Source organism: Gracilibacillus oryzae (assembly GCF_009498735.1).
Lineage (GTDB): Bacteria > Bacillota > Bacilli > Bacillales > Amphibacillaceae > Gracilibacillus > Gracilibacillus oryzae.
Map to the genome: position 1 here is coordinate 33,431 of NZ_ML762432.1, position 41,515 is coordinate 74,945.

Consider the following 41,515-nt stretch of genomic DNA (forward strand, 5'->3'; position numbering starts at 1 on the left):
ATGACTATCTGGCAGATCGTGATGCCGGAGAAATGGGAAAATTGTATGACTTTTTAGGCTTGACAGTTGGACTTAATAAGAACGGGATGTCCAAAGATGAGAAACGCGAAGCATATCTTGCCGACATCACTTATGGTACAAATAATGAATTCGGTTTTGATTATTTACGTGACAATATGGTGTTATATAAAGATCAAATGGTACAGAGACCATTGCATTTTGCCATAATTGATGAGGTTGACTCCATTTTAATCGATGAAGCCAGAACTCCATTGATTATCTCCGGTACTGCTAGAAAATCTGCAACGCTGTACGAACAGGCAAATAGTTTTGTCCGTACATTGCAAAATGAAGATGACTATTCGTATGATGAAAAGTCAAAAGGTGTGCAGTTAACAGAAGAAGGAATGAACAAAGCAGAACGTTTCTTCCAGGTTGACAACTTGTTTGATCTGAATAATGTGACATTGACTCATCACATCAATCAAGCTTTAAAAGCACATATTTCCATGCACAAAGATACAGATTATGTTGTAGAAGAAGACCAGGTAGTGATCGTTGACCAGTTTACCGGCCGTCTTATGAAAGGCCGTCGTTACAGTGATGGATTGCATCAGGCTATAGAAGCAAAAGAAGGGCTTCCGATTCAAAATGAGAGCATGACATTAGCTTCCATCACCTTCCAGAACTATTTCCGTATGTACGAGAAATTAGCAGGTATGACTGGTACAGCAAAAACGGAAGAAGAAGAATTTCGTAATATCTATAACATGGACGTAATTGCGATTCCTACAAATAAACCAATTATCAGGGATGATAAAGCTGATCTGATTTTCAAGTCAATGGAAGGAAAATTCAGAGCTGTGGTAGAGGAAATTAAAGAACGAAACCAGGCCGGCCAGCCTGTTTTGGTTGGTACAGTGGCTGTTGAAACTTCGGAATTAATATCAAAATACCTCTCCAGAGCTGGTGTCAAACATAATGTATTAAATGCGAAAAACCATTATCGTGAAGCAGAGATTATCGAAAATGCAGGCCAAAGAGGAGCTGTTACGATTGCTACAAATATGGCTGGGCGTGGAACGGATATCAAACTTGGCGATGGTATAAAGGAACTTGGGGGATTAGCGGTAATCGGTACAGAGCGACATGAATCACGCCGGATCGATAATCAGCTGCGTGGTCGTTCCGGCCGTCAGGGTGATCCAGGTGTGACTCAATTCTATCTGTCAATGGAAGATGAATTAATGCGCCGCTTTGGATCGGATAATATGAAAGCAATGATGGAACGCTTTGGTATGGATGATTCTCAGCCAATTGAAAGTAAATTAGTTTCCAGAACGGTTGAATCTGCTCAAAAACGGGTGGAAGGAAACAACTTTGATGCTCGTAAAACAATTCTTTCCTATGATGATGTACTAAGACAGCAACGTGAAATTATTTACAAGCAAAGATATGAAGTAATTGATTCTGACAACTTACGTGAAATCATTGAACAAATGATTGAGACAACGGTTGATGCAGCGATTGACACATATATGGCTGAGGACGTACCAGAGGAATGGAATATTACAGGTTTAACGGAGTATTTACATGCAACATTAATCGAACAAGAATGGATTACAGAAGATGAGCTGAAAGGCAAAGAAAAAGATGAAGCAAGAGCATTGATTCTTGAAAAAGTTAAAGCGAAATATGATCAGAAAGAAGAAGAGCTTACACCAGAACAAATGCGTGAATTTGAGAAAGTTATCCTTTTACGGACAGTTGATACGAAATGGATGGATCATATCGATCAAATGGATCAACTCCGCCAAGGTATCCATTTACGTGCATATGGACAAAATGATCCGCTAAGAGAATATCAAATGGAAAGTTTTGCAATGTTTGAAGAGATGGTTGCATCGATTAATGAAGAAGTAGCCAAATATGTTATGAAAGCTCAAATTCGTGAAAATCTAAAGCGAGAAGCGGTCGTAAAAGAAACGCAAACCGTATCAGGTGGAGAACAGGCAAAGAAAAAAGTGAAAAAACCATATGTAAAAGCGCAGGCTGTGGGCAGAAATGATGCATGTCCATGTGGCAGTGGCAAAAAGTATAAAAACTGCCATGGAAAAGCTTAAGCGCAAGAATTTTTCATAGAGAGAACTTAATGAGGTGGAAAGATGGAATTAGTAGAAATTAAACAAGAACTTGACAAAATGGCTAAGCGATTAGCGGACTTCAGGGGGTCTCTTTGACTTAGAGACGAAACGGGCGCGTATCGCTGAATTAGAAGAGATAATGTCTGATCCGACATTTTGGGATGATCAGCAGGCAGCACAGAAAGTAATTAATGAGGCTAACGGATTAAAAGAATTAGTCCAGGCATTTGATCAGAATGAAGAAAGTCTGGAAAATGCTGAAGTTTCTTATGAGTTAGTAAAAGAAGAAAGTGATGAGGAACTTCACCAGGATTTAGAAGAAGAAGTGACCCAATTAACCGAAGCACTCAATCGATTCGAATTATTTATTTTACTGAGTGAACCATATGATAAGAATAATGCGATTCTTGAACTGCACCCTGGTGCAGGAGGAACAGAATCTCAAGACTGGGCAAGTATGCTTTTACGAATGTACACGAGGTGGGCAGAAGCAAAAGGATTCAAAGTGGAGACACTGGATTATCTCCCTGGAGAAGAAGCTGGTGTCAAGAGTGTAACATTACTAATTAAAGGCCATAACGCTTATGGTTATTTAAAGGCAGAAAAAGGTGTACACCGTCTTGTGAGAATCTCTCCGTTTGACTCATCAGGCAGACGTCATACTTCATTTGTTTCGTGTGATGTAATGCCAGAACTTGATGATGATATTGATCTGGATGTAAAAACAGAAGATCTAAAAATAGACACATACCGATCAAGTGGAGCGGGAGGACAGCATGTTAATACAACAGATTCTGCTGTTCGTATTACGCACCTCCCAACAAATACTGTCGTAACATGTCAATCAGAACGTTCGCAGATTAAAAACAGAGAACAAGCGATGAAAATGCTGAAAGCAAAATTATATCAATTAGAGATAGAAAAACAACAGCAGGAATTAAATGAAATTCGTGGTGAACAGAAAGAAATCGGATGGGGAAGTCAGATCCGTTCCTATGTATTCCATCCATACTCAATGGTAAAAGACCATCGAACTGATCATGAAACAGGAAATACTCAGGCTGTTATGGACGGAGAACTTGATAAATTTATCGATGCCTATCTTCGTTCTTTGATGAATTAATTAAAAAAATGAGGCAGAGGTACAGAAACAAAGACATATTCCGGCGGGATGTTCAGCTTATGCTGTTCCTGCTGGAGTCTTTGTATTTTGATACCGTTCATCAATCAATTTTTACAATGGTATTTTATCGGTTGGCTTCTATTCCTTGTTTTACTGATGTCCCAGCCCCTATTTGATTTACTACTCCAATAAGGCTCTCCTCCTATTTTTATAACTGCACTCCTTCTTAAATTTCAAGATTCAAACCTGCAGATAACTTTGTCGTATTCAATACTCTGCTTTTTCCTTTAATTCAGTCAATATTCACAAAGTTTTGTCAAAAATTGTCATTCTTAATTAAAATATATCTAACTCTATGTAAAGAAAATTAGTGCTTATTTATCATAAATATAGCTTAATATCGCTAATCCTATTGTTGCTTTTTATGATAGATGGTATTATATGTTATGAGAATAATTGCTTATTTTTACCACTGCAGAGGGACTTGTCAGTAATAATTTTTTTAAATTAAGCAGTGTAATCAGCAAAGGAAACCGTAACATTTTTATAAAAAAGGATTCAAAAGAACTAGGTAAAAAGTAACTATAAACGAAATGAAATTGTAATAAAAATTTAGCCGAAAAATAGCTGTATTTTTGTTATAATGAAAATTGTGAGACGAAAATTGTTGTTTTTATGCAGGAAATGAAAATATATGACTAAAATTAGATAAAAGGTGAGAATGATATGATAGAAATGCAAGATGTATTTATGACATATCCCAATGGTGTCGTTGCACTGAATGGAATTAGTGTGAAGATCGAACAAGGAGAATTTGTATACATAGTAGGACACAGTGGGGCAGGTAAATCTACTTTTACTAAACTGATGTTTCGTGAAGAGGTACCGATGAAAGGTACAATCACCGTTAACAATAAAGATGTAAGCAAATTAAAATGGAAAGATGTCCCTTACTTTAGAAGAAGTATTGGTGTAGTTTATCAGGACTTCCGTCTTCTGCCGAAACTGACAGTCTATGAAAATATTGCATTTGCTCTTGAAGTAATAGAGGAAAGTCCCAAAAATATCAGAGCACGGGTAATGAAGGTTCTAGACCAGGTAGGACTAAAGAATAAAGCAAGATTTATACCGGACGAGCTTTCAGGCGGGGAACAGCAACGGGTCGCTATCGCTCGTGCCATTGTAAACAGGCCAAGCATATTAATAGCTGATGAACCTACAGGTAACCTGGATCCAGATACCTCATGGGAAATTATGCGGATTCTTGAAGAAATTAATGCCAGTGGAACAACGATCATAATGGCTACACACAGCAAAGAGATCGTTGATACTGTAAGAAAAAGAGTAATTGCTATGGAAGATGGCACAATTGTACGTGATGAACATAGGGGAGAATATGGTTATGAAGTTTAGTACGTTAAAAAGACACTTAAAAGAAGGTACGCGCAATACATGGCGAAATAGCTGGATGACAATAGCTTCCATTGGGGCTGTGACAACTACATTAATTCTTGTCGGTGTGTTTCTTGTTGTTATCCTGAATTTAAATCATATAGCTAATAAGTTGGAAGATGATGTACAAATAAAAGCCTTGATCGAATTAACGGCTGAAGAAGCTGATGTCAATCAGCTTGAAGCAGATATTAAAGCTATTCCCGAAGTAGATACCGTCCAGTTTATAACAAAAGAAGAGGAATTGGATAATCTGATAGAAAGTATGGGGGAACAAGGACAGGCCTGGACATTGTATGAGCAAGACAATCCTTTGAATGATGCCTTTATTGTTCAGACAACAGATCCTCTTGATACAGAATTAGTAGCCAATAAGATTCAGCAAATGAATAATGTCAACAGTGTTAACTTCGGTCAGGATTATGTTGATAAATTGTTTACTTTTAACGAATATGCAAGGAATGTGGGGCTAGTTTTAATATTTGCTTTATTATTTACAGCGATTTTCCTTATCTCTAATACTATTAAAATCACCATCCTTGCCAGGAAAAAGGAAATCGGAATTATGAAGCTAGTTGGAGCAACAAACAATTTTATTCGTTGGCCATTTTTTGTCGAAGGGATGATTCTTGGGATTTTAGGCAGTATTATTCCTATTCTCATCATTATGATTGGATATTATTATTTAGCAAACAGTGGCATAACGATCCAGCAATTTAACTTTATTCAATTATTACCGTTTAATCCATTTGCCTTCCAAATTGCCGGGATTATCTTAGGAATTGGTGTATGTATTGGTGTCTGGGGAAGTTTAATGAGCGTTCGTAAATTCTTAAAGGTATAGCAGAAAGAAGAAAACCAGGAAGAGGAGTAATCAAATGAAAAAAAATCTCTACTTAATTGTTTCTGTCATTGCTGCATTTACTGTTTTTACTACTTCAGTCTCTGCAGAAACTATTAATGAACTACAAGATAAAGTGAATGAATTACAAAAGGATCAGCAATCGATTCAGAATAAAGCCGGAGATGTTAAAAATCAAGTAGAGGAAACAGAAGCAGAAATAGCAGCAAATCAGGAAAAACAAGCTCAAACAAATAATGAAATTGCTTCTATTGACAGTAAACTGACAGATACTCAGAATAAATTAACGACAAAGAGAAATGAAATTGAAGCAACAAACAGTGAAATTGCAGTTACTGAAAGTGAGATTAATAAGACAGAAGAGGAAATTTCAAAATTAAAAGAAGAAATCGAAGCATTACAAGCGGAAATAAAAGAACTGCAGAAGAAAATTGCAGAGAGAGAAGATTTGCTTAAAAACAGACTAAGATCAATTCAACAAAATGGCGGGAATATAAATTATCTAGAAGTTATCCTTGGAGCTCAGAGTTTTGGAGATTTTATCAATCGCGCGACTGCTGTTAACACCATAATGGATTCAGATAAGGAAATCATGGACCAGCAGCAAGCAGATAAAGAGAAATTGGAACAAAATAAGATCGAGGTTGAAGAAAATAAAAAAGAAGTAGAAGCAAAACAAGCATCATTAAAGGCTAGTAAAAGTAAATTAGAAAGCAAAAAGGCAGGCCTTGAGTCTCAAAAAGCGGAATTAGATGAAATCAAAGCAACCCTTGATCAGCAAATGAATAAAAAACAAGAATTGATGGCTAATTTAGAACAAAAGGAAGATGAACTACATAGTCACCAAATGTCATTAGCCGAACAACAGGAAACATTGAATAATCAAGCTGCCATCATAGCAAAAGCGAAAAAGGATGCACAGCAGAAAATTAATCAAAAAAGACAAGAACAACAACAGCAGCAAAATTCTTCAGGAGGAAATTCTGGTTCAACTGGAGGCAGCTTATCTGCCGGGGGAAATGGAAGTTTAATTTGGCCAACAACGGGCAGACAAAGCTCAGGCTATGGGTACCGTTCATTTAATGGCGGTGGTTTCCATTACGGTCTGGATATAGCAAACAGTGTTGGAACACCAGTACATGCTGCAGCCTCTGGTGTTGTTACAAGAGCAAATTATTCACCAAGTTACGGTAATGTTATCTATATTTATCATGTTGATTTGAATTTAACAACTGTTTATGCACATTTAAGCAGTATTGGTGTCTCATTAGGACAGTCTGTTTCCCAGGGGCAACAGATTGGAGGAATGGGTAATACAGGACAGTCTTTCGGCAGTCACTTACACTTTGAAGTTCATAATGGAAGCTGGAGTTATCATAGTGGGGTAAATCCGATTAATTATCTGCCTTAATATCAGTGGGTTATCTTCACTCCTGACAATCATTAGCGATACTTGTTCGAATATTTAACGCTGTGATAAAAAAGAAATATAAAAAGACATCACAAAATACTTGTGATGTCTTTTTTAAACGTTCATAATATATTATTAAGAAATACATTTTTACATAGAATGTATTAAAGAATGCAACAGTTTGGGGTGGAATAATGAATATAAAGAAAAGGTATATTGCTTTAATAGCGATTATTGCTGTTGTCATTGGTGCTGCAGGTACGTTTACTATAGGTATACTATTCTTCGGAAATACAAGTGGCAGTGACAGTTTAGCAAGTACTGATCGAGACTTATTATTACAGTTGGCAGATCAGCAGGAAGTGTTGGAAGAAAATATGGGTGAGATGTCAAAAGTAGTGAATGCCTTCACAGTCATTAAAGAAAACTATGTGGAGGAAGTTGATGATAGTCAACTGATTGAAGGTGCTATTCAAGGGATGCTGCAGTCATTAGACGATCCTTATAGTGTCTATATGGATGCGGAAACAATGAAGCAGTTCAATGAACAAATAGAATCATCTTTTGAAGGAATAGGTGCAGAAGTTTCCTTGGTAAATGGGAATGTAACAATTGTTGCACCAATAAAGGATTCTCCAGCTGAAAAAGCAGGTTTAAAGCCCAATGACCAAATCTGAACAGTAGATGGAGAAAGTCTCGAAGGAATGGATTTATATGAAGCGGTAAACCAAATCCGCGGCGAAAAGGGCTCTAATGTGACGTTGGAAGTCAGGAGACCAGGTGTAGAAGAGATTATTAATGTAGACATTAAGAGAGATGCTATTCCATTACAAACAGTCTATGTCGAAGAAAAAGAAGTGGATGGCAAATTGATCGGTATAATTGAGTTAACATCATTCTCTGAAAAAACAGCAGCAGATTTTGTTTCAGCGCTAGACAAGCTGGAAGGTAAGGGAATGGATGGATTAGTTATTGATGTGAGGGGGAACCCTGGTGGTTTGCTGCCATCAGTTGAGCAGATTCTGAAGTTGTTTGTAACGAAAGATACACCATATCTGCAAATTGAAGATCCAACCGGCAAAAAGTCCAGATATTTTTCTGATTTAGAGACAGGCAAGGATTATCCTGTAGTAACATTAATTAATGAGGGCAGTGCATCAGCTTCTGAGATTCTTGCTGTTTAATTGAAGGAAGCAATGAATTACGATGTGATTGGAACAACCTCTTTTGGTAAAGGTACTGTTCAGCAAACTGTATCGATGGGTGATAACAGTACAATTAAAATTACACGTTTTAAATGGTTATCGCCAGAAGGAAACTGGATACATGAAAAGGGTGTGGAACCGACTATTAAACAGGAAATGCCTGACTATTACTATGCCAACCCTGTTCAAGTAGAAGATGATCCATTTGCATATAATGAAAGTGATCCTGGCATTGAAGACATTCAGTTAATGTTAGAAGGACTTGATTACAACCCTGGACGATTAGACGGATATTTCGATGAAGGAACAAAGCAAGCAGTTGAAGCTTTCCAGGCCGATAATAATTTAGAAGTTACCGGTGAAGTTGACAAACAAACAGCAGAAGTCCTGCAGACAGTTTTGACTGAGAAAGTCCGTAGTGGTGCAGATGATGCTCAGTTAGAAAAAGCGATTGAAGTCTTAACTAAATAAACCACAACATCAGTACCCTATGGTATTAATATAGCTATAGGGTACTGTTTCTTTTTACACTTCCGTATAGTATAAATTTTCTGCAAGGAAGTGTTGGTCAATGTAGTAGAAATTTTGAAGTTTCAAGTATAAGAAAAACTAACCTATTCGCTAAAGGATGAGCGAATGCGAGTATTTCTAACAGTAGATATATTCACAGTGGAGAAATCTATCCGACTCCTAAGTGCTTTTAAATCTAAATTTGTCGTAATTAGGGAGACTGTGATAGATTTCAAAATAGGGGTAGCCAAAACTAGTATTTTTAAGCATAATATAGATTATAAATGTAAGTTCGCTGGTAGAGAGGGGTATGGAAGAATGGAGTACTTATTGGAAATACTTTACGGAATTTTACGCATGTTTGCCCAACCATCACTTTATTTGTTTCTTGTTTTACTGCTTGTAAGCGGATATTACAGGGTGAAACGGGATCGGGAGTCATTTGGGATCAAGGTATATCCTTATTTTGATGAACAAAAACAAACATGGGCTATTTCTTTCATAACGGGAATAATCTTGTCAATCCTTTCCATTAGTATAGGTTTTGTGTTTACATGGCCATTATTAGGTATACTTTCCTTATTTATTGTCGTTTTCTCAATGTTGAGACGATTCTTTTTCCTGTCCGCAAGCTATATTTTAGGTTTTGGCTATATCACAGCTTTATGCTTAATGCAAGCCAACTTCACCTTTTTACCTGCTGACTGGATTAATAGCTTTGAAGAAGTTAATTTTATTTACATACCATTTCTGATTGCTCTGTTGTTAGTAGTAGAGGGAATGCTCTTATTGAGGACGAACAGGATGAATTCTTATCCTGAAATAACGAAAAGCTTAAGAGGAAAATTTCTAGGTCGTCACCGAATCAAAAGATTAGCAATTATCCCATTCTTTGGGTTGCTTCCGGCAGGCCTTATTGAACCGTTTGCTCCATGGTTTCCATTCCTGGAAATTAATGGTGAATCTTTTGGATTCATTCTCATCCCGTATGTTATTGGGTTTGAACATGCCATCAGAAATTCAATTCCTAAGCATGCAGCAAAATGGATTGCGACTAAAGTCTTTTTCTTAGCAGGATTATTACTTGTACTATCCATGGCAAGTTATTTTTACGAGATATTTATCCTCATTGGCAGTGCTGCCGCTATTCTTGGTCGTTTGGCCATTCAGTATTGGTTCAGAAGCTATGACCAGAATCAGCATCCGGTCTTTCAACTGGGAGGGGAAGGTATTTTTGTGTTAGGAGTGCTTCCGAATTCAACTGCGGATCATTTACAGTTGGAACCTGGTGAAAGGATTGTGAAGGTTAATGGAATGAATGTTTCAAATGAGCATGAATTTTATCATGCGATTCAGTTAAATCGTGCCTTTTGTAAATTGGTGATTAAAGACCTTAATGGGGAGATTCGTTTTAGCCAAAGTCCTCTTTTTGAAGATGATCATCATGAGTTAGGGGTTATTTTAGTAAAAGATAATGATCCAATCGACTGGAGTACAGAACAGGCATATAGCAAACCCTGAGCAAAGCTGCTCAGGGTTTTTTGGTCAGTCAAGAAAGTATAAACGGAGATGTCTAGCTCCAAGCGCCTGCCCCTCGAGGTCTTAAGCGATCCTGCTATGTGGCAAAGATCGCCACGTCGCAGTTTCGCTTAAGCTTGTCGGGGCAGAACGGGCGCTTTGCGCTTTTCTTATATAATAATCGGTTTAATGGAACTGAAGTAATTCGCGTAGTTCTGTTTCGGATAATTTTGATAATAACGTTTCACCAGGCTGAATTATCTGTTCAACAAGTTCCCGTTTTTTATGCTGTAATTGATATATTTTTTCCTCAATTGTTCCTTCTGTAATGAAACGGATAACTTGCACGACATTTTTCTGCCCGATTCGGTGTGCACGTCCAGCTGCTTGTTCTTCGACGGCAGGGTTCCACCATAGATCAAACAGAATGACTGTATCCGCGCCTGTTAGATTAAGCCCTGTTCCACCAGCTTTTAATGAAATTAAGAAAAAGTCCTTTTCTCCATCATTAAAAGCTTCTGTCATTTCCATTCTTTTATCAGATGATGTGGAACCATCCAAATAGAATGGCTGATGTCCGTTTTGGTCTAATGTTTCAGCAATCAATTTTAACATACTGGAAAATTGGGAGAAAATTAAAGCACGCTTTCCTTTTGCGTGTAGTTCTTTGATCAGTTCTATAAGCTGTTCCAGTTTCCCTGAATTCCCCTGGTAATTTTCAAGAAATAAACTGGGGTGACAGCATATTTGTCGAAGACGAGTGATTCCTGCTAATATTTCCAGTTTCCCTCTTTCAAAGCTGCCTTCTTGAATCGATTTATCCAGGTTTTGCTGAATTCTTTCTAAATAAGCCAAATATACTTCTTTTTGTGATTGAGTTAATTCAGAATATTGAACAGACTCAATCTTTTCAGGCAGTTCTTCTAATACATCTTTTTTCACTCTTCGTAAAATAAATGGCCTCGTGATCTTCGCTATATATTTTGGATCCAGTTGATTAAATGTTTTCTTATTGCCAAAAAGTCCTGGCGATATTGTATGAAAAATGGACCATAATTCATCGAGGGAATTTTCAATCGGTGTACCGCTTAATGCGAAAAATTGTTTTCCATTTAGACTTCTGATAGCTTTTGCCGTTTGTGTCAGATGATTTTTGATCGCTTGGGCCTCATCTAAAACAATACAATCTAACACTTTTCCTTCATACAAATCTAAATCCTGTCGTAAAGTTGGATAAGAAGTAATGAGGACATTAGTATCCTGCTTATTATTAACAGTAAATTTCCGCTGTTCTTTAGAACCTGCGATGACTTCACAAGTTAAGCTTGGTGCAAACTTTTCCACTTCTTTTTTCCAGTTGTATAACAATGAGGCTGGTGCAACAACTAATGCCTGGTAACTTGATGATGCATCTTCTGTTTCTGATAATAGGTAACTGATCGTTTGAATGGTTTTCCCTAACCCCATATCATCCGCCAGAATGCCTCCTAAGTGATAGTGTGCCAATGTTTTCATCCATTGAAATCCCGTGATTTGATATTCACGCATTTCTGCTTGTAATGATTGTGGCACTTCAAAAGCCAATGTTGCAGGGTTTTTTAGCTGATCCAGCATGTTCTGGAAGTTCTCACTAAATCTATGTTTGCTTTTTTCGAACATTTCTTCGACTTGAAAACTTCTGGCGGCTGGAATGGAAACACTGCCTTGCTGCAGTTGTTTTTTGGTCAGCTGGAAATTATCCTGCATCTGATGAAATGGTTCAAACTCTTCAGAATCCAGTCGAATTAAGGCGCCGTTCGGTATCCTGTAATATCTTTTTTTCTCTACTAATGCTTGCAGGATATTAGATATATTCTCACCAGAGATTCCTTCTATATCGAATGAAATATCCAGCATTCCTTCAGAGAGGCGATAGTCAACAGATGTTTGTAAGGAATAATGTTCGGTAAGCAGCATGTTCTTTACTTGTTGTGTCAAAAAGACGGAGGCAAATTGCTCTAATTCCGCTAATTTATCATGAAGAAAATAATAGATAGAATCTTCATGGAATAAAAACAATGCCTGATTTATTTCCATAAAGCCAAGTTCTCTCAGCATTTGAAGTAAGTGCTGTTCTTTTAATGTTTCTCGTTTGATGATATCTTTGGTTTCCTGTATTTCGTTCATTGGATAGATTGTAGTTTGCCCATACTGAAAGGCTATATCTATTTTTATTGCTCCATCTTGCTCGTCTATCCATATCGCACTTTCCAGTGGTGCAGTGTTTAATTGTTCCTTCATTCTGTCTGTCATATCTAATTTGCCAACCTGTTCGAATTGAGGCATCACATTTCGAACAAATACCTCCATCTCTGTAGGCGATATTTGCTGCTTCTTTTTGTCATGCAATGGCAGAATACGGAATAATTTTTCTAAAACTAATTTCTGTTTATAATCCACTTTGTAAATATGATTATCCTTAATCAAATAGCGATAGCTGTTAAGAAAATAATAGGAAGTTAAATCAGATAGTTCCAATGAATAAGTCTCAGATTGCAGATAGTCGAGTTTGAATTGAAGCTGATCTGTCATCATACTAAACTCCACTGATGCAAACTCCTTGTTATCAGCTTGCCTGAAAAGATAATTTGTTTGCTGCAGTTTTTCGATAAACTGGTCACTGACACTTGGTGGCAGGTAAATACTTCGTGGCTGTTCCATCTTCAGTGTATAACTGTTTCCGAATAACTTTTCTTGCTCATAACAGGAAACCATCAGTTCCAGCATTTCCTGATCTGAAGAATGAAAAAAATGCTCAGCTGGTTCAAAAGTGAATGTGTGGTTTACCTTATAAGCTTCTCCATTGATCCATGCTTTAAAAAAGGCTCGAAGATCGCGAACAACGTATGGACGTTTATCTCCGATTTTTAATTCAACTGCCATGGCATATTGGGTATTTTTATTTGCTTTTGTAAGTAGTAATTGAAATTCTGTCTGGATTGTTTCCACTGGCTTCTGCTGTTCACGGAAAGTATGCATTAACTGTTTTGCAAATAAGTCTGTCTGCTGTTTATTGGCAGTAGTGTTTGTATGCTGATCAACAGCAAATTTTCTTCTGTTAGATTGTGCATCTTGTGTAATCGCAAGTAAGACGGCAGCCACATGTTTACACGAACCGTGGGCTTCAAATGCCTTACAATTACAAGTTGTATCAATATTATCTCCGCCATCGTAATAAATCCTGATTGTATAAACCTTCGTTCCTTTCACTAATCCCCGCCATGAATTAGTGCTGGGGTTATATGATAGACCATAAACTTTGCCATCTATATAATATTGAAATCCTCTTTGGTAAAAACGATCACCTGTAAGCTTTCGGATCGATTGTTCATTAAGTGGAATCTGTTGCATAGATATATCCCTTCCTTGTCCGATCTTAGATTTTCGTTTAGAAATATCAATGATAATAATTGTATTTTTTCAAACCATCATTATATTATAACAGAAAGACGAGCTGTTTCCATCCTGATTGACATTTTGTAAAGAAACTGCTATTTTATCAAAGTCTAAAAAAGTGTACAATAGAAAGAACGACTGCTATGGAAAGTAGGGAATGGAATGGGTTTACAAGAAGAAGTGCAAAAAAGAAAGACGTTTGCCATCATCTCCCACCCGGATGCCGGGAAAACAACGATGACGGAAAAACTTTTATTACAGGGGAATTTAATTCGTTCTGCCGGGACGGTAAAAGGGAAAAAATCAGGGAAATTCGCTACATCTGACTGGATGGAAATAGAAAAACAACGTGGGATTTCCGTTACATCAAGTGTAATGAACTTCGAATATGAAGGATTTAAGGTCAATATTCTGGATACCCCAGGACATGAGGATTTTAGTGAGGATACGTACCGTACATTAACAGCTGTTGACAGTGTTGTCATGATTATTGATGCAACCAAAGGGATCGAAGCACAAACAATTAAATTATTTAAAGTTTGTAAAATGCGCGGCATTCCGATTTTTACTTTTATAAATAAATTAGACCGTGAAAGCAGGGAGCCATTAGACTTACTTGATCAAATTGAAGATGTGTTAAATATTGAAACATATCCAATGAATTGGCCTGTTGGTATGGGTAAAGGGTTCTTAGGAATATTGGACAGATATCATGAACAATTTATTCGGTTTAATGGTAATGAAGAGGAAACGTATATTGATTTAAAGGATATGAATCTTCCTGAACACAAAGCAATTGCAGAGAATCCGACATATCAGGAAACTGTGGAAGAATTGGAACTGTTAAATGAAGCAGGAGATCAATTTTCTTTAGAACGAGTGCTTGACGGAGAACAGACACCTGTCTTTTTCGGAAGTGCACTCGCACCATTTGGTGTGGAAGTATTTTTTGATACCTTTGTTAAATTGGCTCCAGCACCAGGACCAAGAAGAACGAAGGAAGAAGTAATTCATCCGGATTATCCAGATTTCTCTGGTTTTATTTTTAAAATCCAGGCAAATATGAATCCGCAGCATCGGGACCGAATTGCATTTTTAAGAGTTTGTTCCGGTCGCTTTGAACGTGGCATGAATGTTCAATTGGCGAGAACTGGAAAGACGATCCGTTTAGGACAGACACAGCAATTTGTTGCCTCTTCCCGTGATACGGTAGAAGAAGCTTATCCAGGTGATATCATTGGAATTTATGATCCAGGTTCCTATCGGATTGGTGATACATTGCTTGATGGCAAAAAGGCTTTTGAGTACGATGAACTGCCATCATTCCCGCCGGAAATGTTCCAGCGAGTAACAGCGAAAAACGTTATGAAAGCAAAACAGTTTCGAAAAGGAATGGAACAGCTTGTACAGGAAGGAGCTATCCAATTATTCCGCGGATATCCAACGGATGCTTATATAATTGGAGCTGTCGGACAGCTGCAGTATGAAGTTTTCCAGCACAGAATGAAAAATGAGTACAATGTAGAAGTCATGCTGGAGTCAATAGGTGACCGTATTCCGCGTTGGCTCAAAAAAGAACAAGTTGATCCCAGGTTATTTGATGAGAGAAACTTACTAGTCAAGGACCGGGATGATGAATTTCTTGTTCTATTTAAAAATGATTTCGCATTAAGATGGTTTGTTGACAAAAATGAAGATATAGAATTGATTGATTTGTTTGAAGTAAACCAGTATGACCAGTCATCATGATTTAATAAATGATGTAACAAAAACAGTTTGCCTTTACTGTAATCCGAACAATCCATGAATTGGATTGTTCGGATTATTTGCTTTAATGAAAACTGGTTCCTGCTTTGAGGTTGGGACATAACAACAATAGTTAATCTAAAAACCGAAGCAAGCATTCTTATGAAAAAAACATCCAGGCTATCTTTTTAATGATCTAACAGGAATTATCGGTTTTAAGTTATAAAAACAGGTGAAAATGAAGAATAATGAATTTCCTTATCTAACTAATAATTCATTTCTCTTTTAACACCTTCCAATGTTTGGGTATAATGAAAATGGATGAAAAATGAAAACGAATATTTGTTCGCTTTTTACAGCGGATTGATGTATAATAGAATTATTGAGAAACGGGGGTAAAAGGATGGAGCAAAATACTTTTTCGTTGGAGGCGCCATATCAGCCACAAGGTGACCAGCCAAAAGCTATCAAAGAGTTGGTGAAAGGTGTCAATGAAAATAAACGTGCCCAGACATTACTTGGCGCAACAGGTACTGGTAAAACTTTCACCATTTCAAATGTGGTAACAGAAATAAATCGGCCAACATTAGTGATTGCACATAACAAAACACTGGCAGGGCAATTGTATAGTGAATTCAAAGAATTTTTCCCGAATAATGCGGTTGAATATTTTGTCAGCTATTATGATTACTACCAGCCAGAAGCTTATGTTCCATCAACAGATACCTTTATTGAAAAAGATGCGAGCATAAATGATGAGATAGATAAATTAAGACACTCTGCAACATCTGCATTGTTTGAGCGTAAAGATGTGCTGATCGTAGCAAGTGTTTCCTGTATATATGGTTTAGGTTCCCCAGAAGAATACCGCAATCAAGTGCTTTCATTGAGAGTAGGGATGACTAAAGAACGTGATGATCTATTACGTGAGCTAGTTAATATTCAATATGCAAGAAATGATATTGATTTTCAACGTGGTACTTTCCGGGTGCGCGGGGATTCCGTAGAAATTATCCCTGCATCAAGAGAAGAACATTGTGTTCGTGTCGAATTTTTCGGTGATGAAATTGATCGAATCCGTGAAGTCGATGCATTAACTGGTGAAATCGTTGGCGACAGAGAGCATATTGCTATTTTCCCTGCATCCCACTTCGTAACAGGTGAAGAAAAGTTGAAAATAGCGATGGAAAACATTAAGCAAGAATTAAAGGAACAGCTGGCGAAACTCCGTGAAGAAGACAAACTGCTGGAAGCACAAAGAATAGAACAGCGAACAAATTATGATCTGGAAATGATGGCAGAAATGGGCTTTTGTTCGGGAATTGAAAACTACTCCAGACACCTGACATTAAGAGAAGCAGGTTCAACACCATATACTTTACTGGATTATTTCCCTGAAGACTCTTTAATTGTTATTGACGAGTCCCATGTTACATTACCGCAGATTCGTGGTATGTATAATGGAGACCAGGCACGTAAAAAAGTATTGGTTGATCACGGATTCCGGCTTCCATCAGCTATGGATAACCGGCCATTAACGTTTGATGAATTTGAGAAAAAAGCTAACCAGTTTATTTTTGTTTCCGCAACCCCAGGTCCATATGAATTGGAGCACACTCCAACAATGACAGAACAGATTATTCGCCCAACAGGCTTGTTGGATCCAGAAGTGGAAGTAAGGCCGATTGAGGGACAGATCGATGACTTAATTGGTGAAATAAATCAGCGGATAACAAGAAATGAACGAGTGCTAGTAACAACCTTAACAAAAAAAATGTCAGAGGATCTGACCGATTATCTGAAGGAAATTGGAATGAAAGTTGCATACTTACATTCCGAGATTAAAACGTTAGAGCGAATAGAGATCATTCGTGATTTAAGGGTAGGTAAATATGATGTGCTCATCGGGATTAACTTGTTAAGAGAAGGTTTAGATATCCCGGAAGTTTCCTTAGTAACCATACTGGATGCGGATAAAGAAGGATTTTTACGATCAGAACGTTCTCTGATCCAGACAATGGGCCGTGCTGCACGAAATGAAAATGGAAAAGTTATCATGTATGCTGACAAAATGACGGATTCAATGCAAAAAGCAATTGATGAGACATACCGTCGTCGAGAAAAGCAGGAAGCATATAACATTGAACATGGCATCACACCGATGACAATTAAGAAAGAAGTACGAGATGTAATTAGAGCGACAATGGCTGCAGAGACTGAAGCGGCTTATGGTGAAGAAACACCAAAACTAAAAGATATGACAAAGAAAGAGAAAGACAAGTTAGTCGAACAAATGGAAAAAGAGATGAAGCAGGCGGCAAAGGAATTAAACTTCGAACGTGCTGCAGAGCTTCGTGATTTAGTTTTAGAACTGAGAGCAGAAGGGTGATCAATAATGGCAAAGAAAACCATTTCGATTAAAGGTGCACGCGCACATAATTTAAAAGACATTTCGATCGATATTCCGAAAGATAAATTGGTTGTGTTAACAGGATTATCGGGTTCTGGCAAGTCTTCCCTGGCATTTGACACGATTTATGCTGAAGGTCAAAGACGTTATGTTGAATCATTGTCAGCCTACGCTCGCCAATTTTTAGGTCAAATGGATAAGCCTGATGTTGATTCAATTGAAGGCTTATCACCTGCCATTTCGATTGATCAGAAAACAACGAGTCGAAACCCGCGTTCAACTGTTGGTACGGTAACAGAAATTTATGACTATATGCGACTGTTATTTGCACGGATCGGGCACCCATACTGTCCTATACATGGTGTGGAGATCACCTCACAAACAGTCGAACAAATGGTTGATCGTATTTTGGAATATGAAGAAAGAACAAAGCTGCAGATATTAGCCCCTGTCGTATCTGGCAGAAAAGGAACACATGTAAAAACACTAGAAGACTTACAAAAAGAGGGGTATGTCCGTTTACGTGTGGATGGTGAAATGCGGGAGATTAGTGATGATATCCAGCTGGATAAAAACAAGAAACATTCGATTGAAGTGGTAATTGACCGAATTGTTGTTAAAGATGGAATTCAATCAAGACTGTCTGATTCCCTCGAATCGGCATTACGGTTAGGTGATGGAAAAGTAATCGTTGATGTGATCGGACAAGAGGAACTGCTTTTTAGTGAAAAACATTCTTGTCCCATATGTGGTTTTTCAATTAATGAATTAGAACCGCGAATTTTTTCATTTAACAGCCCTTTTGGTGCCTGCCCAACTTGTGATGGACTGGGGTCACAATTGGAAGTGGATGTTGATCTGGTTATTCCTAATCGGGATTTATCTTTAAACGAAGGTGCAATCATGGCATGGGAACCAACCAGTTCACAGTATTATCCGCAGCTTTTAAAAAGTGTTTGTGATCATTACGGAATTGATATGGATGTTCCAGTCCATAAATTGCCGAAAGGCCAACTAGACAAGATTTTATATGGAAGCGGCAAGGAGAAAATATACTTCCGCTATGAGAATGATTATGGAATGACAAGGGAAAATGATATATATTTTGAAGGTGTGTTAAATAATATTGCACGCCGTTATAAAGAAACATCTTCTGATTTTATCAGGGAGCAAATGGAAAAATATATGACAAATAAAGCTTGTCCAACGTGTGAAGGTTACCGTTTAAATCAGGAAGCTTTATCTGTGAAAGTCCATGATCAACACATTGGACAAGTAACTGCAATGTCTGTAACAGAAGCTCATCAGTTTTTCACAACATTACAGATCTCTGAGAAAGAACAGCAGATTTCTGCCATGATTATTCGTGAATTAGATGACCGTTTGTCTTTCTTAACAAATGTCGGGCTTGACTATTTAACACTCTCCCGTTCAGCAGGCTCCTTGTCAGGTGGAGAGGCACAACGGATTCGATTGGCTACACAAATTGGTTCTGCTTTAACAGGTGTACTATATGTTCTTGATGAGCCGTCAATCGGACTGCATCAGCGTGATAATGATCGTCTTATACAGACATTGGAACGCATGCGAGATTTAGGAAACACCTTAATCGTTGTAGAACATGATGAAGATACGATGCTGGCAGCTGACTATTTAATCGATATTGGACCAGGTGCCGGTGAGCATGGCGGACAGATTGTTGCACAGGGTACGCCAAAGCAAGTAATGAACAAGAAAAGCTCATTGACAGGTCAATATTTAAGTGGAGCTAAATTTATCCCGCTTCCGAAACAAAGGCAACAGGCAGGCGACCGCTTTATTGAGATTATCGGGGCAGAAGAAAATAATCTGAAAGATGTAAATGCCGAAATTCCGATTGGTCTCTTTACAGCAGTAACAGGCGTGTCAGGGTCAGGAAAGAGTACATTAATAAATGAAATTTTACTTAAATCCTTGTCAGCAAGATTACACCGGGCAAAACAAAAACCCGGCAAGCATAAGGAAATTAAAGGAATAGACTATCTGGATAAGGTAATTAATATTGATCAGTCACCAATTGGCCGTACACCACGTTCAAATCCGGCAACATACACAGGTGTTTTTGATGACATTCGAGATGTATTTGCGCAGACAAATGAAGCAAAAGTCCGTGGCTATAAAAAAGGCCGTTTTAGTTTCAATGTAAAAGGCGGACGTTGCGAAGCATGCCGTGGAGATGGGATCATTAAGATTGAAATGCATTTCCTGCCAGATGTTTATGTCCCTTGTGAGGTTTGTGAAGGAAAAAGATATAACAGGGAGACATTAGAAGTAAAATATAAAGGGAAAAGAATTGCAGATGTATTAGACATGACGATTGAAGAAGCATTAACATTCTTCGAAAATATACCGAAAATTAAGCGGAAACTGGAAACTGTTTTTGATGTTGGATTAGGATATGTTCGTCTGGGCCAACCTGCTACGACGTTGTCTGGCGGGGAAGCACAGCGTGTTAAGCTTGCCAGTGAGTTACATCGTCGATCCAATGGAAAGTCATTATATATACTAGATGAACCAACAACAGGCTTGCATGTTGATGATATTTCCAGATTACTAGTTGTGATTCAGCGGTTAGTGGAAAATGGAGATACCGTTGTAGTAATAGAACACAACCTTGATGTTATAAAGGCAGCTGATTATATTGTTGATTTAGGCCCAGAAGGCGGCGATGGAGGAGGAACAATCGTTGCTGCTGGAACACCGGAGGAAATAGTAAAAGTAGAAGCATCCCATACCGGCCGCTATTTAAAACCAATTCTGGATCGTGACCGTGAAAGAATGGGAGAAAAAGTGACAAACTAAAGGCTGCCCCAGTGGCAGTCTTTTTATTATAGGAAAAAAATTTTACATTACCCACCTGCTAAACGAAATCCTGTCAAAAATAAGGCCAAACACCATCCAAGCTAATCCCTGAATACTGTGATAAAATATTATAGGTAAATGTTAAAAAGGAGGTTGAAACAATGGAACCAATTGATATAAATTTGTTGCAGCAAGAAATAGATGAACGAGCAAACAAACAAGTCTACGTTCATTTAGAAACGACTAATGGTGCATATGCCAGTCACTTTAATAAAGATTCTTATAATGTCGGTGCATTTATACGAAATGCAAAAGTACAGTATGAACGCGGGAAAGTTGTTGGTGCTGAGTCTACATATAGAGTAGGATTAAAGCTGGAAATTGGCTGGATATATGCTGAAGGTGTTAACAAGTACGAAATAAATGAAAATGGAAGCTTATTGATGGCAGGGCATGATCGGGAAGGCCGCTTAATGGTGGCACTGCAAATAAGTGAAACACCATTCCACTATTAGAAAGGAGCAAAAATAATGAGTGAACACGTTGTCGTTATTTATCCACACCCAGATGACGAAGCATTTGGAGCATCAGGTACAATTACAACATTCAGAGAGAAAGACATTCCTGTTACTTATTTATGTGGAACATTGGGAGAGATGGGAAGAAACATGGGGAATCCGACATTTGCAACAAGAGAGACTTTGCCGGAAATCCGTAAACAAGAGCTGATTAAAGCTTGTGAAGTTTTAGATGTGAAATTAGAAATGTTAGGCTATCGCGATAAAACATTGGAATTTGAATCAAGGGAAGAAGTTGCTAAGCATCTGAATTCCTACTTGCAAGAAATTAAACCATCGCTTGTGATCACCCATTATCCAGGTTATGCGGTGCATCCAGACCATGATGCGTTTGGAGCTGCAGCTATTCGGGCAGTGGAGATGATGCCAGAGGAAGAACGACCAGCCGTTTGGGCACAGGCAATCAGCAATGATCATTTAGAAGTACTTGGCCAGCCGCAGGTTCAGAATGATGTAACATCAGTCTTCCGCAAGAAATTTGCAAGTATTCTCGCACATAAATCACAGGCTGACGGGATGCTCTCCAAAGTGAGAAATGAAGAAGAAGATATTGAACTTGCAGCCCAAACATGGCTTGGAAGGGAATCCTTTTATATCTGGGATTTTGAATAAATATCCTATTTTCTCTTTGAATAAAAATTCGTTTGCATAAATGATGGAGTGGAATATTAATAATAAGAAACACATACATTGCAAACGACAGATTGTTTTTAAGGAGGAAAAAATGAACACTAAAATAGATCATTTATTTGCTATCCAAATAGTTGAGAGGGGGGGAATAAGATGAGGTGGTTGCTTTCCCTAATATTAAATGCACTAGCATTAATGTTAATCGATTATTTGTTTGACGGAATTACGATAGATGGCTTTTTAGCTGCTGTTATTGCCAGCATTATTTTAGCTGTATTGAACGCGATCGTGAAACCAATCTTAGTCATATTAACGTTACCTATTACGATTGTAACACTAGGATTATTTTTGCTAGTCATTAATGCTGTCACCCTTATGTTAACACAGGCATTCATGGGAGATAATTTTATTATTAACGGGTTCGGAACAGCTGTTATAGCAGCAATTTTATTCTCCATTCTCAATATTTTTATTAATAAACTTGTAAAGGATTAAATCGTGCGGTTCGTTTCCGCTCGATTTTTTGTTTATTACACGCTTGCCTTCTGTAATAATCTCCACTGTTCAAATTCTCGCTTTTATTCACAAAGTCCATATCCAGACAGAAGAAGAACTGCTGGACTCGGGAGAAAAACAGCGAATGGGAGTTTTTCTTAAAGAAACCTAACGAATTTTCCGAAAAAGTGCTACAATAGAAACGGTTGTTATAATTTTTAATAGAACGAAAATAATAACAGGATTCCTAATGATAAAAGATGTTTCGACTGGGGGCTAAAGAAAGATGGCAAAAGTTCGTACTCAAGATCTATTAGAACGTTTTAACATTGAATTAATTGCAGGAAAAGAAGGCGTGCACCGGGAAATATTTATGAGTGAGGTTTCTCGGCCGGGGATTGAGTTGACAGGATATTTCAAGTACTATCCAAAGGACCGGTTACAACTATTAGGCAAAACAGAGCTATCCTATTTTGCGGAATTAACAAAAGACGAGAAAAAAGATCGTTCTTATAAATTGTGTACAGATATCACACCAGGTATTGTAATTACTCGTGATATGGAAGTTCCTGAAGAATTAGTGGAAGCGTGTGAAGCATCTGGTGTCCCATTAATGCGTTCACCGTATAAAACGACACGGGTGATCAGCAGGATAACGAATTTCCTTGAAGCGAAATTCGCACCATTTACTGCAGTTCACGGTGTATTAGTTGATATCTACGGGATTGGTGTGTTAATTACTGGTCAAAGCGGTGTCGGGAAAAGTGAAACAGCGCTTGAACTGGTGAAAAGAGGTCACCGATTAGTAGCAGATGATAGTGTGGAAATAAGACAGGAAGACTATGATAGGCTGATTGGGTCTTCACCACCGCTAATCGAACATTTATTAGAAATTAGAGGTTTAGGGATCATCAATGTGATGACATTGTTTGGTGCAGGATCTGTACGTTCCCACAAAAGAATCTCTTTAGTAATTAATCTGGAAACATGGGACCAGAAGAAACAATATGATCGCTTAGGTCTGGAAGAAGAGACAATGCCAATTATTGATATAAATATTCCTAAAATAACACTTCCTGTTCGACCTGGACGTAACCTTGCTGTTATTATTGAAGTGGCAGCAATGAATTTCCGCTTAAAACGGATGGGTGTCAATGCAGCGGAAGAGTTTTCTCAAAGATTATCAAAGATGATCCAGCATGGTGAGCGGGAAGAAGAGGAATTTGATTTAGATTAAATTTTTTCTTTGCACGTTAGGAAAGTATAAAATTACTGCAAGGAAGTGTTGAACGACGTAGTAGTAATTTTGAAGTTCAAAGTATAAGTAAAACTCACACATTCGCTTTCATGACGAGCGAATGCGAGTTTTTCTAAGAGAACGGAGGAGATCAAATTTGGCATGTGAAGCACCCGCGCTGGACCCCGTATTTTTGTGGATCGGTTCATTACCGATCTATTGGTATGGTGTGATCATTGCTACAGGCGCATTTTTAGGTTTATGGGTTGCAACAAGGGAAGCAGACCGCTTAGGTGTGAAAAAAGATTATATTGTAGACTTAATTGTGTTTGCTATACCTATCGCAATTTTATCAGCTAGAATCTATTATGTTGCTTTTGAATGGGATAGATATGCAGGAGGGCCCTGGTGGAAGGTATTCGCTGTTTGGGAAGGCGGAATTGCGATCCATGGTGCGCTAATTGGTTCAGTCATCACCGCTATTATTTATACAAGGGTTCGTAAATTGTCATTCTGGCAAATTGCGGATATTGTCGCACCAAGTCTTATCCTGGGACAGGCAATTGGCCGCTGGGGCAACTTTATGAACCAGGAAGCACACGGTGGTCCTATCTCGGAAACTACATATAATAACTTCCATCAATATTTGCCTGATTTTATAATGAATCAGATGTGCATAGAAGGAACGATGTATCATCCGACATTTTTATATGAATCAGTTTGGAATATTATCGGTTTTATCGTATTGCTTATATTAAGAAGATATCCATTGCGTCGTGGAGAAATGTTCTTAACTTATGTTATTTACTATTCTATTGGCCGCTACTTTATCGAAGGGATGCGTACTGACAGCTTATATATTGTTGGACCATTAAGAACAGCACAAGTTCTTTCCATTCTTCTTGTTGTGGCTGCAATAATTATCCTTATCTACAGAAGAAAAAAAGGTTTAGCCGATAAGACGTATCAAGGCAAGAAAATAGTGAAAAAATAAACAGAAATGGAGGCTTTTGCGTATTAGCAAAGGCCCGTTTCACTTTTGAGAAATTTAACTAGACGATACTGACTTAAGTAAGTCCTATCACATTCTGGAGGAAATGAAAATGAAGATAGAAACAATTTTATTTGATTTAGATGGTACATTAATCGATACAAATGAGCTAATTATTGCATCATTCACACATACTGTCGGAAAATTTGGCGACAGACCATATGCAAGAGAAGAAATAATCGAGTTCATAGGTCCACCACTTGTCGACAGTTTACAAAAAGTAAATCCAGAGAAAGTGGAAGATATGATGAAAACATACCGTGAACATAATTACGCCAATCACGAAAACTATGTAAAAGCATACCCGACCGTTGTAGATACGATTAAAAAACTGAAGGAAGCTGGTTATCAATTAGGGATTGTCACAACAAAGCTCTCTGATACAGCGAGATTAGGTCTTGAGATAACAGGGATGGGTGATATGTTCGAAGTGTTAATCGGTTTAGATGATGTGGAGAATGCCAAGCCCCATCCTGAGCCCATCTTAAAAGCAATTGACAAACTGAAGGCAAATCCGATGACTACACTAATGGTTGGTGATAATTATCATGACATTGAAGCAGGTCATAATGCAGGTGTTCAGACTGCCGGTGTTGCCTGGACCATCAAAGGACGGGAGTTTTTATCGACATATGATCCGCATTATATGTTAGAGCAGATGAGTGATCTTCTGGAAATTGTCGGAGCAGAATAAAATGCGAAAAACAAAACGGTTTAAGGTAGAAGGTGCTAATTCGCTGTGGCATATATATAAAACAGTGCCATTCTTAAAAGTTGTAAAAAATTTTATTGTGATTCAACTCGCTAGATACACGCCGTTTTTAAAGATAAAGAATTGGTTATATCGAGTATTCCTGCGCATGGAGGTTGGAAATCAAACCGCTTTTGCTTTAATGGTTATGCTGGATGTAATGTTTCCAGAAAAAATCCATGTTGGCAGAAATAGTGTGATTGGCTATAATACAACCATTTTGGCGCATGAGTATTTAATAAAAGAATACCGGTTAGGTGATGTATATATCGGTAATGAAGTAATGATCGGTGCCAACAGTACCATACTGCCTGGCGTGAAGATAGGAGATGGGGCGGTCGTTGCTGCTGGAACGGTTATCCATAAAGACGTAGAGGCAGGCACATTTGTTGGCGGGAATCCAATGAAAGTTATTTATACGAATGAACAAATGCAAAAACGACTGGCAGAAGATCCTTTCTTTAAACAATAAAACTGGTGATGGGGAAGTTCCGTCACCAGTTTTTTGCTTTTATTAAACCATAAAGTGTTTGTAGGTAAGGTGCCTCTACATGAGAGCTTTTTGCTAATTCCATTGCATAGCCATGTAAGTGCTCCAGTTCAATGGTTAACCCCTTCCGCATATCCTGGTGCATGGAAGATGTTGCTTCAGGGTGTAAGTTCCTCATTGTTTCCATCGCCCGCTTGATATGTTTATTTTCCAATCCGCCAGATTCAGTTTCTGCAATTCTCTGCATTTCTTTTAATATGCCTTCTGCTATATCCATTGTAGCCTTATGCGCTCTTATCCTGCCAATGGGTAAATCTGCTGCTGTTGTAATTCCGGAAAATGCTGTAATAAACATATATTTGTACCATAAATCTGTTTTTATTTTTTCACTGTGTACTGCTACCATGTTTGATTTCTCTGAGATAGCTGCTAATCTTTTACATATTTCTTTTTGTCCTTCTTCCAGTGGTCCGAAGCGAATTTCGTGCAGTTTACTCGTATGTTCCACATGGCCTTGATCATTTAATGTGGCAATAATATTCGCAAGTCCGCCAAGTACTTTTTCTTTACCGAATTGACGAACAAGTGGGGCATAATGAGCCAGGCCATTTAAAACAGGCAGGATATAAGAATTTTCACTAAGTGAAGCTTTTATTACTGGCAGCACATTCTCTAAGTGATAACCCTTGACTGCGACAATAACAATATCAATATTGTTCAATTCTGAAGGGTCTGTTACAATTTGCGGTGCATTGATTGAGGTGTCCCCACATATGCTTTTTACATATAACCCATTCTCTTCAATCTGCTTTTTTCTTTTTTCTCTAACGATGAAAGTAACATTGGCACCAGCTTCTATCCATCTTGCCCCAAAATATGTACCTAATGCCCCTGCACCGATTATCGCGATATTCATCATTTTCATCCCCCTTTCAGCCATTTTATCACAAGATGAGATTTCTATCAGACTAGCACTAATGCGTGTTATGTGATTGATTTTATGAAAGAAAATTGCTACAATGCTAAATTAGAGCTAATTTTGTAAACTGTTATGTGTTATAATGCATTTGGCGAACGTTACAGATAAATATATTTTAAAAGTTAGAGTCTAATTTATATATATAATACTTTTAGAAAAAGAAAGGATGGGTAATTACAGCGTGCCAAAACCAAATCAATCAGACAAAAATGTTATCCCCTTTATACCTGATGGGGAATTTTACTTTACAAAAGGTGTGGAAGCATACCAGAAACAAAAATTCGAACTTTCACTTAAATGGTTTCGGAAAGCTCTATCAGAAAAGCCTGATCATCCTTTATATCAATGTCAAATGTCAATTGTATATACTGAAATCGGTTCATACCATAAAGCCAACCAATTGTTAACCAGAGTTCTAACTGCTTATGGGGAAGAGTATATTGATTGTTATTACCTTATTGCAAACAATTATGCACACCTTGGATTGTTGCAGGATGCCATCAAATATGCAGAATTATATTTAGATAAAGATCCTGAAGGTGATTTTGCGGAAGAAGCGATCGAATTAATAACAGTTTTAGACTTTGAAGAAGATGAAGAAGATGATGACTGGGCGCTTGACGAAGAAGATGAAGTGCTTATCTATCAGGAGACCGTATTTTATCATTTGGAAAGAGAAGAATGGCAGGAAGCTATCGCATTATTAGAAGAAATGATTGCACTTTTTCCAGATTTCCCGCAAGCCAGACATGAATATCATTACGCATTGTTTTTTGCAGGCGAAACAGTGGAAGCAATTGATTTAGAAGAAAAATATGTTCAGGACCACCCGGAAACATTAAACAGCTATATGAATTTGGCCATTTTTTATTACCACACAAATAAAAAAGCGAAATTCGATCAGATTGTAACAATGCTGCAGAATATTTATCCAGTCCATGAACAGCAGAAATTGAGAATGGCAACAACTTTTACCCAAATTGGCTTTTATGAAGAGGCATTACTGAGATTCAAGCTGTTGCATAAATCAAGATTAAAGGGTCATCCTTCTTATTATAGATGGTTTAGTACATGTTATTATTTTGTTGGAAATGAAGAAAAAGCAGAAGCGATTTGGTTAGAAGGTTGTAAAGAGCATACTATATTGACAAAACAGCTGAGACCATGGAAACGTGATAAGCTAATCTAATATTTGAGCAGAATATTAGACCTTTTTCTCGAAGCGTAAGATAATGATTATACTATCATAGGGAGGATGAATATCATGACAGAAGAAAGAATTTATGACGTAATTATTGCTGGCGCAGGCCCTGCGGGGATGACGGCAGCTGTTTATACATCACGTGCGAATTTGGATACGTTAATGCTTGAGAGAGGGATTCCGGGCGGGCAAATGGCTAACACTGAGGATGTCGAAAATTATCCAGGTTATGATCATATCTTAGGACCGGACCTGTCCAATAAAATGTTCGACCATTCCAAAAGATTTGGTGCGGAATATGCATACGGGGACATTAAAGAAGTCATTGATGGTAAAGAATATAAAACAGTTGTAGCAGGATCAAAAGAATACAAAACACGCTCATTAATTATCACGACAGGTGCACAATATAAGAAATTAGGTGTTCCAGGTGAAGAAGAGCTTGGTGGACGCGGTGTTTCTTATTGTGCAGTATGTGATGGAGCATTCTTTAAAGAGAAAGAACTAATTGTTGTCGGTGGTGGTGACTCAGCAGTGGAAGAAGGCGTTTATCTTACGAGATTCGCCAGCAAAGTAACCATTGTTCACCGTCGTGATGAATTACGTGCCCAAAAAATTCTTCAAGATCGTGCCTTTAAAAATGAAAAAATTGATTTTGTCTGGGATACGATTGTCAAATCAATCAATGGAGAAAATGGAAAAGTAGCAAGTGCCACTTTATTAAATAAAAAAACTGGCGAAGAATATGAGCATAAAACAGATGGTGCATTTATTTACATCGGAATGGTCCCATTAAGTGATCCTTTTAAATCATTGGGAATCACAAATGAAGAAGGGTACATTCCAACAAATGAAAACATGGAAACAAGCGTAAAAGGTGTGTTTGCTGCTGGTGATATTCGTGACAAAGAGTTACGTCAAATTGTTACAGCAACAGGTGATGGAGCAATTGCTGCACAAGCTGCCCAGGCGTTTGTTGAAAACTTGCATGAAGCTGTTGAAGCAGCTAAATAGTTTTGTCATCATTTAGAAATCTTACCGTAAAATGAAATTAATGCCACTGTAACACGGATGAAACATTAATTAGATATAATGTAATTAACTAATTGACCCCCTTTTTTAATAAATAGAACTTGACGGCATAGGTTTTCTAACCTATGCCAATTTTTTTACTTTGTCCTACATAAATTCTCCGTGTATAATAGATAGTTGAGCCATACAAAGTGTTATATACAATTATTTCATCATACAATTAAATAATATAGGAAGATATCGAGGGAGGTAAACATGGTTATGGGCAAACCTTCAGAAGAAACAAAACTAGTCATTATTACAGGTATGTCTGGTGCAGGGAAAACAGTTGCTGTCCAAAGCTTTGAAGATTTAGGTTACTATTGTGTGGATAATCTTCCGCCAGCATTGTTGTCGAAATTTCTGGAATTAATGCGAGATGCAACGAATAATATTCAAAAGGTAGCGTTAGTAATGGATTTAAGAGGGCGAGAGTTCTTTGATTCATTATTTGATGCTTTAAATCAATTAGGACAGGAAAACTGGTTAGAGGAGCATATACTGTTCTTAGATGCGAGTGATCAAGTATTAGTTTCCCGTTATAAAGAAACGAGACGATCCCATCCACTTGCACAAAATGGTCTGCCATTAGAAGGAATACATTCGGAAAGAGCCATTCTGGATGAATTAAGAGGACGAGCACAACACTTTATCGATACATCAAATTTAAAGCCGAAAGAGTTAAGGGAAGAAATTGTACAAAGATACAGTGAGAAAGAACAGGAAATCTTTTCTATTCACACCCTTTCCTTTGGATTCAAATATGGTCTGCCAATAGATGCTGACCTTGTATTTGATGTCCGCTTCTTACCAAATCCGCACTATGTTGATCATATGCGGCCACTTACAGGGTTAAATAAAGAAGTATCCTCCTATGTATTCAAATGGTCTGATACAAAAGTATTTTTAGAGAAGACAATTGATTTGTTACAATTCATGTTACCTCAGTACAAAAGAGAAGGAAAAAGCCAACTTGTGATTGCAATTGGATGTACTGGCGGACAGCACCGTTCTGTAGCGATTGCTGAATATTTAGCCAAACATTTTCAAAAAAACTATGTCACCCATGTCAGTCATCGTGATATGGACAAGCGAAAGGGTTAAACTTTATGGTACAGTCAGATTTAAAAAAAGTGGTAGTAATTGGCGGGGGCACGGGAATGCCAGTACTGCTGCGCGGCTTAAAGGAGCATAAAGTCGACTTATCAGCAATTGTAACGGTTGCTGATGATGGCGGCAGCTCAGGAAGACTTCGTACAGAGATGGAAATCCCGGCTCCGGGTGATATCAGAAATGTAATTGCAGCATTATCTGATATGGAGCCGATGTTAATGAACTTGTTTCAACATCGTTTCTCAAAAGGGAACGAATTATCAGGTCATTCCATGGGAAATTTACTGCTGGCTGCAATGACCTCAGTAACGGGCGACTTCTATACAGGGATTAAAGAAATCTCCCGTGTGTTGAATGTAAAAGGCAATATTTATCCGATTGCCAATCAAAGCATGTTTTTACATGCAGAATATGAAGATGGAACAGTAGTTGTCGGAGAATCGAATATTCCGAAAGAAAAGAAGAAGATAAAGCGTGTGTTTATAAAGCCGGATCCTGTCTTGCCATTACCGGAGGCTGTCGATGCTATTCATCATGCGGATATTGTAGTGATTGCTCCAGGCAGTCTTTATACAAGTATTTTGCCAAATTTGATCGTGCCGCAAATAGGTAATGCCTTAAAGGAGACAAAAGCAAAAGTTGTCTATGTCTGTAATGTAATGACCCAGGTCGGTGAAACAAATAATTATACGGTAGCTGATCATGTCCAGGCAATTTTAGACCATATTGGTCATGGCTGTATTCAATCAGTAATCGTCCATAATAAAGAAATAGATCCTAATATGAAATTAGTCTATGCAGAAGAAAAAGCAGAGCCTGTTAAATATGATTTAGAGCGACTAAAATGCTTGGGATTAGAAATTATTGAAGAAGATATTGTGAAAGTAAAGAACAATTCATTAAGGCATGATACAGAAAAAATTGCCAATCTTCTCGTTTCTTTATTGTAGGGGCAAATAAGGGGGGAGAAAATTGTCGTTTGCATCGGAAATTAAAAAAGAGCTGACTAAAATAGAAAACGATACTTGCTGTAATCGAGCGGAATTGGCGGCATTAATTCGCATGAATGGTGCTGTGTCATTCTCACGGTTACACTATTCATTGGATGTACAAACAGAGAATGCAGCGATTGCCAGGCGCATCTATACTTTGATTAAGAATTTATACGGCTTCCCTGTGGAACTGCTTGTGAGAAAGAAGATGAAGCTGAAGAAAAACAATGTGTATATTGTTCGAATGAATGATCGTGTGAAGGAAATGTTACTGGATATGGAACTGTTAATTGAACCATATCAATTCGTACGGACAATATCCAACACATATAAGGAGAAAGAATGCTGCCGCAGAGCATATTTACGTGGAGCTTTCCTGGCTGGCGGATCTGTCAATAATCCGGAAACATCGTCTTATCATCTGGAAATATATAATTTTTATGAAGAACATAATCAGGCATTATGCGACTTGCTAAATGACTATAATCTTCATGCACGGATTCTGGAGCGAAAAAAGGGCTTTATCACGTATATAAAAGAAGCTGAGAAAATTACGGAACTATTAAATTATATTGGGGCACACCAGGCATTATTTAAATTTGAGGATGTTCGAATTGTTCGTGATATGCGGAATTCAGTGAATCGTCTGGTAAACTGTGAGACTGCTAACTTAAATAAGACAATAGGTGCTGCATTTCGGCAGGTTGAGAATATTCGCTATATCTCAAATACGGTCGGTTTAGAGGCATTACCTGATAAATTGCGTGAGATTGCTGAGTTACGAATGGAACATCAAGATGTTTCGCTTAAGGAATTGGGAGAAATGGTATCAGGAAGTAAAATAAGCAAGTCTGGTATTAACCATCGTCTCAAAAAAATTGATCAGTTTGCTGAACAATTACGCAAAGATAATATTACAATAAACAATTAAAGATAGGTTGGCTTAGACAAAATATATTTTATCACATCGCCCACCGTCTGTAACATGAAGAAAGTAAGTGGGGGATACAAATTCTCACTTTATCTATAGAATCCGAACTGATTTTTTAAACAATAATCAGTTCGGATTTTTGTTTGCTTAGGAAAGGTCGAAAGATGACGTTCTGAGAGCATCATAAAACCAGATCCATCAAAGCATCCCGCAAAGAGAAAGCGAAAGCGAAAGCTAATTATTTTCATGGTAATTATTCATTTAAGTGGTAATAAAAATGGAAATAGTATAGTATTATAATTAATGACAACGCTTTCAAATACTAAGAGAGGGGCTTTTCATATGGTAGAGAAAAATGTGGTGATTGGTGTGGATCCAGGTTTGCAGGCAAGACCTGCAGCCCAATTTGTTCAAAAAGCAAACAGTTATTCTTCAGAGATATTTATTGAGAAAGATCAAAAAAGAATCAATGCGAAAAGTATCATGGGTTTAATGAGTCTGGCATTAACAAAAGGAAATGAAATAAGATTAATTATAGATGGACCTGATGATCAAGAGGCGCTGGATGATCTCGCAAACTTTGTTGAAGGAAGAGAATAACTAGTTAAAAAACCCGGCGAAGGCCGGGTTCTTTAAATCAAAGATTAATTTAAGTCAGCTGGTTTTTGTTCCATTACTTTATCAATTAATCCATATTCTTTTGCACGCTCTGCTGTCATAAAGTTATCACGATCTGTGTCTCTTTCGATTACTTCAAGTGGTTGACCAGTACGATCAGCTAAGATTTCGTTTAATTTTTTACGCATTTCAATAATACGGTTCGCATGAATCTGAATATCTGATGCTTGACCTTGTGTTCCGCCTAGTGGCTGGTGAATCATTACTTCACTGTTTGGCAGTGCATAACGTTTACCAGGTGCACCAGCAGCTAACAGGAATGCACCCATAGATGCAGCCATACCGATACAAATAGTGGAAACATTCGGTTTAATGAATTGCATTGTATCATAAATTGCCATACCAGCTGTAATTGAACCGCCTGGTGAATTGATGTATAATGAAATATCCTTTTCAGAATCTTCTGCTGTTAAGAAAAGCAGCTGTGCAACAATACTGTTGGCAACATTATCATCAATCGCACTTCCTAACATAATAATTCTGTCTTTTAAAAGGCGAGAATAAATGTCATATGCTCGCTCACCACGGTTTGTTTGTTCAATAACTGTAGGGATTAAATTCATAAAAAAATTCCTCCTTATTGTTGCTTTTTCATTTTAATAATTACTGGACTATTCTCATGATAACTTAATGGTCAAATAAGGTCAAAAGATTTGATCTGCTTTTGAAATCACGTATGTATTTTATCACCATCATTCCCTTTTCAGGAATATTTAAACCATAAGTCTTGAATAGTTTATGTAGACAGTTTAACAAAAAGAAGAAAATTTATCATTGAAATTTATAAATGCTTTCTGTATAATAAAAAATGTCGCTATTAAAGTCATGCGCCCGTAGCTCAGGGGATAGAGCAATGGTTTCCGGTACCATGTGTCGGGGGTTCGAATCCCTCCGGGCGCGTACACCAAATAATGTTCAGTAATATTAGCTTAACAGCAGTCAAAGAGTCCTCATTCATTAAACAAAGTTTAGTGAATGAGGACTTTTTGTATATATATGACTTTCTGCTCGCAGTGAAATGTATTGCTCAATATTTCACAATATCGTCATATCTCTCCCTTTTATCTCAAAGAAAAATAGGATATAGTAAAGGTATAACCACAATATTTATAATTTTGGTGAGGGGTGATTTGATGGCTGGTAAAAAAACGAAGTTAAGAAAAGTTGTCATAATTGGAACTGGGTTTGTCGGAACAAGTTATGCCTATGCTTTATTAAATCAAGGAGTAGTGAATGAATTAGTATTAATTGATTTAGACAAAGAAAAAGCAGAAGGTGAAGCTAGAGACTTAAACCATGGTATGGCATTTGGTAATCCGATGAGAATCAAAGCTGGAGATTATGAAGAATGCCATAATGCTGACTTGGTAGTAATTACAGCTGGTGCTAATCAACGCCCTGGTGAAACAAGATTAGACTTAGTGTCAAAGAATGCAAAGATTTTTAAAGGAATAATCAATAAAGTTATGGATGTTGATTTCCAGGGTATCTTTCTTGTTGCAACAAATCCGGTAGATATTCTTACACAATTGACAAGAGAGATTTCCGGTTTACCGAAAGAGCGTGTTATTGGATCTGGGACCATCTTAGATACTGCAAGATTCCGTTATTTACTCGGCGAACACTTTGAAGTGGATCCAAGAAATGTGCATGCTTATATCATGGGAGAACATGGTGATTCAGAATTACCAGTTTGGAGCCATGTCCAAATCGGCGGCGTGCCATTAAGCAAGTATGCAGGGATTCAAGATGTTTATCAACACGATGAAATGAATGCCATATTTGAAAATGTACGTGATGCTGCCTATCATATTATAAAACGTAAAGGGGCTACGTATTACGGGATTGGCCTGGGATTAGTTCGTTTGACGAGAGCTATACTAAATAATGAGAATGCAATCGTAACAGTTTCTGCCTATCTTGAAGGGCAATACGGATTAGACGACATTTATATAGGAGTTCCAGCCATACTGAATGAAAACGGTGTAAGAGAGATTATTGAATTAAACTTGACAGATACAGAACAAGAACAATTAGGTAATTCTGCTAAAGTATTAAAAGAGATGGTCGACGTAGGTAAGAAAGCAATCCAATAAAGTGAGACTCTGATCAGTGGGGGTTTTTCTATCCCCCGCTGAAAATTAGCGAAACTTATGAAAGAAGGTCATTAGTTTGCAAGTGAATGTATACATAAAAGAGAATTGCTCATTGTGCGATGACGCCAAAACAATATTAGAGCTGTTACAAACAGAATTTTCTTTTTCTATTGAAGAAATTGATATTTACAAGAATGACTCTTTATTAGAAAAATATCATCTCCTAATTCCAGTGATAGAAATCGATCATACCATTGTCGATTCAGGAATAATTGACTATGAAAATATAGCGAATTTTCTGAAAAATAAAAAATAGTGGCTAAAATAGTTGAGAAATTTTGAACACTTTGTTAGAATCATCTATGGAAGTTGATTTTTTTTAGTCTCTGTGGGACGATTTTTGACTAGGAGGGACAAATATTTCCCGGTATCGAAAAAAGGAGCGTTTCCGATTGAAGGATTTATTGAATATTCAAGAAAAATTGTTCCCTGATATATTAGATGTCATGCAAAAAAGATACAAAATATTGCAATACATACAACGAATGCAGCCTATTGGACGAAGAAGTCTTTCCGATAATATTCAAATAAAGGAACGAGTCATCCGATCTGAAACAGAATTTTTGAATCGGCATGGGTTTATTGCAGTGACATCAAAAGGGATGCAAGTTACAGAAGAAGGAAATGCGATTATTGAGAAATTGGCAGAGTTCATGAATGGAATTTCTGAATTTCGTGTTTTAGAATCACAAATTAAGGATAAATTACAATTGGAGTATGTCATCATCGTTGCGGGAAATAGTGATGAGCGTTATTCGGTAAAAGAAGAGCTGGGAAAAGCTTGTGTCCAGTTCCTTAACTCTATATTAACTTCCAAGCAAACGATAGCTGTCACTGGTGGTACCAGTATGGCAGAAGTTGCAAATCAAATGAAGCCACTCTTGCATGCACCGAATTGTACGTTTGTTCCGGCTCGCGGCGGTTTGGGTGAACAAGTAGAGAACCAGGCAAATACTATTTGTGCACAGATGGCAAAGAAAGCAAATGGGAATTACCGTATGCTTTATGTTCCGGATCCTTTAAGTGAAGAATCCTATCAATCCATTATTAATGAACCAACGATCAAAGACATTCTGGAGATGGTTCATGATGCGAAAGTTGTCCTTCATAGTATAGGAGATGCCTTTACTATGGCTAACCGACGGAAAGCATCAGACAATGTAATGGAAAAACTGAGAGCTGGTAATGCTGTAGGTGAAGCTTTTGGCTATTATCTGGACGAACAAGGCAAAGTTGTTTATAAGGTTCGTACAGTTGGTATGCAAATTGAAGAATTGAAACAGGCACAGCATGTCATAGCTGTTGCTGGTGGAAAATCAAAGGCAAAAGCGATCCAGTCATATTTTAAGCAGGGAAAGAGCAATGTGCTTATTACAGATGAAGCAGCAGCGAAAGAGTTGTTAAAGGGAGATTAATTTCCCTTTAAATATAAAATTAAAGCACAACCTTAAGGAGGATTTAGCATGGCAGTAAAAGTAGGTATTAATGGTTTTGGCCGTATCGGTCGTAATGTTTTCCGTCAAGCTTTAAAAAATGATGAGGTGGAAGTAGTAGCAGTAAACGATTTAACAGATGCAAATATGCTTGCACACTTACTAAAATATGACTCTGTTCACGGTAAACTAGAAGAAGAAGTTTCTGTAAAAGGTGACGTTCTTGTAGTTGGCGGAAAAGAAATTAAAGTTCTTTCTGAACGTGACCCAGCTAACTTAGGTTGGGGTGACTTAGGTGTTGAAATCGCAGTAGAATCTACTGGTATCTTCACTAAGCGTGAAGCAGCAGCAAAACACTTAGATGCTGGTGCTAAAAAAGTAATCATCTCTGCTCCTGCAACAGATGAAGACATCACTGTAGTTATGGGTGTTAACGAAGATAAATATGATCCAGCAAATCATCATGTAATCTCAAATGCATCTTGTACAACAAACTGTTTAGCTCCATATGCTAAAGTATTAAACGATAAATTCGGTTTAAAACGCGGTATGATGACAACAATTCACTCATACACTAACGATCAGCAAATCTTAGACTTACCACATAAAGATTACCGTCGTGCGCGTGCAGCTTCTGAGAATATCATTCCTACAACTACTGGTGCTGCAAAAGCAGTATCTCTAGTATTACCTGAATTAGAAGGTAAATTGAATGGTATGGCAATGCGTGTACCTACTCCAGATGGTTCACTAGTTGACCTTGTTGCAGAACTTGACAAAGATGTAACAGTTGAAGAAGTAAACGGTGCGCTTAAAGAAGCTGCTGAAGGTAAATTAAAAGGTATCCTTGGATACTCTGATGAGCCATTAGTATCTGTAGACTATATCGGTAACACTAATTCTTCTACTATCGATGGTCTTTCTACAATGGTAATGGAAGGCAACATGGTAAAAGTAGTATCTTGGTATGACAATGAAATGGGATACTCAAGCCGTGTAGTTGATTTAGCTGCATACCTTAAAGCACAAGGGCTATAAGGATAATTTGTGAACGGGAGGGGGATCAATCCTCCTCCTGTTTTGTATTAACTTAGTAAATAATATATCCCAAGGAGGTTCATCCAAATGAACAAACAGACAATCAAAGACATTGATGTTAAAGGGAAAAAGGTTTTTTGTCGTGTCGATTTTAATGTACCAATGAAAGACGGACAAGTAACAGATGATACACGTATTAGAGCAGCGATTCCAACAATCGAATACTTAACAGGACAAGGTGCAAAAGTTATCTTAGCAAGTCACTTAGGTCGTCCTGGCGGTGAGGTTGTAGAAGAATTACGCATGGATGCTGTTGCGAAACGTTTAAGTGATCTTATCAATAAAACAGTTGTAAAAACTGATCAGGTATACGGTGCGGAAGTAAATGAAGCAGTAAACGGTTTGAGCGATGGAGATATTTTATTAATCGAAAATGTCCGTTTTGAAGCTGGTGAAACAAAAAATGATCAAGAGTTAGCGAAAGCCTTCGCAGATTTAGCTGATTTCTATGTAAATGATGCATTTGGTGCAGCTCACCGTGCTCATGCTTCTACTGCTGGAATTGCTGAATATATTCCATCAGCAGCAGGCTTATTGCTTGAAAAAGAACTTGATGTTTTAGGAAAAGCTCTTTCTAATCCAGATCGCCCGTTCACTGCAATTGTTGGCGGTGCAAAAGTAAAAGATAAAATCGGTGTTATTGATAATCTTTTAGACAAAGTAGATAACTTAATTATCGGTGGTGGTCTTGCTTATACGTTTGTAAAAGCACTTGGCTATGAAATCGGTCAATCTCTATTAGAAGAAGATAAAATTGAGTTAGCAAAAGAATATATGCAAAAAGCGAAAGATAAAGGTGTAAACTTCGTTATGCCAGAGGATGTTATCATTGGAGATGACTTCTCAAATGATGCAAACACTCATGAAGTAAGCATTAAAGAAATTCCTGCTGATTGGGAAGCTTTAGATATTGGTCCAAAAACTCGTGAAAAATATGCTAAAATAGTAGCGGAGTCTAAGCTTATTATCTGGAACGGACCAATGGGTGTATTCGAATTGGATACTTTTGCAAATGGTACAAAAGCCGTAGCAGATGCATTAAGTAAAACAGAAGGGTATACTGTAATTGGTGGCGGTGACTCAGCAGCAGCTGTCGAGAAATTTGGTCTTGCAGATAAAATGGATCACATTTCTACTGGTGGTGGAGCTTCTTTAGAGTTCATGGAAGGTAAAGAACTGCCAGGAGTTACTGCATTAACTGACAAGTAAGAAAAGGAGAGGTGACAGGATGCGTACAAAAGTAATCGCAGGTAACTGGAAAATGAACAAATTATTAGGTGAAGCTGTTCAATTCGTTGAAGATACGAAAGCAAAGGTACCTTCAAGTGAAAAAGTGGAATCAGTAGTTTGTGCCCCTTTTCCATACTTGCCAACATTAGTAGAAAAAGCAAAAGGAACAGACTTAGCAATTGCAGCACAGAACATGCACTTTGAAGAAAGTGGAGCGTTTACTGGTGAAGTAAGTCCAAGCATGTTAAAAGACCTTGGGGTAACTTATGTAGTGTTAGGTCACTCTGAACGTCGCGAATTGTTTGCAGAAACTGACGAAACAGTAAACAAAAAAGCTCACGCTGCATTTGCTCATGGTTTAACTCCAATCATTTGTGTTGGAGAAACATTAGATGAGCGTGAAAGCAATGCAACGATGAATGTAGTGGAAACACAAGTAAAAGCTGCAATCGATGGTTTATCAGAAGACCAAGTAAAAGCTTCTATTATTGCTTATGAACCAATTTGGGCAATTGGTACAGGGAAAACAGCAACATCTGAACAAGCAAATGAAGTTTGTACTCACATACGTAAAGTAGTAGCAAGTGCTGTATCAGAAACAGCTGCAGAAGCTGTTCGAATTCAGTATGGCGGAAGTGTAAAACCCGCAAATGCAGACGAGTTGCTTTCTCAATCTGACATTGATGGAGCACTTGTAGGCGGTGCTAGCTTAGAAGCTGATTCATTCCTGCAACTAGTGGAGGCTGGTGCAAAATGAGTCAAAACAAATTAGCAGCCCTCATCATCTTGGACGGTTATGCGATAAGAGATGAAGTAAAAGGGAATGCAGTAAAACAGGCTAACACCCCAAATTTCGATCGTTATTGGAATAACTATCCTCACAACCAGTTAACTGCATCTGGTGAAGCTGTTGGCTTGCCAGAAGGACAAATGGGGAATTCAGAGGTAGGTCACTTAAATATTGGAGCAGGACGCATAGTTTATCAAAGTTTAACTCGTGTTAACTTGTCGATAAAGGATGGCGAATTCTTTGAAAACAAAGTAATTCTAAAAGCTATTGACCATGCAAAAACCAATAACAAAGCTCTTCACGTATTTGGCTTACTATCAGATGGTGGGGTACATAGCCATATAGACCATATATTTGCAGTATTAAAGCTTGCAGCAGATTCAGGACTTAAGAAAGTGTATCTACATGCTTTCTTAGATGGACGTGATGTGAATCAAAAATCTGCTAAAACTTACATTATTCAGGCACTTGATAAAATGAAAGAATTTGGTGTAGGTGAAATTGCAACAATCTCTGGACGCTACTATTCAATGGACCGTGACAAACGTTGGGACCGTGTGAAAAAGTCATATGATGCAATGGTTTACGGTGATGGTCCTAAATATACTGATCCAATCGAAGTTGTAGAAGATTCTTATAAGAACGAGATTTATGATGAATTTGTTATACCATCTGTTATCACTGGAGAAAATGGGGAACCAAAAGCGACCATTTCTGACGACGATTCAGTAATCTTCTGTAATTTCCGTCCAGACAGAGCGATTCAAATTTCTCGTACTTTCGCAAATGAGGACTTCCGTGATTTTGAACGAGGAGACAAAGCGCCGAGAAATATCTATTTTGTTTGTCTGACTAACTTCAGTGAAACAGTTGATGGATATGTTGCCTATGAGCCTGTAAACTTAGATAATACAGTTGGAGAAGTTCTGTCACAGAATAATCTAAACCAACTAAGAATTGCAGAAACAGAAAAATACCCTCATGTGACATTCTTTATGAGCGGTGGACGCGAGCAGGAGTTTCCTGGTGAGAAGCGAATTTTGATCGATTCTCCAAAAGTTGCAACATATGACTTGAAACCAGAAATGAGTGCATATGAAGTTACGGATGCATTACTTGAAGAATTGGATAAAGGTGAGCAGAATGCCATTATTCTTAACTTTGCCAATCCAGACATGGTTGGTCACTCAGGTATGCTGGAACCGACAATTAAAGCAATTGAAACTGTTGATGAATGCTTAGGTAAAATCGTTGATAAAATCATCGAAAAAGGCGGCCATGCTATTATTACAGCAGATCATGGCAACTCTGATGAAGTTGTTACATTAAATGGTGATCCGATGACAGCACACACGACAAATCCGGTTCCTGTAATTGTAACAAAAGATAATGTAGAGTTACGTGATGGCGGTATTTTAGCAGACCTTTCACCAACTTTATTAGACTTATTAGATGTTAACAAACCAAAAGAAATGACAGGCGAGTCATTACTTAAAAAATAATTTAAAATAAAAGGAGAGTATTAATTATGCCATTTATTACAGACGTATATGCACGTGAAGTATTAGATTCCCGTGGTAACCCAACAATCGAAGTAGAAATTTATACAGAATCAGGAGCTTTCGGTACTGCACTAGTACCAAGCGGTGCTTCTACTGGTGAACACGAAGCAGTTGAATTACGTGACGGTGACAAAGATCGTTATTTAGGTAAAGGTGTATCAAAAGCAGTAGAGAACGTAAATGAAGTAATTGCACCAGAATTAATGGGAATTGATGTAACTCGTCAAGTTATCATTGACCAGCTTTTACTTGAACTTGATGGTACAGAAAACAAAGGTAAATTAGGAGCAAACGCTATTCTTGGTGTATCAATGGCAGCAGCACATGCAGCAGCTGATCACTTAGGTGTTCCATTATATACTTACTTAGGCGGATTCAATGCAACAACTCTT

Annotated in this window: 32 protein-coding genes, 1 tRNA gene and 2 pseudogenes; 32 read left to right on the top strand and 3 right to left on the bottom strand. The window is 37.7% G+C overall.

Going from position 1 to position 41,515, the window contains the following annotated elements; all coding sequences use genetic code 11:
• From secA to F9U64_RS12575, 7 genes and pseudogenes are all read left to right on the top strand, one after another.
• On the top strand, nt 1-2,123 hold a 2,123-nt coding region (gene secA, locus F9U64_RS12545), incomplete at its 5' end, for a preprotein translocase subunit SecA (RefSeq protein ID WP_228275704.1).
• A 42-nt stretch (nt 2,124-2,165) separates the two neighbouring features.
• Nucleotides 2,166-3,267 (top strand): peptide chain release factor 2 gene (gene prfB, locus F9U64_RS12550; protein WP_153403946.1). Its coding sequence is split into 2 segments (ribosomal slippage): nt 2,166-2,237 and nt 2,239-3,267, totalling 1,101 coding nucleotides; the frame shifts between segments, so codons are not numbered across the junction.
• Between the two features lie 726 nt (nt 3,268-3,993).
• Nucleotides 3,994-4,680, top strand: a complete 687-nt coding sequence (gene ftsE, locus F9U64_RS12555; protein WP_153403949.1) for a cell division ATP-binding protein FtsE — start codon at nt 3,994-3,996, stop codon at nt 4,678-4,680.
• Nucleotides 4,670-5,563, top strand: a complete 894-nt coding sequence (gene ftsX, locus F9U64_RS12560; protein ID WP_153403952.1) for a permease-like cell division protein FtsX — start codon at nt 4,670-4,672, stop codon at nt 5,561-5,563. The genes ftsE and ftsX overlap by 11 nt, the downstream gene beginning before the upstream one ends.
• Before the next feature lie 34 nt (nt 5,564-5,597).
• A complete protein-coding gene (locus F9U64_RS12565) occupies nt 5,598-6,992 on the top strand; it encodes a murein hydrolase activator EnvC family protein (protein WP_153403955.1) in 1,395 nt (464 codons plus the stop codon).
• 194 nt (nt 6,993-7,186) lie between these two features.
• A pseudogene (locus F9U64_RS23650) lies at nt 7,187-8,668 on the top strand (S41 family peptidase).
• A 357-nt stretch (nt 8,669-9,025) separates the two neighbouring features.
• Nucleotides 9,026-10,228 (top strand): PDZ domain-containing protein, encoded by a 1,203-nt coding sequence (locus tag F9U64_RS12575; RefSeq protein ID WP_153403958.1) that lies wholly within the window; start codon nt 9,026-9,028, stop codon nt 10,226-10,228.
• A 183-nt stretch (nt 10,229-10,411) separates the two neighbouring features.
• Here the strand turns inward: F9U64_RS12575 and F9U64_RS12580 are convergent, their stop codons facing one another.
• Nucleotides 10,412-13,615, bottom strand: coding sequence for a DEAD/DEAH box helicase (locus F9U64_RS12580; RefSeq protein WP_153403961.1), 3,204 nt, complete (start codon nt 13,613-13,615; stop codon nt 10,412-10,414).
• A gap of 207 nt (nt 13,616-13,822) precedes the next feature.
• On the opposite strand from F9U64_RS12580, the gene F9U64_RS12585 reads away from it, so the two are divergent.
• From F9U64_RS12585 to F9U64_RS12630, 10 genes are all read left to right on the top strand, one after another.
• Complete coding sequence (locus F9U64_RS12585) at nt 13,823-15,409, top strand: peptide chain release factor 3 (RefSeq protein ID WP_153403964.1); 1,587 nt, start codon at nt 13,823-13,825, stop codon at nt 15,407-15,409.
• Between the two features lie 400 nt (nt 15,410-15,809).
• Nucleotides 15,810-17,795 carry an excinuclease ABC subunit UvrB gene (gene uvrB / locus F9U64_RS12590; protein ID WP_153403967.1) on the top strand — a complete coding sequence of 662 codons (1,986 nt, stop codon included), beginning with the start codon at nt 15,810-15,812 and terminating at the stop codon, nt 17,793-17,795.
• 6 nt (nt 17,796-17,801) lie between these two features.
• A complete protein-coding gene (gene uvrA, locus F9U64_RS12595; protein ID WP_153403970.1) occupies nt 17,802-20,657 on the top strand; it encodes an excinuclease ABC subunit UvrA in 2,856 nt (951 codons plus the stop codon).
• 161 nt (nt 20,658-20,818) lie between these two features.
• Nucleotides 20,819-21,172 (top strand): YojF family protein, encoded by a 354-nt coding sequence (locus F9U64_RS12600; protein ID WP_153403973.1) that lies wholly within the window; start codon nt 20,819-20,821, stop codon nt 21,170-21,172.
• Nucleotides 21,173-21,187: 15 nt separating this feature from the next.
• A complete protein-coding gene (bshB2, locus tag F9U64_RS12605) occupies nt 21,188-21,847 on the top strand; it encodes a bacillithiol biosynthesis deacetylase BshB2 (protein ID WP_153403976.1) in 660 nt (219 codons plus the stop codon).
• A 171-nt stretch (nt 21,848-22,018) separates the two neighbouring features.
• Complete coding sequence (locus F9U64_RS12610; protein ID WP_153403979.1) at nt 22,019-22,360, top strand: phage holin family protein; 342 nt, start codon at nt 22,019-22,021, stop codon at nt 22,358-22,360.
• 286 nt (nt 22,361-22,646) lie between these two features.
• Nucleotides 22,647-23,597 carry an HPr(Ser) kinase/phosphatase gene (gene hprK / locus F9U64_RS12615; protein WP_153403982.1) on the top strand — a complete coding sequence of 317 codons (951 nt, stop codon included), beginning with the start codon at nt 22,647-22,649 and terminating at the stop codon, nt 23,595-23,597.
• 157 nt (nt 23,598-23,754) lie between these two features.
• Nucleotides 23,755-24,591 (top strand): prolipoprotein diacylglyceryl transferase, encoded by an 837-nt coding sequence (lgt, locus tag F9U64_RS12620; RefSeq protein WP_228275705.1) that lies wholly within the window; start codon nt 23,755-23,757, stop codon nt 24,589-24,591.
• A gap of 109 nt (nt 24,592-24,700) precedes the next feature.
• Nucleotides 24,701-25,342, top strand: coding sequence for a pyrophosphatase PpaX (gene ppaX / locus F9U64_RS12625; protein ID WP_153403989.1), 642 nt, complete (start codon nt 24,701-24,703; stop codon nt 25,340-25,342).
• Between the two features lies 1 nt (nt 25,343).
• The gene (locus F9U64_RS12630; RefSeq protein ID WP_153403992.1) at nt 25,344-25,871 is read left to right on the top strand and encodes an acyltransferase; all 528 of its coding nucleotides are present in this window, start codon (nt 25,344-25,346) and stop codon (nt 25,869-25,871) included.
• Between the two features lie 22 nt (nt 25,872-25,893).
• Here F9U64_RS12630 and F9U64_RS12635 read toward each other — a convergent pair whose 3' ends face one another.
• The gene (locus F9U64_RS12635; RefSeq protein WP_194287365.1) at nt 25,894-26,805 is read right to left on the bottom strand and encodes a ketopantoate reductase family protein; all 912 of its coding nucleotides are present in this window, start codon (nt 26,803-26,805) and stop codon (nt 25,894-25,896) included.
• Between the two features lie 244 nt (nt 26,806-27,049).
• On the opposite strand from F9U64_RS12635, the gene F9U64_RS12640 reads away from it, so the two are divergent.
• The 6 genes from F9U64_RS12640 (at nt 27,050) to F9U64_RS12665 (ending at nt 32,776) form a co-directional block, all read left to right on the top strand.
• On the top strand, nt 27,050-28,057 hold the full coding sequence (locus F9U64_RS12640; protein ID WP_323125847.1) for a tetratricopeptide repeat protein: 1,008 nt from the start codon (nt 27,050-27,052) through the stop codon (nt 28,055-28,057).
• Nucleotides 28,058-28,132: 75 nt separating this feature from the next.
• On the top strand, nt 28,133-29,083 hold the full coding sequence (trxB, locus tag F9U64_RS12645; RefSeq protein ID WP_153404001.1) for a thioredoxin-disulfide reductase: 951 nt from the start codon (nt 28,133-28,135) through the stop codon (nt 29,081-29,083).
• A gap of 279 nt (nt 29,084-29,362) precedes the next feature.
• Nucleotides 29,363-30,244, top strand: a complete 882-nt coding sequence (rapZ, locus tag F9U64_RS12650; protein ID WP_153404380.1) for an RNase adapter RapZ — start codon at nt 29,363-29,365, stop codon at nt 30,242-30,244.
• Between the two features lie 5 nt (nt 30,245-30,249).
• Nucleotides 30,250-31,203: a gluconeogenesis factor YvcK family protein gene (locus tag F9U64_RS12655; protein WP_153404003.1), complete on the top strand. Its 954-nt coding sequence runs from the start codon at nt 30,250-30,252 to the stop codon at nt 31,201-31,203.
• 22 nt (nt 31,204-31,225) lie between these two features.
• Nucleotides 31,226-32,176 carry a DNA-binding protein WhiA gene (whiA, locus tag F9U64_RS12660; protein WP_153404006.1) on the top strand — a complete coding sequence of 317 codons (951 nt, stop codon included), beginning with the start codon at nt 31,226-31,228 and terminating at the stop codon, nt 32,174-32,176.
• A gap of 342 nt (nt 32,177-32,518) precedes the next feature.
• A complete protein-coding gene (locus F9U64_RS12665) occupies nt 32,519-32,776 on the top strand; it encodes an HPr family phosphocarrier protein (protein WP_153404009.1) in 258 nt (85 codons plus the stop codon).
• Between the two features lie 44 nt (nt 32,777-32,820).
• Here F9U64_RS12665 and clpP read toward each other — a convergent pair whose 3' ends face one another.
• Nucleotides 32,821-33,417 (bottom strand): ATP-dependent Clp endopeptidase proteolytic subunit ClpP, encoded by a 597-nt coding sequence (gene clpP / locus F9U64_RS12670; RefSeq protein WP_153404011.1) that lies wholly within the window; start codon nt 33,415-33,417, stop codon nt 32,821-32,823.
• Between the two features lie 264 nt (nt 33,418-33,681).
• Between clpP and F9U64_RS12675 the strand changes: the two genes are divergently transcribed.
• The 9 genes and pseudogenes from F9U64_RS12675 to eno all read left to right on the top strand — a co-directional run.
• Nucleotides 33,682-33,754 (top strand) — tRNA-Arg (locus tag F9U64_RS12675).
• Nucleotides 33,755-33,987: 233 nt separating this feature from the next.
• On the top strand, nt 33,988-34,950 hold the full coding sequence (locus tag F9U64_RS12680; RefSeq protein WP_153404014.1) for an L-lactate dehydrogenase: 963 nt from the start codon (nt 33,988-33,990) through the stop codon (nt 34,948-34,950).
• A gap of 76 nt (nt 34,951-35,026) precedes the next feature.
• Nucleotides 35,027-35,266 (top strand): glutaredoxin family protein, encoded by a 240-nt coding sequence (locus F9U64_RS12685; protein WP_153404016.1) that lies wholly within the window; start codon nt 35,027-35,029, stop codon nt 35,264-35,266.
• A 136-nt stretch (nt 35,267-35,402) separates the two neighbouring features.
• Nucleotides 35,403-36,425: a sugar-binding transcriptional regulator gene (locus F9U64_RS12690; RefSeq protein ID WP_323125848.1), complete on the top strand. Its 1,023-nt coding sequence runs from the start codon at nt 35,403-35,405 to the stop codon at nt 36,423-36,425.
• A 48-nt stretch (nt 36,426-36,473) separates the two neighbouring features.
• A complete protein-coding gene (gap, locus tag F9U64_RS12695; protein WP_153404019.1) occupies nt 36,474-37,481 on the top strand; it encodes a type I glyceraldehyde-3-phosphate dehydrogenase in 1,008 nt (335 codons plus the stop codon).
• An 87-nt stretch (nt 37,482-37,568) separates the two neighbouring features.
• On the top strand, nt 37,569-38,750 hold the full coding sequence (locus F9U64_RS12700; RefSeq protein WP_153404021.1) for a phosphoglycerate kinase: 1,182 nt from the start codon (nt 37,569-37,571) through the stop codon (nt 38,748-38,750).
• A 19-nt stretch (nt 38,751-38,769) separates the two neighbouring features.
• Complete coding sequence (tpiA, locus tag F9U64_RS12705) at nt 38,770-39,528, top strand: triose-phosphate isomerase (protein ID WP_153404024.1); 759 nt, start codon at nt 38,770-38,772, stop codon at nt 39,526-39,528.
• Nucleotides 39,525-41,063, top strand: coding sequence for a 2,3-bisphosphoglycerate-independent phosphoglycerate mutase (gene gpmI / locus F9U64_RS12710; RefSeq protein ID WP_153404027.1), 1,539 nt, complete (start codon nt 39,525-39,527; stop codon nt 41,061-41,063). Before tpiA ends, gpmI begins: the two co-directional genes overlap by 4 nt.
• Nucleotides 41,064-41,089: 26 nt before the next feature.
• Nucleotides 41,090-41,515: pseudogene (eno, locus tag F9U64_RS23045) on the top strand (phosphopyruvate hydratase); the annotation flags it as partial.

What these genes read in the sequence shown, in the direction of transcription:
- ftsE (WP_153403949.1), top strand. Translation starts at nt 3,994, where the DNA reads ATGATAGAAATGCAAGATGTATTTATGACATATCCCAATGGTGTCGTT.
- bshB2 (WP_153403976.1), top strand. Translation starts at nt 21,188, where the DNA reads ATGAGTGAACACGTTGTCGTTATTTATCCACACCCAGATGACGAAGCA.
- ppaX (WP_153403989.1), top strand. Translation starts at nt 24,701, where the DNA reads ATGAAGATAGAAACAATTTTATTTGATTTAGATGGTACATTAATCGAT.
- ftsX (WP_153403952.1), top strand. Translation starts at nt 4,670, where the DNA reads ATGAAGTTTAGTACGTTAAAAAGACACTTAAAAGAAGGTACGCGCAAT.
- tpiA (WP_153404024.1), top strand. Translation starts at nt 38,770, where the DNA reads ATGCGTACAAAAGTAATCGCAGGTAACTGGAAAATGAACAAATTATTA.
- clpP (WP_153404011.1), bottom strand. Translation starts at nt 33,417, where the DNA reads ATGAATTTAATCCCTACAGTTATTGAACAAACAAACCGTGGTGAGCGA.
- F9U64_RS12575 (WP_153403958.1), top strand. Translation starts at nt 9,026, where the DNA reads ATGGAGTACTTATTGGAAATACTTTACGGAATTTTACGCATGTTTGCC.
- F9U64_RS12565 (WP_153403955.1), top strand. Translation starts at nt 5,598, where the DNA reads ATGAAAAAAAATCTCTACTTAATTGTTTCTGTCATTGCTGCATTTACT.
- F9U64_RS12585 (WP_153403964.1), top strand. Translation starts at nt 13,823, where the DNA reads ATGGGTTTACAAGAAGAAGTGCAAAAAAGAAAGACGTTTGCCATCATC.
- gap (WP_153404019.1), top strand. Translation starts at nt 36,474, where the DNA reads ATGGCAGTAAAAGTAGGTATTAATGGTTTTGGCCGTATCGGTCGTAAT.
- rapZ (WP_153404380.1), top strand. Translation starts at nt 29,363, where the DNA reads ATGGGCAAACCTTCAGAAGAAACAAAACTAGTCATTATTACAGGTATG.
- gpmI (WP_153404027.1), top strand. Translation starts at nt 39,525, where the DNA reads ATGAGTCAAAACAAATTAGCAGCCCTCATCATCTTGGACGGTTATGCG.
- uvrA (WP_153403970.1), top strand. Translation starts at nt 17,802, where the DNA reads ATGGCAAAGAAAACCATTTCGATTAAAGGTGCACGCGCACATAATTTA.
- uvrB (WP_153403967.1), top strand. Translation starts at nt 15,810, where the DNA reads ATGGAGCAAAATACTTTTTCGTTGGAGGCGCCATATCAGCCACAAGGT.
- F9U64_RS12700 (WP_153404021.1), top strand. Translation starts at nt 37,569, where the DNA reads ATGAACAAACAGACAATCAAAGACATTGATGTTAAAGGGAAAAAGGTT.
- F9U64_RS12680 (WP_153404014.1), top strand. Translation starts at nt 33,988, where the DNA reads ATGGCTGGTAAAAAAACGAAGTTAAGAAAAGTTGTCATAATTGGAACT.
- F9U64_RS12655 (WP_153404003.1), top strand. Translation starts at nt 30,250, where the DNA reads ATGGTACAGTCAGATTTAAAAAAAGTGGTAGTAATTGGCGGGGGCACG.
- F9U64_RS12630 (WP_153403992.1), top strand. Translation starts at nt 25,344, where the DNA reads ATGCGAAAAACAAAACGGTTTAAGGTAGAAGGTGCTAATTCGCTGTGG.
- F9U64_RS12600 (WP_153403973.1), top strand. Translation starts at nt 20,819, where the DNA reads ATGGAACCAATTGATATAAATTTGTTGCAGCAAGAAATAGATGAACGA.
- F9U64_RS12580 (WP_153403961.1), bottom strand. Translation starts at nt 13,615, where the DNA reads ATGCAACAGATTCCACTTAATGAACAATCGATCCGAAAGCTTACAGGT.
- hprK (WP_153403982.1), top strand. Translation starts at nt 22,647, where the DNA reads ATGGCAAAAGTTCGTACTCAAGATCTATTAGAACGTTTTAACATTGAA.
- trxB (WP_153404001.1), top strand. Translation starts at nt 28,133, where the DNA reads ATGACAGAAGAAAGAATTTATGACGTAATTATTGCTGGCGCAGGCCCT.
- F9U64_RS12610 (WP_153403979.1), top strand. Translation starts at nt 22,019, where the DNA reads ATGAGGTGGTTGCTTTCCCTAATATTAAATGCACTAGCATTAATGTTA.
- F9U64_RS12635 (WP_194287365.1), bottom strand. Translation starts at nt 26,805, where the DNA reads ATGAATATCGCGATAATCGGTGCAGGGGCATTAGGTACATATTTTGGG.
- F9U64_RS12665 (WP_153404009.1), top strand. Translation starts at nt 32,519, where the DNA reads ATGGTAGAGAAAAATGTGGTGATTGGTGTGGATCCAGGTTTGCAGGCA.